Genomic DNA, 57,671 nt, shown 5'->3' on the forward strand with positions numbered 1-57,671 from the left:
AAAGCAAAATTTGCTTTTCATCTTCGGTATAACCGCCTTTAGCAGAAAGACGCGTAATCCCTCTATCAATTTTGAATAAAATCGCCTGCCTAATTTCCTCTTGATTTTCAGAAATAATAAGCACCGTTTTGGACTGGTTTAAACCGACTTGAACCAAATCGATTGTTTTGCTAGTCGCGAACAAGGCAATTAAGGCGTAGAGGCCCGACTCAATACTAAAGACAAACATCGCCGAAATCACGACAAGCCCATCAATGATTGCCACACAGATGCCTAGCGACAGATGGAAGTATTTATGCACAATTTGGGCAAGGACATCAGTCCCACCAGTGGAAGCCTTCCCGCGAAAGACAATTCCAAGCCCGAAGCCCACTAAAATGCCGCCAAACAAAGCAGCGATAAGCGGTTCGTGCGTCCACGGAGCAAAATCCTGTGACAGATAAACAAAGAGCGGAATGGTCATCGTTCCTATAAATGTTTTAATCCCAAATTGGTAGCCCAAAAAGAATACACCCGCAATGAAAAGCGGAATATTGAGCGCCCACTGGATAAAAGCTGGCGTCCATCCCGTCAAATAATTCACAATTGTACTAATACCACTTACGCCGCCAGAAGCAATGTGATTGGGGAGCAACAGCACATTAAAGGCTATCGCAATAAAGGCTGCCCCCAAAACAACATACAAATAATCTAGCGTTTTCATAAGCCACAATTTTCTCGGCGCGCGATTTCGTTTTTTAGTCATACGAACACCCGCCTTATTGAATGCGCGAACGCAAATATGCATTCACGAATTCATCCAACTCACCGTCCATGACAGCTTGTGTATTCCCCGTTTCCACATTCGTCCTGTGATCCTTCACCATCGAATATGGGTGGAAAACATACGAGCGAATTTGGCTACCCCAGCCGATTTCCTTTTGTTCTCCGCGAATTTCTGCTAGCTCTGCCTCTTTCTCCTCTTGCTCTTTTTGATAAAGCTTTGCCTTAAGCATTTTAAGCGCCTGTTCCCGGTTTTTCAATTGCGAACGTTCCGACTGGCAAGTAACCACAATTCCAGAAGGCATATGCGTCATCCGCACAGCAGAATCCGTCGTATTAATATGCTGACCACCAGCACCCGTCGCGCGGTACGTATCAATTTTCAAATCTTCCGTCCGCACTTCAATTTCAATATCATCATCCATTTCAGGCATCACATCAATCGACACAAAAGACGTATGGCGACGACCAGATGAATCAAATGGCGAAATCCGCACCAAACGATGCACGCCTTTCTCAGCTTTTAAATAACCATAAGCATTATGCCCTTTAATGAGTAGCGTAACGCTTTTGATCCCCGCTTCGTCGCCCGCCTGATAATCCAGTGTCTCCACCTTGAAGCCTTTTTTCTCCGCAAAACGTTGATACATACGTAAAAGCATCGAACCCCAGTCTTGTGATTCCGTACCACCAGCCCCAGGATGAAGCTCTAAAATTGCATTATTTTTATCATAAGGATCACTTAACATAAGCTTGAGTTCAAACTCATCAAGCTCTTTTACAAACGTCATGAGTTCCGCTTCCAGCTCATTTTGCAAATCAGCATCCGCTTCCTCACGAAGGAGCTCCAAGCTCACCTCTAAATTTTCCTGTTCTTCTTCTAATTTATGAAAAGCATTGTAAACCTCTTTCAAACCATTCGACTCATTGATAACTTTTTGCGCCGCCTGTTGATCATTCCAAAAATTTGGATCAAGCATTTGATCTTCCAACTCCGCAATGCGCACCTCCATCGTTTCTAAGTCAAAGAGACCCCCTAAAGTCTGTGATTTGGCTCGCCGTTTTCTCAAGCGAATTACGAATTTCTGCTAATTCCATAGTTATTTCCACCTTTTTTTATTATTCTAAACTTATTTTAGTATATAAAAATCAAGAGCATAAAGCCAGAACATTTTTTCCGAAGAAAAGGAGCGCCAAAATAGCGCCCCGAGATTTTTATGCTTCCTTACCATGACAATTTTTATATTTCTTACCGCTGCCACAAGGACAAAGATCGTTACGTCCGATTTCCTCACCCTTAACAACTGGCTTGCGTTTCGCTTCTGGCTTCCCTTCATCCGGATTAACAGCTTCCCCTTTCGCCACTTGCTCACGTTCAAGGTTCTGTCTAATTTCAGCTTTCATGATGTAGCGTGCAACATCTTCATCGATTGAAGAAATCATTGCCTCAAACATCGCGAAACCTTCCGATTGATACTCACGAAGCGGATCAATTTGACCATACGCACGCAAATGAATCCCGTCACGAAGGTGATCCATCGCATCAATGTGGTCAACCCATTTCGTATCCACAACACGAAGCAGAACAACTTTTTGGAACTCATTAAATTCTTCTTCAGGTAAAAGCTGCTCTTTTTCGTCATAAGCTTCTTTAATTTTTTCTAAAATAAAGGCTTCAATGTCTTCCGTGATACGACCTTGTAAATCATCTACCGTAATCGCGCCTTCATGAAGTAAATTCGCATCCACATAATCCACAATACCTTGTAAATTCCAATCTTCTTCAGCCTCATGCGACGAAGCATTTGAAATGACAACATAATGAACCGCACGTTCAATCATTTTTTCAATAATTTCACGCAAGCCATTTTCCGCTGTAATAACATCATAACGCTGTTTATAAATCACTTCACGTTGTTGACGTAAAACATCGTCATACTGAAGAACTTGTTTACGAGAATCGAAGTTGTTTCCTTCAACACGTTTTTGTGCAGACTCAACCGCCCGACTAACCATCTTGCTTTGAATCGCTTCCTCATTCATTCCGAAGCGTTCCATCATACTCTTCATGTTGTCAGAGCCAAAGCGACGCATTAACTCATCTTCCATCGAAAGATAAAATTGTGTCACCCCTGGGTCCCCTTGACGACCCGAACGACCACGCAACTGATTATCAATACGACGTGACTCATGACGTTCCGTACCAATTACAGCTAAACCACCCGCCGCAACCGTTTCCTCATCAAGTTTAATATCTGTACCACGACCGGCCATATTCGTTGCGATAGTAACCGCGCCGTGTTTCCCTGCATTCATAATAATATCCGCTTCGCGCTCATGTTGTTTCGCATTCAAGACGTCATGGCGAATCCCTTTGCGTTTCAACTTGCTCGCAATCAATTCAGATGTTTCAATTGCCACAGTACCAACAAGAACAGGTTGCCCTTTCGCATGGCGCTCAGCAATATCTTCCACAACCGCATTAAATTTCGCATCAATTGATGTATAAATCAAGTCTGGGCGATCATCACGAACAATTGGGCGGTTCGTTGGAATTTCAATAACACGCATATTATAAATATCGCGGAATTCTTCTTCTTCCGTTTTCGCCGTACCCGTCATCCCCGCCAATTTTTTATACATACGGAAATAGTTTTGGAACGTAATCGTCGCCATCGTTTTCGACTCATTTTGAATCGTCACATGTTCCTTCGCCTCTAAAGCTTGGTGTAAACCTTCACTGAAACGACGACCTTTCATAATACGACCCGTAAATTGGTCAACAATTAGAACTTCATCATCTTGAACCACGTAATCCACATCAAGCGCCATCGTGTAGTTTGCTTTCAGCGCTTGCGCAATATGATGCAGCAAAACAGTATTTTCTAAATCATACAAGTTCTCAACATCAAAATATTTTTCACCACGTGCCATACCTTCTTCGGTTAAATTGACAGATTTTGTTTTAATATCAACCGTATAGTCTTTCTCCTCCGTCAAAGTCGTCACAAAAGTGTCTGCGCGAACATATAAAACATTCGATTTTTCAGCTTCACCCGAAATGATTAGCGGTGTACGCGCCTCATCAACTAAAATCGAGTCAACTTCATCAATAATCGCGAACGAAAGCGGTCTTTGTACCATTTGGTCTTTATAAACCACCATGTTGTCACGTAAATAATCAAAACCTAATTCATTATTCGTACTATACGTGATGTCACACGCGTATTGTTCCCGTTTCTCCTCGCTAGAAAGTGCATTTAAATTTAACCCAACCGAGAGACCTAAAAAGTTGTACAACACGCCCATTTCTTCCGAGTCACGTTGTGATAAGTATTCATTGACCGTAACAACGTGGACACCTTCACCAGAAAGCGCATTTAAATAAACCGGTAACGTCGCCGTCAAAGTTTTACCTTCCCCGGTTTTCATCTCTGCAATGTTACCTTCATGAATAACAATACCACCCATAAGTTGAACACGGAATGGATACATGCCAAGCGCACGTTTTGCACCTTCACGCGCAACAGCAAAAGCTTCAACTAGAATATCATCTAAAGTTTCACCTGCTTGCACACGTTCCTTGAATTCTACTGTTTTTGCTCGAAGATCGTCGTCTGAAAGCGCCGCTGTTTCATCAGCCAGTGCTTCAATTTGATCGGCTTTCTTTTCAAGATATTTGATATCTCTTTTACCCGATTCAAAAATCTTTTTTAACATTCCTGCCATAATTGATTCTCCTCCACATAAATTGACTGCTACCTCTATTTTAAATTTCCAGATTATCTTATACAAGATACACTTATTAATTTTATCACTTATTCTCCAAAATTGAAAATAGGATTGATTATTTATACCCCGATTTATAAGCTACCAACCATTATAACACCTTATACCCAAAATAGATGTGGATATTGTGTGAAAAAGTTTAACTTCCTGAAAAAAATTTTGTTTTTTTGGTTCACATAAAAAAACTACTTATAACTTCTTTCACTGCAATTTGGTCTATACCATATTAATATATATCTTATTTTTCCATGTTTAGCCTCGATTTCCTCGGGTATTTTCAAGAGCACGACCAAATCGCGCTCACAAATGTAAGCGCGTACAAAAAGAAGGAGGGTTTTTATGTTAACTCAAAAAAGAAGATGGATAGCAGGAAGTGTTTTAGCAGGTATTGTTGCAATTGGACTTAGCTTTACGGGAGGCGAAACAGCCAAAGCAATAACAGATGATGCCACAATCATGCCAGACCTTACAAGCAAACAAGTACTCGTAGGTTATTGGCATAGTTGGAAATCAACTGGAAATGATGGCTACAAACAAGGCACATCAGCAGACATCGCGTTAAAAGATGTAAACTCAGCTTACAATGTCATTCCTGTTGCCTTTATGAAAGGCGATGGCGTTAACCGCATTCCAACATTCAAACCAGTTGGCCAAACAGATAACGAATTTCGCGCCCAAGTCGCGGACCTAAATAAACAAGGACGAGCTGTACTTTTAGCTCTCGGCGGTGCTGATGGGCACGTCCAACTGCAAACTGGCGACGAGCAGGCCTTCGCAAATGAAATTATTCGTCAAGTTGAAACATACGGCTTTGACGGCCTAGATATCGACTTGGAACAAACTGCCATCACGGCAGGAAACAATCAAACCGTTATTCCCGCGGCACTAAAAATAGTAAAAAACCATTACGCGACAGAAGGAAAAAACTTCATGATTACAATGGCGCCTGAATTCCCTTACTTAAAACCAGGCGGTGCCTACGAAACGTATATTACTTCCCTAAATGGCTATTATGACTACATCGCACCACAACTATACAACCAAGGTGGCGATGGCGTCTGGGTGGACGAAACGAACCAATGGATTGCGCAAAACAATGATACCCTCAAAAAAGAATTTTTATACTACATGTCCGATTCGTTGATTCACGGAACACGCGGCTTCCTTAAAATTCCTGCCAACAAATTAGTCTTAGGTCTTCCAGCCAATAACGATGCTGCCGCAACCGGCTACGTCATAAATCCACAAAACGTTTACGATGCCTTCAACCAATTGAAAGCTGACGGCACCCCACTTAAAGGACTCATGACCTGGTCCGCAAATTGGGATGTCGGTAAAGATAAAAACGGCGTCCTTTATAACAATGGATTCGCAAACGCATACGGTCCATTTTTAGGAACTAAATAAATAAAAAACGTCCTGCTCGATGTGGCAGGACGTTTTAATTTCAAATTAATTTGTTTCAATCAAACCATATTTTCCGTCTTTACGACGGTAAACGATATTTGTACCATCAGATTCAGCATCTGTATAAACATAAAAGCTATGCCCTAACAGATTCATTTGAAGTACCGCTTCTTCACTATCCATTGGTTTCAAATCAAATTGTTTTGTACGTACAATTTCTAAATCAGATTCATGTTCATCTGGTGCGCTTTCACTAACTTCTCCAAAAGCAAAGAAGTCTTGTTGTGCACCTTTATCACGCATTTTACGATTCACTTTTGTTTTATGTTTACGGATTTGTCTTTCTAATTTATCTGCAATCAAATCAATACTTGCATATAAATCTCCGCTTGTTTCTTCAGCACGAAGAACAAGATTTGGGAGAGGAATTGTTACTTCAACCTTTGCATTTTTATCAGAGTAAACTTTTAAATTCACATGCACATTTGCATCTGGAACCTCTGTAAAATAACGTTCGAGTTTATCGATTTTCTTCTCAACGTAATTACGAATCGGTTCTGTTACTTCAATATTTTCACCACGAATGTTGTACTTAAGCATTGTAATTCCTCCTTTGGGATAAAACAAAAATTCTTTCGAAGAAGAAGCTTCTCTTCTTACTTCTAGTCTAAGGTATAATGCCACTTTTTGCAAATATTTACTTAGGCAAATACGGAATTTTCGTCTTCTCCTACTTTACTAATTCATTCCACTTTTTCTAAAAAACAAACCTCATTTTCAACTATTTTCCGAATAAAGCAGTAAAGTAAATCTCTTCAACACTTTTTATACAATATTTTCCAATGAATTCTTGCTCACGCTCCTTTTCCCATTCTACAATAGTGAATATATTTAAATAAGCAACCTCATCCATTTTAGTTACGTGAGCAACCTCAAGTCCCGCTTGCTTTAACACTTCTAGCTCAGGATTATAGCCTAAATCATCGTTTATTTTTTCCGTTTCAATATACAGTAACTTATCAAAACTATAGATTTCGGCTATTAACTCACTAAAGACCCCAACTAATGCATAATCACCTAGTTTTAAAAATCGTTCTAGCAATTCTTCAACAAAAATCGATTTCTTAAAAAGGACTATTTTATTTTCCGCACTCAACTCCTCACAAATAAACTCTTCACGGCAATTTGAGCACATCAGGCTTTTTTTGTACGGAGATAGTAATGTCTGCCAAGTAAATTCTCGTTCAATTCGTTGGTAGCAAATGCAGCATTTATTTGTCACCAAGCAGCCCTTCTTCCCACCCGATTTTATTCATAAGTTTAATATGTTGAATAGCTCGCATCATTTCGTTTGTTTTTCCAAAATGAAAAAAACAAACTTCACCTGCCGGAAAATCTCGCTTCCTTCCAACTCTTCCCGCTATTTGAACCAGTGCCGCTTCAGTGAAAATTGAACCCTCGCTACCAAAAACAGCTACTTGTACATCTGCAAATGTCACGCCGCGTTCTAAAATAGTCGTCGTAAGTAAAATTTGGATAGCTCCATCTCGTAGTTGTTGCACTTTTTCCTTGCGTAGCTTGTCCGCTGAATGGACTGTAGTCAACTGCTCAAATCCGTATCGTTTCATAACTTCACTAAATTCAAACATAACATCGATTTTTGGGAAGAAAATTAAGATGGGCTTCTTTAATTTTGCATAGCGCATTATCCAAGTTAAAACTTTTTTGGAAATCCGTTTTTTATTTAGCTGTTTTTGCCAATCTCCAATCCAGCAATTATGTGGCACAGGTAACGGAAAGCCGTGATACCTCGCTGGAATTTTTACGTAGTTGCGTTTTCCTGTCAAGCACTCCTGTTGCCATTTTCTTTCTGGCGTTGCCGTCACAAAGATTTGGATAGCTCCTTCGCTACCCGCTTTTCGAACCGTGTATTCAAGGCAAGGATCTTTGGCGTATGGAAAGGCATCGACTTCATCAATAAATATCAAATCAAAGTAGCGATAAAAGCGCATCAATTGATGTGTTGTTGCAATGACAAACGTTTCATTGTTGAAAACTGCCTCTGAATCCCCGTAAAGGCATACTTGTGGAACATCAGGAAAAACATCTTGCAAACGTGGCGCCAGTTCAATGCATACGTCTACTCGCGGTGATGCTAAACAAATTCGCAAGCCCTTTTCGAGACCCGCTTCAATGCCCTGAAACATCATTTCCGTTTTACCTGATCCTGCGACAGACCATAACAAAAGTGATTTCTGCTCTTGGATAGCATTTAATATCGCGTCAGCTCCCCTTTGTTGCGCAAACGAAAGCACACCTTCCCACATTAACGGTGCCTCAAAATAAATTCGTTCTGTTTCTGCTGGCTTTTGATAATAAAATTTCTGTAAGCTGCTCACTCGTTTCATTAGTAGACAATTCCTGCAATACCGTTCATTGCTAGGCAAATTCGCAAAACGCTCAGCTTGATTATTCCCGCACCTAAAGCAAAATGGGCTCACATCTGTTTCAACGATACTTGGCAGCGCCTCATAATTTTCCAGATGCGTTACCTCGTTTTCGAAATATAAAATACCTTTTGCCATAAATCACCTCGTCCACTTAGTTATACCTTATTTTCGTTTTCTTTGCAGAAGCTAAAACCACTTTTTCGAGGGGTAAAAATACGGTTTTGTCTTAGTGAAAAACATGATTTCCTGTACCGCAAAATATGATTTCCGCTGCCAACCCAACTTTTTTATACAAAAAAACTCAGTGATCTAAATCACCAAGTTTTTAAGTTTATTTAATTGACCATGTGAGGCCTAGTGCTCCCTCGCCTAAGTGCGTGCCGATAACTGGGCCGAAATAGCTGAGGTGGAATTCAACTTCTGGAAACATGCTTTGTAACTCATCTAACCATTTTTGCCCTTTTTCAGGCGCATTTCCATGAATAACATAAGCTTGTTCCGCCTCATTTTTTTGAACTGCTTCTTGCAGGACTTCTTCAATCCGCTTCAATGCTTTTTTTTGCGTGCGCACTTTCTCAAAAAGAACGATTTGTTTATCTTGGAAATGCAAAATCGGCTTGATTTGCAACAAGCTTCCGATGATAGCCTGAGCTCCCGTTAAGCGTCCGCCGCGCTGTAAAGTATTTAAATCATCAACCATGAAATACGCATCCATGGTATTTTGAATGGCTTCGATGTGCGCTAAAATTTCGGATACGTTTTTTCCTTCCGCAACCATTTGAGCGGCACTTAATACGATTGAGCCTTGAGCCATGCAAGCAATTCCCGAATCAATGCCGATAACTTCAATGCCGTCAACCGAGTTGCCTGCAGTCACTGCATTTTGGTAGGTCCCACTAATTCCACTTGTTAAGTGGATAGTAAGCACTTTGTTATAACCTTCTTGCTTGAGGGTTTCAAAAAGTGTAATGAAGTCCCCTGGCGCAGGCTGTGAAGACGTAGGGAAATTGGTTGATTCTTTTACCTTTTTATAAAAATCGGCTGTACTTAATTCTACTTCTTCTTTATAGGCAACGCCATCAATGATGACCGAAAGAGGCACCACATGAATTTGGTACTTTTCAATCAATTCGGCTGGTATATAGGCTGTGCTATCTGTGACAATTGCAATTTTTTCTTTTGACATGGCTTCCCCCTGAACCTTTTAACGGATGTAAACCCAGCCATTTTTTATGGCTGTTACAACAGCTTGCGTCCTATCGTTCACTTTCATTTTTTGCAAAATACTGCTAACGTGGTTTTTAACCGTTTTTTCACTTATAAATAGAGTTTCTCCAATACCACGGTTACTTTTTCCATCTGTAAGTAATTGGAGAACTTCGCATTCTCTATGCGTTAAAATATGGAGTGGCATTTTCACTTCGGGTTGTTGATAACCATAAATGCCTTGCGCTGTATTTGTGCTTGCTAAATGGCGATATTCACGAATAAGCTTAATTGCAGCTTTAGGGTGAATGTATGCGCCGCCCGCATCTACAATTTTAATGGCATCCACAAGTTCTTTTGCATCCATTTCTTTTAGTAAATACCCCACTGCACCGGAGCGAAGAGCTTCGGTAACATATTCATCTGAATCATGGATAGTTAATACGATTACTTTAATACTTGGAAATTGTCTTACTAACATTTCTGTTGCATCTAAGCCGTTAACTGTTGGCATGTTAATATCCATTAGGACGATATCTGGTTTGTATTCTCTAACTTTCGCAACGATATTTTTTCCATTTTCTGCTTCTGCAATGACATCAAACGAGTCTTCTAACTCTAAAATTCGTTTAATTCCTTCGCGAAACAATTGGTGATCGTCGACAATCATAATTTTGAGAGTCATATAAATACTTCCTCCTCTGATTTAACCAAAATTCATTTACCGTTTGTAATCATTGTTGGTTTTCTAGCCCTAAAGTATCCCCTTAAATACACCTATAGTAAGTTTCCTTCATCTGCTCTTAAAACAAATTCTATTACTGCTATTCATTATCCTTTTCCACTCTGAAGATATGTTTCATTTTGCCTATATGAAAAGATATTTTCAGCAATATCTCTATCTAAAGTAATAGTATAATTTATTATAACATGAATTTAATCCCGCTTCATCAAGAAGGATATCTTTGCTAAAAAAAAATTATATACAAGCTACTTTATTTCGGCTAAAATGAAAGCAACTATGAACTTCTATTTTGTTAGGAGGAAACTATGTTAGAACAATATTTAACGATTAAAGAACAAGGCGAATGCGAAACGATTATACAAAAATCACGCTTTATTTGTTATATTGCACGAGCAGAAGATGAGACCACGGCTCAAAATTTCATTGCGCAAATAAAAAAAGAACATTGGAATGCTACTCATAATTGCTCTGCCTACCTTATTGGTGCGAGAGATGAATTCCAAAAAGCGAATGATGACGGGGAACCAAGCGGAACAGCTGGCGTTCCAATGCTTGAAGTGTTGAAAAAACGACAGCTAAAAAACGTTGTGGCTGTTGTCACTCGTTATTTTGGCGGTACAAAGTTAGGTGCTGGCGGTTTAGTTCGCGCTTATGGTGGCGCTGTTAGCAAAACTTGTGATGAAATTGGTATAGTGGAACGCAAATTAGCTACTATTGTTCATTTTACAATCGAGTATAGTCAACTAGGTAAATTTGAAAATCTTCTAGAGCAAAGAAATTACCAGCTTATGGATAAGCAGTTTACAGAAATGGTAACGTTATCTGTGTTTGTTGACCAAGATGATTTATCTTCTTTTAAAGCATGGCTAACAGAAATTTCTAGTGGACAAGTTTCTTGTACAGAAGGAGAACAAAAATATCGTGAGAAGGATGTTTAATTAAATGCGTACAGATTTTTTTCAGGCTCTTCCAGCTATCATTCAAACAGATAGATTGCAGATGAAGCGAACGTCAATCATTGATGCACCTGCTTTATTTACAATTTGGTCAGATATGGAAGTCGCTGAATACATGAATATCGAACAATTTACAACTGTCCGTCAAGCCGAGGAAATGATAAAAGCCATTGAAGCCGAACCACATGCTTGCCGTTATACAATCTTTTTTAACAATCGAATTATCGGCTCACTTGGCATTAATGAATTCAATTCATTAGATAATACTCTCGAAGTTGGTTATGAGCTTGCTAAAGAATTTTGGAACAACGGTTTTATGACAGAATTATTAAAGGCTTTTTTCAAACAAATTCAAAACTGTTTAACCTTTTCTGGTGTTTCTGCAAAAGTTCTCCCTGAAAACACAGCTTCTATTTTCCTACTAGAAAAGCTTGGTTTTAAGCTCACTACCAAAACTTCGGAGCTTGATCTTTACACACAAAATGTAAGCCCAATTTTTATTTACAAGTTTTATTTTAGCCAAAAGTAAGCTTTCATTTATATTACATTTTTGAAAGCTTGTATGTTTTCGATGTTTTTTTCATAAATAGTTAGGTATAATGTAAAGATGAGTACTATAATTTCAAAAGACAGCTAAAATTTAGGAAATCTTAAATTTTATGTAACAAACTGGTTGCTTATAAATGGTACAATTATGTTTATGTTTGTTGTTAGCAAATGAAAACGACATTTTAAGGAGAAAAAGATAATGGATAATGGCTTTAACGGTCGCCAGCGTGCAACCAAATACAAACGCCGTCGCAGGATACTTTACTGGATACTCATACCAATTATGCTTGTCATTTTAGTTGGTGTAGGATATGGTACTTTCTTATTTAGCAAAACAAAATTAGCTGCAGATAATTCATACGATAACGTCCGAAACGGGCAGGCTTCAACTTTAAGAACAAAAGATATTGATCCGATTAAAGATAGTTTTTCTGTTTTAATTATCGGTGTCGACACAAGCGAAAAACGCGCCTCTGATGGTAATCCTCGAAGCGATTCACTTATTTTAGCCACAGTAAACGTTAAAGATGCTCGTGTAGAAATGACCAGCATCCCTAGAGACTCCTATGTTCATATTCAATCAGACAAAAAAGGCATTGACAAATATACAAAAATAAATGCTGCTCACGCTTATGGCGGTCCTGAGCTAACTATGCAAACCGTCGAAGAAAAATTCCAAATTCCAATTGATTACTATGTTCGTTTTGACTTCGATGCTTTCCTTAAGATTATCGATGCCCTTGGCGGCATCACTGTTGATGTTCCTGTTTCCTTTACAGAACAAAACTCAAAAGATGAAGCTGGCGCAATCACACTCGAAAAAGGTAAGCAACGTTTAAACGGGGAAGAAGCGCTGGCTCTTGCTAGAACACGCCATATTGATAATGATATTGAACGTGGAAAACGCCAGCAATTAATTATTGAAGCCATCGTTGAAGAAGCTACAAAATTCTCATCCATCAATAAATACTCAAGCATCATTGACGCTGTTGGCGAAAATATGAAAACGAACCTAACATTTAATCAAATGCTTTCTATTGCAAAATTCGGTATGACCAATTCAATTGAAATGAAATCTCTAAACTTAGAAGGGCAAGATTCTCCGCAAAACGGCGTATACTATTACGCTCTTGATGAGAATTCTGTGGAAAGTGTTGCAAATGAGTTTGCAAATGAACTAAGCATCACTTCCCCTTTCCCAAACGCTGCACCTTACAAAGATCCAAATGATAGTTCATCTTCTAGTAGCGAATAATGATAAAAATAACCCTGAGCCTCACACGGCTTAGGGTTATTTTCGTTTTCGATGAATTTTTTGAAGTACATTTAAAACAGGACGATAATCCTCACCGATAAGCCCGATAAATTCGACAACAATCTCAATACATACGAGAAGTAATGCAAGGAGGATAACAGAGCCCCATGTCGTTGAGAACGAAAATACAAATCCAGTAAGCGAAAATAGAAGCGCCATACAATAGATGAGCAGAACTGTTTGCCGTTCAGTGAAGCCCAGCGCCATGAGTCGGTGGTGAATATGCGAGCGGTCTGCTGCAGAAATCGGCGTTCTTTTTTTCAACCGACGAATGATGGCAAAAAACGTGTCGGAAAGCGGTACCCCTAGGATGATAAGTGGTACTAATAGCGAAATAAAGGTAACATTTTTAAACCCCATTAGCGAAAGCACCGCTATCATATAACCTAGAAAAAGCGCGCCAGTATCCCCCATAAAAATCGAGGCTGGAGGAAAATTGAAAAGTAGAAAGGCCAAAACCGCTGCAACGAGAAGCAACGCAACTGGAGCTACAAACGCATCGTTTAAAATAAGTGCCATACCAGCGATTGTCATTAATGCAATGATTGAAATCCCACTTGAAAGCCCGTCAAGACCATCAATTAAATTTAACGCATTTATAATAGCAATAATCCAAATCATAGAAATCGGAATCGCCAACCAACCAAAATCGAGTTGTCCATAAAACGGAACATTAATAAATTCAATAACAACATTTCCCCAAACCGTTACACAAAACGCTGCAAGTAGCTGCCCTAGAAGCTTCAGCTTAGGTGACAATTCAATAATATCGTCAATAATTCCCGTAGCAATAATGATTAAAGCCCCTATATATACTGGTAAAAAGCCCGTTTTATCAATTGGCGCTAGAAAAAAACCGATTGAAAAGCTTATAAAAATTGCAAGCCCACCAAGTGTCGGTGTCACCTTTTTATGGCTGTGTCGTTCCCGCGGCGCATCGACCGCACCTATCCAAATTGCAAATTTACGCACAATTGGAATTAAAATAACCCCCATCAAAAAAGTTACGATACCCCATATGAACAAATCTGTTTCAGCTCCATTCTCTAACCTAGCAAAATCTCCCATTCGGCTTGTGTAAATCGTTGCAAGTTTTTCTCGTCTATTTGAACTCCAAGCCCGGGACCACGCGGAACTTCAATTTCTCCATCTACAAGTTCAAAATTCTCTTTTATTATATCATGTTTAAAATAACGTTTGGTAGCTGAAATATCTCCTGGAAACTGAAATTCTTCCCGAGCTGCCAGTGCCAAATTATGCGCACGTCCGACTCCTGCCTCAAACATCCCTCCGCACCATACAATTAGTCCGTTTTGCTTACAAAACTTCGTGATTTCAAGCGCCTCAGTATGACCACCGACACGCGCCATCTTGAGATTAATTGCTTTCGCACTACCAAACTCATGCGCTTGAAATACATCTGCTGTAGAACGAATATTTTCATCCAAACAAATAGGTGTTCGAATTTGTTTTTGTAAAAAGGCATGATCCGCTAAATCACGCACGCCAAAAGGCTGCTCAATCATGGCAAGACGAAGTTCATCCATCTTTTGAAAAAGCGACGTTTCAGCACGTGTATAAGCCGAATTGGCATCGGCCATCAGAATTAAGTCCGGAAAATTCAATCGTACTGCTTGTAAAAATTCCAAGTCTGAACCCGGTTTAATTTTCACCTTCACACGTTTATATCCCTCGTCTACATATTTCTGAACAAGCGAAACCAGTTCTGACGCCGAGTTTTGAATACCAATACTCACGCCAACTGGAACTACCCTTCGCTTCGCACCTAAATAGGCAGCTAGCGAAACGCGACTACGCTTAGCAAACAAATCATAGCACGCCGAATCAATCGCAGCTTTAGCCATTTCATTCCCTTTTATCCAAGAAAAAAGTTCACGTACATCACTTGGCTTTGTTAGCGTTTTTCTTTTCAGCCCTGGGAGTAAAATCGTTCGAATAATGTATGCAGCTGTATCTAATGTTTCCTCGGTATAATCTGGCAAAAGAAACGCGTCTAGCTCTCCGTATCCAGCCATTCCATTTTCATCCACTAATTTTATAAGAAAAAATGTTTTCTCCTCCAAAATGCCATAACTTGTTCGAAATGGCTCGTTAAGTGGTAGACTTACTTTAAAAAGTTTCGCGCCTTGAATTCTCATTTTCGCACCCTCTTATTTTCACGATTTACAGCTCGCATAAATTGCGGAATTGCAAAAAAACGACGCCATCTTGATGGATTAGTTACAAAGCGATATATCCACTCAATTCGGAGTTTTATAATGATTTTTGGGGCCCTTTTAATTGTTCCAGACAAAATATCAAAAGAACCTCCTACACCCATAAATATCCCTTTTTCAAACATACTGAAGTGCGACATAATCCATTTCTCTTGTGCTGGCGATCCTAATGCCACAAAAATAAAATCAGCATTGGATGCTTTAATTTCTTGAGCAATTTCCGCACTTTCTTTCAAGTTAAAATAGCCATGTCTACAACCGGCCACTGTTAGTTTAGGAAAACTATTCTTCAATTTTTCTTTAAGTGCCTCATTCACTTCTGGCTTAGCGCCTAAAAAATACACTTTTAAGCCATGATGTGAAGCTTCCTTTAAAACACCTTGCATCGTATCAAATCCCGTCACCCGTTCAGGTAGCAGGCTTCCTTGACGCTTAGCGGCCATAATAATTCCAACACCATCCGGCGTAATATAATCCGCCTTTAACACAATTTGCTTAAAGTCAGCATCACTTCTCGTGTTCATCACGATTTCAGGATTCGCCGTCACGACAAAGCGCTTTTTATGTTCTAAAGAATCTTGTAAAAGTTGCCTTATGAAATCAGCTTGTGTTGTATGTATAAAGGGGATTCCTAAGATTTCAACATTTTTTGCAGTCATAATTTCTAACTCCTGTTTTATTGAAGATTATACTTTAGTTTACCATAAAAGCTGTTGAAGTCCTATACTGATAGCGGAAAAACCACACACATATTTGCATGTGGCTTTAAACCATTGCAACTGCTTAGATTATTGTGTTGTTTCTGTGGAGGATTTCTCTAGAAAATTCGGTCTATTGGAATTTAAGTACCTTATTTTTCTAGTTAACACTTCCATGACATAAATTCGATTTTCATCTTTATTGACATAACTTCTTGTTTGCAACTCCCCCACAAGTCCAATTAACATTCCCTTTTCGCAGTAATTACACATTTCTTCTGCTCTTCTTCCCCATGCGACACACGGCACAAAATCAGCGTCCTGATCAAAGCGCTTCGCTTTTCCAAATCGATTTAATGCCAAAGTGAAATTTAGTACCACTTTGTCATCAGAAGTTATGCGCAATTCGGGGTCCTTCGTAAGTCTGCCTACAATCGTTACTTGATTTATCATTCTCAAAATACCTCATTTCCTAATTTTGAACTATCATACAAGACCTCACTTTTTTTGTAAAAACATTAAAATTACATTTTGAGCAACTAAAATGTCAAAATCAATTGATTTTCTTACGTATTTTTTTATTTTCAAAACTTTTTACCCCTTTAAATTATCATTTTAGGTATTTTTCATTTTTTTTATTTCGTGCTACAATAACTACAGAAATTTATAGCATAAGAAAAGCCTAACTTTTTAAGGTTAGACTCTTCTCTATCATTATTCAGCGTCGCTTAGTGCAACCATAATCTCGGCTTCACAAACGACATCGCCTTCAACTGTGGCTTTTACATTTGCCTTAGCAAGTGCCCCGCGCAATCGCGTGATTTCAGCTTCTAATTTCAACTGATCTCCAGGAACAACTTGACGTTTAAAACGGCATTTATCGATTCCTGCAAACAAACCGATTTTCCCTTTGTTTTCAGGACCTTGCACAATCGCAATTCCACAAGTCTGCGCTAATGCTTCAACAATAAGAACTCCTGGCATTACAGGATATTCAGGAAAATGCCCATTGAAAAAGGGTTCATTCACAGAAACATTTTTTATTGCTACTACTCGTTTGCCGGCTTCCATTTCAACAACTCGATCAACAAGTAAAAATGGATAGCGATGTGGCAAAATTTCTTTTATTTGCTTTATATCTAACATAATTAGCACCTTTCTAACCGCGTTTCTTTTTACCTAGTGATTCTAGAAGCACTCCTGTTCCAATTGCTACAACATCAAGTGGACTTTCAGTAATTAAAACTGGCACCTTTAATTCTTCTGACATTAAATCAGCTAAGCCATGGAGCAATGAACCCCCACCTGTCATGATGATTCCTCGATCAATAATGTCCGCGGATAATTCAGGTGGTGTTTTTTCTAATACTTGTTTAGCAGAGTGGATGATATTTTGCAATGACTCGTGCAATGCTTCTTCCACTTCGTCACTTGATACTGTGACCGTTCGAGGCAGTCCACTAACTAAATCGCGACCACGAATATCCATAGTTTCTTTTTTCAAATCTTTTACTGCAGTTCCAATAGTCATCTTTAATGTTTCTGCAGTTCTCTCACCAATTAATAAATTGTATTTTCGTTTTATGTACTGAAGGATATCTTGATCCCACTGGTTACCTGCAACTTTGACTGACTGACTTGTTACGATATCACCCATGGATAGAACTGCTATATCCGCTGTCCCACCACCAATGTCAACAACCATATTTCCACTTGGCTCAAAGATTTCCATACCTGCGCCAATTGCCGCAACTTTCGGTTCTTCTTCTAAAAAGACTTGTTTCCCGCCACTTTTTTCAGCAACTTCTCTGATTGCTTTTTGCTCCACAGAAGTAATATTTGTTGGGCAACAAATTAAAATACGTGGTCTGGAAAAGAATGTTTTTAGATTTAATTTTTGTAAAAAGAAACGTAACATTTCTTGAACAATATCAAAGTCTGCAATAACGCCATCTTTCATTGGCTTAATGGCGGTAATATCACCTGGTGTACGACCAACCATATTATAGGCTTCTGTTCCTACTGCCAAGACTTCCCCAGTTTTATTATTTACGGCTACTACCGCGGGTTCATTAATTACGATACCTCTACCTTTTACATGAATTAATACATTAGCTGTTCCTAAATCGATTCCAACATCTTTAGCCAAAATTTATTACCCCTTTCTCTGTTGTCTAACAGTCACTACTCTCACATTTTGAATTATAGCATAATTTACTTCTAGTCGAAAACTTTTTTTAAAATAAAAAAAGAACTTTCCAGAAGAAAGTTCTCACTCAGCAATTATTTTGCAAAAATAGCTTCTAACCCTGTTTCATTAATAACTTCATTTGAAACACGTTCAATGTCTGCGCCTAAGCTTCTCAACTTACCATGGAAGTCATTATAACCACGATCCAAATATTTTAATTCCGTTACTTGTGTATAGCCCTCTGCAACAAGTCCAGCTAAAATGAGGGCAGCAGCAGCACGTAAATCTGTTGCCGCAACTTCAGCTCCTTGAAGCTTTGCAGGACCATTAATAATAACTGAATGCCCTTCAATTTTCATATCTGCATTCATACGACGCATCTCTTCCACATGCATAAAACGATTTTCAAAAACTGTTTCCGTCATCACGCTAGTTCCTTCGCTAAGCATTTGAATGACCATCATTTGCGACTGCATGTCTGTTGGAAACCCTGGATGCGGCATTGTTTTAACATCGACAGCTTTTAATTTTTCCGGACCAATAACTCGAACGCCGGTTTCTTCTTCAATAATTTGCACACCCATCTCTTCAAGCTTAGCAATAAGCGAGCTAATATGTTCTGGAACAGCATCTTCAATAAAAATATTGCCTTGTGTAATGGCTGCTGCAATCATGAAAGTGCCTGCTTCAATGCGGTCTGGAATAATAGAATGTTCTGTTGCAGTCAATTCTTGTACACCTTCAATACGAATAACTTCTGTACCGGCTCCGATAACACGTGCGCCCATTTGGTTTAAGAAATTGGCTAAATCAACAATTTCAGGTTCTCTCGCAACATTTTCAATAACTGTTGTTCCTTCAGCAAGCGTTGCCGCCATCATAATATTTTGAGTTGCACCAACACTTGGGAAATCTAAATAAACTTTTGCACCTTTTAAGCGGTCAGCAGTAGCCTCAATATATCCATTTTCGATTTTCACCGTGGCTCCCATAGCTTCAAAACCCTTCAAATGAAGATCTACAGGGCGTGAACCAATTGCACATCCGCCTGGAAGTGCAACTCGTGCACTACCTGTACGCGCTAATAAAGGACCCATAACAACAATGGATGCTCTCATTTTACGGACATATTCAAAAGGAGCATCAGATGAAATTTCACCTGTTGCATCAACAGTCACAACATCGCCTTCAAACGTTACATCTGCTTGTAAGTACTTCAACACTTCATTAATTGTATATACATCCGATAAACTAGGAACATTCGTTAACACACTTTTACCTTTACTCGCAAGGAGTGTAGCAGCAATAACTGGCAATACAGCGTTTTTCGCGCCTTCAACTTTTACGCTACCAGTTAGCTTTTTCCCTCCACGTACAATCATTTTTTCCAAAATATATCCCTCCGCGTTAGTCAAACTTCAAAAAATCTATTTTTAATTTAATTATATGGAATTTAATACACATCTAAATCATTTTAACATCATTGCCACTCAAATATCAACATAATTTAACTAAAAAACAATCTATACTCTATGTTTATTTACCGATTTCACAATTTCTAAACATTTCATTAAAGTAATTGCGTAAGTTGCTTAAATGCTGATAAAAACTCTAAGAAGAAACTGCTTAATAAATAACCAATAACAATAGAGAGAATTGCAAATAAGAGCCTTGCTTGAATCACTCGATTTTTACTGATAAATTTCTCATACCGAACAGCTTGCAATGCCCAAAATACGATAACAATGAACAAGAGATGAGAAATAATGATAGTTGCTGGTTGTTCCATGACAACGTTGTACAAATTAAACACACCTTTATTAAGAAAATAAACACTTGTTCATCTTACCAAAAAAAGCAGTAAAAAGACACGAAAAAGCCCCATTTAATAATGGGACTTTACAGATTTAATGTTTTTTCGCGTGAATTCGGTTAATGGCTTTTTGCAAAGCAACTTGAGCCATGATTTCATCCACTTTTTGATCTTTAGCTTGTTGTAATCGTTCTTCCGCACGCGTTTTCGCACGCTCTGCACGATCAATATCAATATCTTGTTCACGCTCGGCAGTATCAGCCAGAATATTGACTTCCTCGCCGTTCACTTCCATAAAGCCACCATTAACAGCAATCCATTCTTCACCTGACTCTTGCTTCAATCGAACAACATCGATTTTAAGTGGTGCTACAAGTGGTACGTGACCATGTAAGATACCGAGTTCACCGGCCTTGGTTCTGGCGATAACCATATTTGCTTTACCTTCATAAACAGGGCCATCTGGAGTAACGATACTAACGTTTAGTTCACTCACACGTATCTCCTCCTGTTTTTATTAAACTTCGATTCCTTGAGTTTTAGCTTTTTCCAAAACTTCTTCGATACGTCCTACTGAACGGAAAGTATCTTCAGGAATGTGGTCATACTTACCAGCTAAAATATCTTTAAAGCCTTTTACTGTTTCATTTACAGGAACGTAGGAACCGGATTGACCTGTAAATTGTTCAGCAACATGGAAGTTTTGTGACAAGAAGAATTGAACGCGACGCGCACGTGCAACAGCTTGCTTATCTTCATCAGATAATTCATCCATACCTAGAATCGCGATAATGTCTTGCAATTCTTTGTAGCGTTGCAATAATTGTTGTACTTGAGTTGCAACCTCATAATGCTCTTCTCCAACAATTTCTGGAGAAAGCGCACGTGAAGTAGAAGCAAGCGGATCTACCGCTGGATAAATACCTTGTTCAGTTAATTTTCGTTCAAGGTTTGTTGTTGCATCTAAGTGGGCAAAGGTCGTTGCCGGAGCCGGATCCGTATAGTCATCGGCTGGCACATAAATCGCTTGAATAGAAGTAACCGAGCCTACATTTGTAGACGTGATACGTTCTTGAAGCTGACCCATTTCAGTTGCCAAAGTTGGTTGATAACCTACGGCAGATGGCATCCGCCCTAACAAGGCAGAAACCTCTGAACCAGCTTGGGTGAAACGGAAAATGTTATCAATGAATAATAGAACATCTTGGTGTTCTACATCACGGAAATATTCAGCAATTGTTAAACCTGTTAAAGCAACACGCATACGCGCACCAGGTGGCTCATTCATTTGGCCAAATACCATGGCTGTTTTTTCAATAACACCAGAATCTTTCATTTCAAAGTAAAGGTCGTTACCTTCACGCGTACGTTCTCCAACACCAGCGAATACCGAAATACCACCATGTTCTTGAGCGATATTATGGATAAGCTCTTGGATTAGTACTGTTTTACCTACGCCGGCTCCACCGAACAAGCCGATTTTACCACCTTTTACGTATGGTGCTAATAAATCTACAACTTTAATTCCTGTTTCAAGAATTTCTGTTGTTGTGGATAGTTGGTCAAAAGTTGGTGCTGAATGGTGAATTTTGTTGCGTACAACGTCATTCGAAATTGGGGTATCTAAATCAATTGTATCTCCTAAAACATTAAATACACGACCTAGCGTGATATTCCCAACAGGTACCGTAATCGGGCTGCCTGTATCCACTACTTCCATACCTCTTTGAATTCCATCAGTGGATGCCATTGCAATTGTACGAACGACATCATCTCCTAATTGGATAGCAACTTCTAAAGTAAGATGATTTGTAGCTTGTTCTTTTGACTGAGTTTGATATTCCACTGTAAGGGCATTGTAGATTTCAGGCAAATTTCCGCCATCAAATTTAACGTCTACAACTGGACCCATTACTTGGATTACTCGTCCTTTCGTCATGCGATTTTTCCTCCTTACTTACGGTTTCGCAGGTTAAGTCGTTTCAAATAGCTTACTATTCGAGCGCGGCTGCACCACCAACGATTTCGGTAATTTCTTGTGTGATCGCAGCTTGGCGAGCACGGTTATACTGAAGTGACAAGTCACCAATTAAATCTTGTGCATTATCAGTCGCGCTTCTCATTGCAGTCATTCTAGCAGCGTGTTCAGCTGCCTTGGCATCGAGTAGCGCCCCGAAAATTAAGCTTTCTACATATTGAGGTAGTAGAACTTCTAGAATTTCTTGTTCGGAAGGTTCAAATTCGTAGACGGTTAAATCTTTTTCGGTTTCTGCGCTTGCATCTTTGAACTGTGTGAGCGGAAGTAATTGCTCACGGCGAAGCTCGCTTGAAATCGAGTTAATGTGATGATTGTAGTAAACAAATACTTCATCATACACACCGTCTTCAAACATTTGAACGGCATTACTTGCAATATCTTTGATTTCAGCAAATGCTGGATGATCTGAGATTCCTTGAACTTCAAGGACAATATTCATCTGGCGTGTTTTGAAGAAATCACGGGCATTACGCCCTATCGCGATAATCGCATATTCTTCACTAGAACTATGCTTGGTCGAAATTTCTTGGAATACTTCTTTAATTACAGAACTATTGTACGAGCCAGCGAGCCCTGTATCAGAAGTAATCACGATGTAACCTGTTCGCTTGACAGGTCTTGAAACTAGCATGGGATGGTCGGAACTGTTTCCTGTCGCAGCAATATGCGTGACAACATCATGGATTTTGGAAACGTAAGGCGCATAAGCACGAGCATTTGATTCCGCTTTTCCAAGTTTCGAAGCCGATACCATCTGCATCGCTTTCGTAATTTGACTGGTTTTCTTCGTCGATGTAATTCGTTGTTTTATATCAATTAAAGATGCCAAAGATTTTCACCACCTTTTATATTCCAATTCGAAAAAATTTATTTTTCCTCACTTGGAACAAAAGTATTTTTAAATTCATTTAGTGCGCTATCTAGTTTTTCTTCATCAGGAAGAGATTTTGTCGTACGAATCTCTTCTAGTAATTCAGAACGATTATGGTCGAACCATGTATTCATTTCGGACTCAAAACGAAGAACGTCATGAACTGGAATATCGTCCAGATAGTTGTGCACCAATGCATATAAAATTAAAACTTGTTTTTCTACTTTTAAAGGTTTGTGTAAATCTTGTTTCAACACTTCAACTGTGCGTTTACCACGTTCTAGCTTGGCACGCGTTGCTGCATCTAAATCTGACCCGAATTGTGAGAAGGATTCTAGCTCACGATAAGCGGCTAAATCAAGGCGAAGTGTTCCGGCAACTTTTTTCATAGCTTTAATTTGCGCTGATCCACCAACACGGGATACTGAAAGTCCGGCATTAATCGCTGGTCTTACGCCCGAGAAGAATAGGTCAGATTGCAAGAAGATTTGTCCATCAGTAATAGAGATAACATTTGTTGGAATATAAGCGGAAATATCCCCAGCTTGTGTTTCAACAAACGGAAGAGCTGTAATGGAGCCACCACCAAGTGCATCACTTAGTTTTGCTGCACGCTCTAACAAACGGGAATGCAAGTAGAAAACATCCCCTGGATAAGCTTCACGACCTGGAGGACGACGAAGTAGCAAGGAAAGTTCACGGTAAGCTGCCGCTTGTTTGGATAAATCATCATATACGATTAAAACGTGCTTGCCGTTATACATGAATTCTTCACCCATTGCTACACCAGCATAAGGAGCTAGATATAGTAAAGGCGCTGGTTGTGATGCGGCCGCGGTTACTACAATTGTGTAGTCGAGCGCACCATGTTTACGTAAAGTTTCAACAGCTGTACGAACTGTTGATTCTTTTTGGCCGATTGCGACATAAATACAAATCATATCTTGGTCAGCTTGGTTTAAAATGGTGTCAATGGCAACGGATGTTTTACCCGTTTGACGGTCACCGATAATAAGTTCACGTTGTCCGCGACCAATTGGCACAAGGGCATCAATTGCTTTAATACCAGTTTGCAGTGGCTCTGAAACTGATTGACGTTGCATAACGCCTGGTGCAACTGCTTCAATTGGACGGGTACCTGTTGTTTCAATTGGGCCTAGGCCATCAACTGGCTGTCCTAGTGAGTCAACAACACGCCCGATGAGCGCATCACCAACTGGTACTTCCATAATTTTACCTGTACGACGAACTTCATCGCCTTCACGAATTTCAGTGTAAGGGCCTAAAATGATGATACCGACATCATTTGTTTCCAAGTTTTGGGCCATACCCATTACACCATTTGAGAATTCTAATAGTTCTCCGGCCATTGCATTATCAAGTCCATGAGCACGCGCGATACCATCACCGATATAAGTAACAGTTCCTACTTCACTTACTTTTAATTCGCTTTGATAGTTCTCGATTTGCTGCTTAATAATGGAGCTGATTTCTTCAGCCTTAATGCTCATCAATTTCACCCCTCGTTAAAACGGGAACTAGGCTTTTATTTGCCGTTCCATGTCCTTTAATTTCGTTTTTAGACTATCATCATAAATACGGGTTCCGATAACCACACGGATGCCACCTAATAAGGATTTATCTACATGATTTCGAATATGAAGTTTGTTCTTATTTAATTTTTTCGCAAAAGCTGTCGAAATAGCTGCTTGTTCTGCGTCAGAAAGTGGGACAACAGAGTAAACATCTGCTTCCGCTATACCTTCTAAATCATTTACACGCGCCGCGTAGACGTCGGCAATGACCATTAAATAATCTTCACGACCACGATCAATTAATAGAAAGATAAAATCTCGAAGCGTTTCGTTAACATCTTTAAAAACGGCGCTGGCAAGACTTTTCTTTTGCTCAGTCGTAAGTGTCGGATTTTCAAGTAGTTTTACAAAATCTGGATTCGTCGTTAAAGCTTCTTTCACGGTGGAAAGTTCTTCTTTAAACTGTGCAACAAGATTCTTTTCTTCAGCTACTTGGAAAATAGCCGTGGCATAGCGACTTGCAACTTCCAAATCCTTACTCATTTGTCATCGCCTAGCCTTTCGATGTAATCTTGAATCAAATCGCTTTGTGCTTTTTCATCCAGATTTTTCTCGATAACTTTCGATGCAATTAGAACGGATAGAGAGCCGACTTGTTCACGAAGTGCAGAAATAGCATCTTCTTTTTCGCGAACGATTTCGGTTTTGGCTTCTTCTTTTAATCGTTCTGATTCTTGACGTGCCGCTTTAATGATTTCTTCGCGCTCTTTTTCACCAAGTTGCTTGGCATTTTCAATCATAGTTTGCGACTCAACACGTGCTTGTTTTAGTACTTCGCGTTGTTCTGCAAGTAAGCTTTCCGCTTGTGTGCGACTTTCTTCTGCAGAATCTATTTCTGAAGCGATGTGTTCTTCCCGTTCTTTCATCACATTCATAAGTGGTTTCCATGCAAAAATACGAATGAGAACCAATAGAAGTGCAAATGTGAATAACGTAAAGAAACTATCACCGACTGTAAAACTACCTAAGACTAAATGTGGTTGTAACACGTCTGTTTCACTCCTTTCCAAACATTCGCTAAAAACCTCGCATTTCGTTTACTCAAAGAAACGGGGTGAGATTCCCCGATTTTCTTTGATGACTGATTATTTATTCAGTACCATGAACGCAATTACGACTGCGATGATAGGAAGGGCTTCAACCAAACCGATACCGATAAACATGATTGTTTGTAGCATGGAACGAGCTTCTGGTTGACGAGCAACCCCCTCGACTGTTTTAGAAACAATAAGACCATTACCAATACCTGCACCCAGTGCACCTAAACCTACTGCGATTGCAGCTGCAATAACACCTAAAGACATAATTAATATCCTCCTCAAATTCTTGTTTTATTTTTAATTTATACGAATTGCTTAATGTTCATCACTAACTTTGTGTGACATATAAACCATTGTTAACATTGTGAAAATATAGGCTTGGATTGCTCCGATGAATACTGAGAACCCTTGCCATGCAAGTGCCGGAATAATAGCAAGAACTCCGGTAAACACATTAATATGCGCAAGTTGTGTTGCGATAATAGTAAGCAAAACTTCACCGGCAAATATATTACCGTAGAGCCGCAATCCAAGTGTTAATGTGTTGGCAAATTCTTCCACTAATTTTAATGGAAATAGAAATTTCATTGGGCTAAAGTATGTGCCCACAAAATAATGTTTGAATCCTCGCATTTTAACACCATAATAATGAGTTAGTGCCAATACCATAATGGCAAGTGTTAAAGTTACAATTGGATCAGCTGTGGGTGAACGCCACCATACTTCATCGTGAACAGAAACGGAAGTAATAACCCCCAGCATATTTGCCACGAAAATAAACATTATTAGAGTAATACCTAACACATGAAATCTTCCACCAGTTTTCCAGTCCATATTACTGTTGATAATACCGCGCACAAAATCCATCACCCATTCGATGAAATTTTGTTTTCCTGTAGGCCGGCGTTTTAAGTTCCGTGTACAGAGAATAGCAATTGCTAGAACGATAATGCAAGTAATAGAAATCATTAGGACATTAGATAAATTGAAATCTAATCCTAAGAAACGGACCACGGGAAAGTTTTCTTCCAATTTGGTTCACCCCTCTCTTTTTGTTAACTTTTTTTTCTCCGATATAAGGAATAGAGTATGAAATCTAAAAAGATGACTGCATAGGCAATCCCTAGACCAATTATCACGCTATAGATATGAAAGTATTCAGGAATTTGAGTTGCGATCATTGTCGCAAGTACCATACTCCCCATTCTTGCTGTTGTTCCCATACCATAAAATCTTTTGTTTTCAGCCAGTGCCCTTGTCATTGCCTGCGTCCGTCTCATGAGCAGCCAGTAATTAAACCAGCCAACGATTAGTCCCAGTTTTAGCCCTAAGAAAATATGTACATATGGCGTGAGAAACCATCCAATGAGGCATAGAGCAATAAAAATAACAAGATACTTCTGATGACGATGGTACATTCCTATTAGCGATTCTAACATGTAGTTGCAGTCCTTTCTGTTTCAGTTGTATTTCCCAAATTGCTTCATCATTCGGAGCAAGTTGTAAAACTTTGTGAAAACAGACACATTTTACAACTATTTTTATTTCCTCGCGACACATGAAAGCCTTATCAGCGTGTCAGTTCTAAGAATACAACAGAAAAAAGGGAAAAGTCAATATACTTTCACAAAACCATCATATTCTTACTAGATAATAGTACCATAATCTAGCGAAGGCATAAAATATTTGACTGCGTTTTTGTTAAAAAAAGCTAAAAATCTCATTTACAAGGAATCTACCAAAAATAAACACCTCCGATTCGCTGAAAAGAACCGTGCTATAATTTGATTTCGTATCGTGTTTATTTTCACAAACAACGCTAAAATAAAAAAAGCTTTCACCTATATTGGCAAAAGACTTCATTATTTTGCAAACAACGCAAACCAAAAGTTCTTTCCCAATAAAAGAACGGAAAAAACCATGATTCATCATCCTAATTATATAACGCCCAAGCATCCTCTAAATTCTGTCAGCACAAGTGCCGGCGGGATTCGTATGAATGCTTTACAGCGTTCTATCCCTAGGTTAAATGAAAAGCTAGTTTTTTGGGCTCTCTAGTTTATAACATTGAACATCTTATCACATGTTCACCAAAACCTCTAGTCAAATCTGATCATGTAACACATCTGTAACAATAATGCGGTTTCATTTTGTTTCTACATCAAAGCGACCACAAAACGTAGTCGCTTAAATCTTATATTTTAAAATCAGTTGGGCGCTTCGTCCCATTAAAATGATGCGAAATTGCTTCTAAAATCCGTTTGGAGGCTTCTCCGTCACCATACGGATTGGCCGCTTGACTCATTTTATCATGTGCTTCTTTAGAATCGAGCAAAAGAAGAGCTTCCTTGATTAGCGATTCTTTTGCGGTACCAATTAGCTTTAGCGTGCCGGCTTCGACTCCTTCGGGGCGTTCAGTTGTATCGCGCAGGACTAGGACGGGAACGCCCATGCCAGGCGCTTCTTCTTGGACGCCGCCGGAATCTGTGAATACAAGGTAGGCTTTCTTTAAGAAGTTATGGAAATCAATTGCGTCAAGCGGTTCAATGAGGTGGATTCGGTCGTGGCCACCTAAAATCGCCATTGCTTTTTCGCGCACTGCAGGGTTTTTGTGCATCGGATAAACAAGCTCAACATCTTCTCTTTCCTCGACGATTTGGCGCACTCCTTCAAACATGCCTTGCATGGGGGCACCTAAATTTTCGCGACGGTGCGCGGTCATAAGAATAAGACGGTTGTCGCCTAATTTATCCAGAATCGGATGACTGTAGTTGTCTTGAACGGTAGTTTCCAGTGCATCGATTGCGGTATTCCCTGTTATGAAAATCGTTTCTTCTACTTTATTTTCGCGTAAAAGGTTTTCTTTCGATGTTTCTGTTGGTGAAAAATGCAAGTCAGCCATTACGCCCGTTAGCTGGCGGTTCATCTCTTCTGGAAAAGGTGAATATTTGTTCCATGTTCTTAGGCCTGCTTCAACGTGTCCGATAGCGGTTTGCTCATAAAAGGCTGCTAGTGCCGCCGCAAAACTTGTCGTTGTATCTCCGTGAACGAGCACGATATCGGGCTTTTGCTCGCGAATAACCTCAACTAGTCCAGATAGAACGCGCGACGTGATGTCGCTAAGTGTTTGGCCTGCTTGCATAATGTTTAAATCTACGTCTGGCTTTACTTTGAAGATTTCAAGTACCTGATCTAACATTTCTCGATGTTGCGCGGTAATAACGACCGTCGACTCGAATTTTTCGGGTGCGCTTTCTAATGCTAAAACGAGCGGCGCCATTTTAATCGCTTCTGGTCGTGTTCCAAAAACACTCATGACTTTAATCTTTTTCATCATACAGACTCCTTAGGTTATTTCGTTCCGAATAAACGATCTCCTGCATCGCCCAAACCAGGTACGATGTAGCCTTCTTCGTTTAGTTTTTCATCTAATCCAGCAATGTAGATTTCCACATCTGGATGCGCTTTTTGCAAGGCTTTTACGCCTTCTGGTGCAGCGACAAGACACATAAATTTCATGTTTTTAGCCCCGCGTTTTTTAAGTGCATCAATGGCCATAATTGCGGAGCCACCTGTTGCAAGCATTGGATCCACGACGATGAAAAGTCGTTCCTCCACGTCAGATGGTAGCTTAACAAAATATTCAACTGGCTCAAGTGTGTCGTGATCGCGGTATAGACCGACGTGTCCGACTTTCGCTGCTGGAATCAGTTTTAGAATGCCATCTTGAAGTCCTAGTCCTGCGCGTAAAATGGGGACTACGCCTAGTTTTTTCCCTACAAGTGATTTCGCTTTTGTCACTTGAATTGGCGTTTCCACTTCCACTTCTTCCAGTTCCATATCGCGCGTAATTTCATAAGCCATTAAAGTTGCCACTTCGTCAACAAGTTCACGGAACGCTTTTGTCCCCGTATCTTTATCTCGAATAATCGTTAATTTGTGTTGGATAAGTGGATGATTTAAAACATGTACTTCCGCCATTTTCTTCTCTCTCCTTTAAATTCAAAAATTACCTCTACATTATTGTATCAGAACATCGCACGAGTGCAATACAAAAAACTATTACTTTTTAACAAAAAAAAGAAGCAGACCGAAAAGATCCACTTCTTTATACTGTTTAAAGCTCCGGATAGAGCGGGTATTGGCTTGTTAATTCGCTTACCTGCGTTCCGACTTCCTCTAGGACACTTTCGTCCTCTAAGTTATGCAAGACCTTGGCAATAAGCTCACCGACGATTTGCGTTGCGGCCGTGTCAAAGCCACGTGTCGTGATTGCTGCTGTCCCAACACGAATGCCGCTCGTTACAAACGGACTTTCCGTTTCAAATGGAATGGCGTTCTTGTTGACCGTAATTCCAACGCTATCAAGCGCCTCTTCGGCTGCCTTGCCTGTAATTCCCAACTGATTTAAATCAATGAGTAATAAATGATTATCCGTGCCGCCAGTTAAAACTTGAACCCCATTTTCCTCAAGCGTCTTAGCAAGCTGTTTCGAATTTTCAATAATCCGTGCCGCATACGTTTTAAATTCTGGTTGAAGTGCCTCGCCAAAAGCAACCGCCTTACCAGCAATGACGTGCATTAGCGGACCACCTTGAATGCCTGGGAAGATGGCTTTATTAATTTTTGCTTCCCATTCAGCTTTCGCCAAAATAAGACCGCCGCGTGGGCCACGCAACGTTTTATGTGTGGTTGTCGTTACAAAATCGGCATATTCTACAGGATTTTGATGTAGGCCTGCCGCCACTAAACCAGCGATATGCGCCATGTCTACCATTAAGTATGCGCCCACTTCATCCGCAATTTCACGGAATTTCGCAAAATCAATGGCGCGCGGATAAGCACTTGCCCCTGCGACAATCATTTTTGGTTTGTGTTCTAACGCTGTTGCTCTTACAATATCATAATCAATTTGCTTCGTTTCTTTACTCACACCATATTCAACAAAATTGTACAATAAGCCACTAAAATTAACTGGGCTTCCGTGCGTTAAATGTCCACCGTGCGCTAAATTCATCCCTAGAACAGTGTCCCCAGGCGTTAATACAGCTTGATAAACGGCCATATTCGCTTGTGCTCCGGAATGCGGTTGCACGTTGGCATATTCAGCACCAAATAATTGTTTGGCACGATCTCTTGCTAAGTCCTCCACAATATCCACGTACTCACAACCACCATAGTAACGTTTACGCGGATATCCTTCTGCATACTTGTTTGTCAGTACCGATCCCATAGCTTCCATCACTTGTTCGCTAACAAAATTTTCAGATGCAATTAACTCAATGTTATTTCTTTGTCTTCCAAGTTCTAAACGAATCGCATCAAAAACTTCCTTGTCTTGCTTTTGCAGATAAACCAATACGAGGACCCCCATCCTTTTTTTATTATAGTGTGAATTTTTGTATTATCCATAATATTACTTGAATCTGGATGAAAATCAAGTATTTTTTGCGATTTTTTAGTAAATTTTGAAAGTGAAGCGTTTCACTCAGAAAAACCGCTCCACAACTCATTCAGTTAGTTAAGTATTTATTGCCAGCTGCTTTTTCTAAACGGTTCATAATCGCTTCACCAATTCCATCTCTGTCATATGGTTCTGCTAAAATGAGCGTTACGTCTGTATGATCAAAAAGACGTAAGCCGTCATATAAGCGTCTTGCGATATCTTCCATTTTTTGTTTGCTGCCGATTTTAATTATATTTACGGACGCATTAATTTCGCTGGCGAGTTCATCTGAAACTAGCAAGCCAACACTTTCGCCATTTTCCTCAGCCTGTTTAATTTGCTCTTCCCAAAAAGCAACATCGCCTTTTACGAGATAAACTGGTGCTTCAGGGGCGTAATGGGTATATTTCATGCCCGGTGCTCTTGGGGTTTCTTCTTTTGTTTCAATATTTTTAGCTGATTTCACTTGACCGATAACTTTTTCAATTTGTTCGATTGATACGCCACCAGGGCGCAAAATAGTTGGTATTTCTTCCGCAAAATCGATAACAGTTGATTCTAAGCCTACGCCTGTGCTTCCGCCGTCAATAATGGCGGCAATTTTTCCGGTTAAATCTTCTTCTACGTGCCGAGCGGTTGTTGGACTTGGACGTCCAGAACGATTAGCACTCGGGGCAGCTACTGGGCGCCCTGTTAGGCGAAGCAATTCTAAGCCTACTGGATGAACGGGCATCCGCACACCGACTGTATCTAATCCAGCGGTCGCATTTTTCGCAATACTACCTTTTTTCATTGGCAAAATAAGCGTAAGAGGCCCTGGCCAAAACACATCAATTAATTTTTGTGCTTTTTTAGGAATTCGCTCGATGAACTCGTCCATTTGGCTCGCACTCGCAATGTGGACAATAAGCGGATTATCAGACGGGCGTCCTTTTGCTTCAAAAATTTTCTGTACGGCTTTTTCATTTGTTGCATCTGCTCCTAAGCCATACACGGTTTCTGTCGGGAATGCGACTGTTTCGCCGTTTCTTAGAAGCTCTGCTGCTTCGTTATAAATCTGTTTGCCTTGATCAATATTCCAAAGTTTCGTTTCCATCTTTGAAAAACTCCTTTTTTGACTTCTATTCTCTATTTTAACCGTTTTAAAGCTTTTTTTCACCCGTCTAACTAAAAAAATCGGCATATTTCCGATGAAACTGGGAAATTACGCCAAATATAAAACTAAATTAGTTATCCACATTCTGTGGATAATAATTTTGTCAATGGGGATAAGTTTTTGTGAACCTGTGGATAATGTTAATAAATGTGTTGATAAGTGGATTTTTAATATTAAAATTTGGTTAAAAATATTTTTTTGCACAAATTGTTATCCACAGATAAAAATAAAATTTAAGACGCTCCTTCGCAGGAACGTCTTTATACCAACATATTTGAGCAAACCACAATGCGATCTTTATTGTTAATATCTTTGTGGATAACTACCTCTGCTTGTGGAAAACTTTTTTGCAATAATTTTTGGACGGCTTTGCCTTGTGCATAACCAATTTCAAGTCCAATCCAAAACTTTTCATTGACTAGCTGGGGTAAATCATTAGCGAGGCGCTCATACATTGCTAAGCCTTCGTTTTCGGCGAATAGCGCAAGCTCTGGTTCATTTTTCAACACATAATCGGACATTTCTTTTCGCTCGACTTCCGCAATATACGGCGGGTTGGCAACAATCATATCAAAAGTTCGGGCTGCCGCCTTGAACGTCGCTACTAAATCGGTCTGGACGAACTCCACTTTCGCTTCTAAAACTCGGCTATTTTTTTCTGCTACTAAAAGAGCTTCTTTGGATATGTCTGAAGCCGCTACAGTGAGGCGTGGCACGCTTTTTTTCAGCGCGACAGCAATTGCTCCACTTCCTGTACAAATGTCTAAAACCGTGCGTATCGCTTCTTTCTGGGCTACTCGTTCTGCAAGCAAAACGAGTTCTTCCGTTTCCGGACGTGGAATAAGCACGTTTTGATCCACATAAAAATCAAAACCATAAAATGGCGCTGTATTTAAAATGTACTGGACGGGCTCACCGTCTAAATAACGTTTAAAATCCGCCTGAAACTGCGCTTCGCTTTCAGCAGAAAGCCCATCCGAAAGGCGCGTCCACAATTCTGACCTTGTGTATTCTAGGCGTGTTTCAAGTAAAATTTCAGCGGCATTTAAATCTAAATGCCGCTCTTCTAAAATTTGTTTTGCTTCTTTTAGTACCGAAGAAATTGTTTTATTCTGCATCGTTTAAATGCTCCAGCTTGCTCGTTTGATCTTCCAAAATGAGCACATCGATAATTTCATCCAATTTCCCTTCCATAATTTGGTCGAGTTTTTGAATCGTTAAGCCGATGCGGTGATCCGTCACACGATTTTGCGGGTAGTTGTATGTCCGAATCCGCTCCGAGCGGTCGCCTGTCCCAACAGCCGATTTACGCGTTGCATCGTATTCTTCGCGCGCTTCGCTTTCAAACTTGTCAAAAACACGTGCGCGTAAAACTTTCATCGCTTTTTCTTTATTTTTAATTTGTGAACGTTCATCTTGCATGGACACCACAATCCCAGTCGGAATATGTGTTAATCGAACGGCTGACATCGTCGTATTGACACTTTGTCCGCCAGCCCCAGTTGAGGCGAATGTATCTGTGCGAATATCTTTATCTTGAATATCGATTTCAACATCTTCCGCTTCTGGTAAAATTGCAACGGTTGCCGTGGACGTATGAATGCGCCCGCCAGATTCGGTTTCTGGGACACGCTGAACACGGTGAGCGCCGTTTTCGTACTTTAGGCGAGAATATGCTCCGTCACCTGTAATCATGGCGATAACTTCTTTGTAGCCACCAATTCCGGTTGGGTTTGCGTCCATAATTTCTACTTTGTAGCCACGCGATTCTGCATAGCGACTGTACATTCGGAATAAGTCACCAGCGAATAAAGCCGCCTCATCGCCGCCCGCCGCCCCGCGGATTTCCATAATAACGTTTTTATCATCATTTGGATCTTTGGGTACAAGTAAAAGTTTCATTTTTTCTTCGAGCTCTATTTTTTCTTCCTGCAAGCCAGAAAGTTCTTCCTTCGCCATTTCGCGCATATCGTCGTCGAGCTTTTCCGAAAGAAGCTCTTTTGTTTCCTCAATTTGACTCGTCACTTCTTTATAATGACGATAAGTTTCAACCGTTTCAGCAATTCCCGACTGTTCCTTTGACAAATCACGCAAACGCTTTGGATCAGATACAACTTCTGGATCACTTAAAAGTTCATTTAGTTCCTCGTAGCGGTTTTCCACCGCTTGTAATCGGTCATACATATTCTTAGCACCTCACTTAATCTGCTATCGGCGGATGAGCGTGACATTTCCGACAAACTGGATAGTACTGGTCATTTCCACCAATTAAAATTTGTTCTCCTGTATAAACAGGCTTCCCTTGGTCGTCTACACGTAAAACCATCGTTGCTTTTTTGGCACAAAACCAACAAATCGTTTTCATTTCTTCGATTTTATCCGCATAGAGTAGTAAATATTTCGATCCTTCGAAAAGCTCATTTTGAAAATCATTCTTCAAACCATACGCAATAACTGGAATCCCTAATTCATCCACAATATTGGCCAGTTCAAACACATGATGTTTTTCTAAAAACTGCGATTCATCTAAAAGCACACAAAATGGTCGTGGATGCATCCTTTTCACTTCTTCAAAAATATTCGTATCCGAGAAAACCGGTGTCGCATCACGTTTTAAACCAATACGGCTAGAAATCACGCCCACCTTATCACGGTCATCAATTCCTGATGTAAAAATCACAACTGGTTTATTTTGCTCTTCATAATTATGAGCCACTTTTAAAATTTCAATTGTTTTACCGCTATTCATTGCCCCGTATCTAAAAAATAACTGCGCCATCACCTTTGCCCCTTTTCTTAAACTCTTTTCCTATTCTAACACAGCCGAAGAAAAATTGGGATAATGAACAAAAAAAATCGAGTGCAAAAAGCACTCAATTTTAGAATTTATTCAAATACAAGCGAGCCGCTCCCCTCAACTTCAAGCGCAAGCACATTCGCCTCCGCATCAAAGCCTTGAAGCACACTCATTAGGTTTGTTTTCTTGTCATGCGGGGCAAAAATTAAAATCGTCGGACCTGCACCACTTAAACAAGTCGCGTAAGCACCTTCTGCGCGCGCAATTTCGCGAATTTTAACAAGATGAGGCACTAGCTTTGCACGATATTTTTCGTGCCATAAATCGCGCTCCATCATCTCTCCCGCAAGCGTCATGTCATTTTGGAGCACAGCCGCAATCATCACGTTCGAAATCGCGCTCGCAGACACCGCCTCTTTATACGCAAGCATTTCGGGCAAAACATTACGACTCTCACTGGTTAAAAGCTCCGTTTTAGGAATAAACGCTAAAATCGCGCAATTTGGAAACAGGTGACGCACATAAAAATCAGCGTCCTTAAGTTTCGCGCCTACGACCAAGTTGCCGAGCACGGCTGGCGCCACGTTATCTGGATGCCCTTCAATTTCAGCCGCGATTTCAACTTTCCGTTCTTTCGACAAGCCAAGATTTCCTAGAAAATTCGCGAGTTCAATTCCCGAAACAACAGCAGCCGAGCTACTCCCCAAACCGCGTGCAGTTGGAATATCGCACGTCATTTTAAGCGCATGCGGCGTTAAATCTGGCACAAGCGATAACGCCGTCGAGATAATGACATTCGTTTCGTCATTCGGGATGCCGCCGCCTAAGTCATGCTCAATATGCCATTTTGAGCTAGCTTCCCCAATTTCAAGCGTCAAGTAAAGCGTTAGCGCGAGACCGCACGAATCAAATCCCGGCCCTAGATTGGCAGTCGTTGCAGGTACACGGATACGCATTAGGCGTTCACTCCGTTTTGCAGGTGCGCGCGCATTTCATCGACGTTTTCAGCATGAATGATGTTAAAATCATGCACACTCATCGCCGTGTCAGGGTCTTTAAGGCCATTTCCAGTAAACACACAAACAACGGTTTGACCCGGCTTGATTTTACCATTTTTCACATGTTGAATGACGCCTGCAAGCGATGCGGCTGAACCCGGTTCGATAAACACGCCGTCTTGCCTAGCCACTTTTTTGTATGCATTTACAATTTCATCATCTGTCACGGAGTCGATATAGCCATTTGATTCGTCGCGTGCAGCTTCTGCCAAACTCCAACTCGCAGGATTCCCAATTCGAATCGCCGTCGCAATCGTTTCCGGATTCGCAATTGGTTCGCCTTTTACGATTGCCGCTGCCCCTTCCGCTTCAAAGCCGTGCATCGCCGGACGTCCAGACGCGAATTTGTCGTCCCATTCTTTGAACCCTTTCCAGTAAGCCGAAATATTTCCCGCATTGCCAACTGGGATGGCCAAAACATCTGGTGCCTGTCCAAGCTGTTCGCAAATTTCAAACGCAGCCGTCTTTTGACCCTCTAGGCGGTAAGGGTTGACTGAATTTACGAGAGTCACCGCTTCCGTTTCTGCTAATTTTCTAACCGAATCAAGGGCTTCGTCAAAGTTCCCCTGAATCGCGATGATGTCGGCGCCGTACATAACAGCCTGTGCGAGTTTCCCGAGTGCCACTTTGCCGTCCGGGATAACGATGTATGCTTTCATACCCGCACGAGTTGCGTAGGCTGCCGCTGCCGCTGATGTGTTCCCCGTCGAGGCGCAAATAACCGCCTCAGCACCTTCCTCTTTCGCTTTCGCAACCGCCATGACCATGCCACGGTCCTTAAACGAGCCCGTCGGATTTAGTCCTTCGTATTTGCCGTACAAGTTCACACCCAACTCTTTGGATAAATGAGGCAAAGGAATAAGTGGCGTATTGCCTTCCGCAAGCGAGATGAGCGGTGTACGTTCTGAAATCGGTAAAAAATCTTTATATTTATCAAGAAGTCCTTTATACATATTACTTAACCCTCCACAACTGCATATTTAGTCAAAATGCGTATTTCTGGTTCTTCTTCTGCGCGGTTTAGTGCCACACTTAGTTGCGCCTTGCTAATTGAATGCGTCACGATCACAACCGTTGCCGTGAATTCATTGAGTGGCTCCTGAATAATTTTATCAAATCCGACGCCAGCTTCAGCAAAAATTTGCGTTAATTTTAAAAATGTCCCCGTCTTGTCGTCCATTTCCAAACGTAAATAATACTTGGAGTAAACTTTTTCTTTTGGCGTATGTTTCGTTTCGTGAATGAAGCTATTAAACGCGTTTCCGTTTGTGCCAAGCTTACTATTTTTCGCCACCGTAATTAAATCGCTGACAACGCTAGTCGCGGTTGGCAATTCGCCAGCGCCAGGACCGTAAAACATTGTTTCGCCTACTGCTGCACCGGTTACAAAAACCGCATTATTCTCATAGTTTACTCCCGACAACGGGTGTGCTCTTGGAAGCAGAACTGGTCCAACGTCAACACTTACCGAACCGTCTACTTCTTCCGCACGGCCAACAAGTTTCACCTTGTATCCTAATTGATAGGCTGTCGAAATGTCTAGCGGAGAAATTCCACGAATACCCGTTGTTTCAACATCATCTAAACGAACATTCATACCGAACGCTAGTCGTGTTAAAATAACCATTTTGCGCGCCGCATCAATTCCGTCCACATCACTTGTTGGATCAGCTTCTGCAAAACCTAGGTCTTGCGCTTCTTTTAAAACATCATCATAACTTTTATTTTCAGTAGTCATTTTTGTTAGCATGTAATTGGTCGTCCCGTTTACAATACCCATCACTTTTTGTATTTTATCTGCCGCTAAGCTGTTTACAATTGTTCGTAAAATCGGAATGCCGCCTGCCACACTTGCCTCATAAAATAAATCGCAACCATTTTCCTGTGCAACCGTAACAAGTTCATCTCCGTGGATAGCAATTAAATCTTTATTCGCTGTTACAACATGTTTCTTGGCTTTCAATGCGCGCAAAATATACTCACGTGCAATATCAATGCTACCCATAACCTCAACAACAACCGCAATTTCTGGATCTTCAAAAATATCATCCGGCGTGGTCGTAAGTGTAAAACCTTTCGTCTCGTATCTGCGATTTTTTTCAAGATCACGAACAAGCACTGTTTTAACGGTAATATTGTAGCCCGTCACTTGACTAATTTTTTCTTGGTGTTCTTCTAAAATATGAATGACGCCACTGCCGACTGTCCCAAAGCCTAGCACGCCTACTTGTAAATTTGCTTTCACATGAAAACCTCCTTATTAAATTGTTCACTTTTCAAAAAAGTAATTAGTGCTATTATACGCAAATCCTGACATAAAAGTAAAGCTCATTTGCGAACTTTCCCATTTTTTTAATTTAACTGACAACTTTTCGTCAAAAAGAAAAACACACCCCATTAAATGAGGTGTGCGCAGTATTTCGATTATTAAGCTTCCAACATACAGAATTATTTGATTCCGTATTTTTTGTTGAAGCGGTCCACACGTCCGTCGGCAGTCGCGTGTTTTTGTTTACCAGTATAGAATGGGTGTGAATCAGAAGAGATTTCGACACGTAGTAACGGATATTCGTTACCATCTTCCCATTGAATAGTTTCACTTGAATGTTTAGTAGAACCAGACAAGAATTTGAAATCAGTACTAGTATCAACGAAAACAACTGGACGGTATTCAGGATGAATTCCAGCTTTCATTTCTTTTCAACTCCTTCGCCCTGAATCATCTGAAACAGAGTAATTAACTGCAGAAAACACACAGTACAATAATTATAACAAGCACAGCGAAAACAAGCAACAGTTATTTTTTAAACATTTGTTCTTGTAACAGCTCAAAAAAGGCCTGATTCGTATCTGTCTTTTTCATCGAACGAATAAATCGCTCTGACATATCTAGCGAGTCCCCTTGAAGCGGCATTGTTTTTCTGATTTTCCAAAGCTGCTCTAATTTTTCTTTTGGAAGCAGCAGCTCTTCTTTACGCGTACCTGAACGGCGAATATCAATCGCAGGGAAAACACGGCGCTCAGCAAGTTGACGGTCCAAATGAAGCTCCATATTACCCGTGCCTTTAAACTCTTCGTAAATCACATCGTCCATTCGCGAACCCGTATCAACTAAAGCAGTTGCCAAAATCGTCAGACTCCCGCCTTCTTCAATGTTACGCGCCGCTCCGAAAAAGCGTTTCGGACGGTGGAAAGCCGCTGGATCAATCCCACCTGAAAGCGTTCGGCCACTTGGCGGAATAACCAAATTATACGCACGCGCCAGACGAGTAATGCTGTCCATCAAAATAATGACGTCACGCTTCTGTTCTACAAGACGCATCGCACGTTCTAAAACGAGTTCGGCGACTTTAATATGATTTTCCGGAACTTCATCAAATGTTGAACTAGCAACGTCCGCTGAGACCGACCGTTCAATATCCGTTACCTCTTCTGGACGCTCATCAATTAAAAGTACGATTAGTTCGGCTTCCGGGTGGTTCATCGTAATTGCATTCGCAATTTCCTTAAGCAAAATCGTCTTCCCTGCCTTAGGTGGCGCAACAATTAGCCCCCGCTGACCAAAACCGATGGGCGCAACCATATCAATCATTCGCATTGAAATTGGGAATTTCCCTGTTTCAAGCGCCATCTGTTTATCCGGATAAAGCGGCGTCAAGCCAGGAAAATGCACACGTTCTTTCGCCACTTCAGGATTCTCACCATTGACTGCTTCTACGTGTAGCAAACCAAAATAGCGTTCATTTTCTTTTGGCGGACGCACCTTTCCAGAAACTTTATCACCTGTTCGTAAATCAAATCGTCTAATTTGCGAGGCCGAAATATAAATATCCTCCGAACTTGGCGAATAATTAATTGGGCGCAAAAAACCGAACCCTTCAGAGGGAATGATGTCTAAAACGCCTTCCATGAAGAAAAATCCCTCTTTCTCCGCATTCGATTTCAATAGCGCAAAAATAAGTTCTTTTTTCGTTAATTTGCTATAATACGCAATCTTGTGTTCTTTCGCAAGCGCATAAATCTCTTTGATTGTCAGGCTCTCTAAATATGCTATGGACAGTTTAGCCATATGTGTACCACCTTTTTTTATTTTTGTTTAAACTAGGGATTTGAAATAAATGGAAGGAAAAGACGGGACAGAGGAATTGCCCCGCTTTTGTTTTAGAAGGCTATGCCAAATTGCTTTCGGCGATTTCTTTATAAATATCCGCTCCTAAATCGGAGAGTTTTTGAATAATGTTCCCGTAACCGCGCTCAATATGCTCAACGCCTAAAATTTCCGTTTGGCCTTCAGCAAGCAAACCAGCGATTACAAGGGCGGCGCCCGCGCGGAGATCGGTTGCCGTTACGCGTGCACCAGAAAGGGGTGTTTTCCCGTAAATAACAGCCGTTCGTTCATTTTGTTTAAACTGCCCGCCCATGCGCATGAGCTCGGCGATATGCTTAAACCTGCTCGGGTAGATTGTGTCCGTCACAATGCTGTCCCCGTCCGCTTGTGTTAAAAGCGTCGTAAATGGTTGCTGCAAATCCGTTGGGAATCCAGGGTAGACGTATGTTTTCACGTCCACTTTTTTAAAGGCAAGGGCTTTTTTGACTAAAATGGAGTCTTCTGAAATCTCTAACGGAACGCCCATTTCGGCTAATTTCGCTGTAATCCCCTCCAAATGATCTGGAATGACATTTTGAATCTCAACGCCGTCGCCTATTGCGGCCGCTGCAATCATATATGTCCCCGCTTCGATTCTGTCCGGAATAATTGTGTGGTGACAACCGTGTAGTTTCGGCACGCCAGTAATGCGAATAGTGTCCGTTCCGGCCCCTTTAATGTTCGCGCCCATATTAGACAACAAGGTAGCAACATCAATGATTTCCGGCTCTTTTGCCGCATTTTCAATAATCGTCTTACCTTCTGCTAAAACAGCAGCAAGCATAATATTAATGGTGGCACCTACACTGACAACATCCATGTAAATTCGCGCGCCACGCAATTTGTCGGCACGCAAATAGATTGCGCCTTGCTCGTTAGTTACCGTTGCGCCTAGCGCCTCAAAACCTTTAATATGCTGATCAATTGGTCGCGGCCCCAAATAACATCCGCCTGGCAAACCAACAACCGCCTTTTTAAATTTACCAAGAAGCGCGCCCATCAAATAATAAGAAGCACGTAATTTTTTTACATTTCCATTCGGAAGTGGCATATCCACAATAGTACTAGGGTCAATAATCGCGGTTTGGCTATCCGACTTCACTGAACCACCTAGTTCAGAAACAATATCATACAATGTATGAACATCAGAAATGTCTGGAAGACCTTCAATCGTCACTTCAGAATCTGCCAAAATAGCTGCTGGAATTAAAGCTACCGCGCTATTTTTAGCCCCATCTACGACAACTTTTCCAGAAAGTCGTTTTCCCCCATTAATTACTAACCGATTTTCCATGCCAATCCCTCTTTCTTTTAATCTCACTTGCTATTATCTCTAAATCCTAACACGTTTGCAAGCTAATCGCCACTAAACCCGCTTACTGCTCGGATTTCTTCGTCATTTTATTTTTATCCGGAATAGCAATTGCAATTGCACCAAAAACAATACAACTATAATACGTAATGATGCGCCACAAAAGTAGCGCCGTTAAAAGTTTCACGGAAACGAGCAGCGGTCCAAACAATAGCGTAAAGGTATATTCCGCACCACCCGTTCCACCAGGCGTCGGCACAACTGTCGCAAACATCATAATAAACGCATGGAACGTTATCACCATAAAAAGATTTAAATTCGAAACCCCTATTCCTAGTAAAATAAAATAGGGAATGACGAAATACGCCCAAAGTTGCAAACTCGTATATATGCTCGCACTCCAAATGAGCTTCCTGTCATGACTAATACGCCCACTTTCTTCATGAAAAGACGCAATTTTATCATCGACAACCGCTTGAATTTTTTGGATCCGTTCTTTCTTCATGAACCAACTAAACGGCTTCAAAATAAGGTGAACCAATTTCGCAGTGAAGCGGTAACTTTTCCCTACTAAGATAAGTCCAACGACTACCGCCAAATGCACGGTGAAGCCAATTAAAACCAGATATTTAACTTGTGGGAGAGCGCCTGTTAATAAATAGTGAAAACCAAAAATGAGGACGACGATGAAATTGATGACAATCATCGCCTGATAAATGATGAATTTAAATAATAAGATGGAGCTTGCGACACCAATGTCTAGCCCTTTCTTTACGAGCGCGTATAATTGCGCGGGTTGTCCGCCTGCTTGCATCGGGGTGATTGTATTGAAGAACTGACCAATCATCGTAATGCGGAACGAGGAAAAAAAATTTTCTTTTTGGAAAGTAGGCAAAATGCTTTTATGTAACACAACCGCTTCAAAAAGCCAGTAAATCAGCATAAACAAAAATGCAACGAGCAGCCACCATACATTGACGTTTTTAATTTCTTGGATAAATTGCTCCATATCAACGCCGCGAAACTGCCAAATGATAAAAGCGCTACTAATGATGAGAATTAAAAAGATGTTCAGCCAATTCTTACGCGCATTTTTGCTTAACTTCACCTAGGTTCACTTCCTTACTAAATCATGATAAAATTCATCCCAAATCGCTGTCAAACGGTCCTCCGAATAAAATTCCGCGCCGCGCTCTGCTTTTTCTAGCAGCGCTGCATATTTATCGTCATTCGCTTTTAATTCTGCAATTTTAGTAATGAAATCCGTATTATTTTGCCCTTCTTCATAATAACCAGACAAAATTTCTTTGTATAAATCAAGGGCGCGAAGCAGTACTGGAACGCCTGTACTCATCGCCTCCAAAATCGCCATGGGGAAAAGTTCATTGTACGACGGCATAAAAAATAAATCTGCCATATTGAAGCAGCCATTCATTTCCGAGCGGTCAATGATCCCAATGAATGTCACATTCTCAGGCGGTTTGTCATAAATTTTTTTCAGCTCCTCATAGCCCGATGTAATCTTCCCAAATGAAAAGCCCCCCGCCCAAACAAATTGCACGTCAGGCAATGATTTTGCGACTTCAATAAAGTCAAGCACACCTTTTCGGTGCTGTACTTGTCCTACACCAAGCACAACAAATTTATCAGCGGGAATTTGATATTTTTTGCGAAACATTTCTTTTTGTTTTTCATCCGAAAAAAATGTTTTTTTAGAAACAAAATTAGGGATATAGTGGATTTTTTCTGAAGGAATGTCATACGCTTCTAGTTTTGGTATGAAAGAAGGGTTTACAACGACAATCTCATCCATTCTCTTATAAAAAGAAATTAAATATTTATAAAAAACAGCACGGGCAATTCCCGGTAATTTTAAGCTACCTTCCATCGTTTCTGGTAAGAAATGGACATAGCCAACCCGAACCCCGCGCTTTTTCTTGAAAAAAGTAGATAAATAAAAATGAAAATCTACCGTATGATAATGTGTAATCTCCGTTTTATGAAATTTATTAATCGACATCTCGATTTTATCTTTCAGCCGTTCATCAAGCAGATTAACAAGTTCTCTGTAAGCAGAGGCTACACCTTGCCCTTTCACTTTTTCTGCCGATGAAAGCATAGTTAGCTTAATCACGACGCGATGACCTACCTTTCCGTATATGCGTATTCGATGTTAACGAAAAAACTTGCGATGCCATTTTACTCTTAATGAGCGTTCGTTGCCTGTTCAGCCGCTTTTTGTTTTCCACCGAATAATAAATATCATATATTTCTGCATAGGTTGCTTCAATTCGCTCACCAAAATGGTCTGCGGAATAATTATCTACTTGTTTAAGTGCATTTTTCGCTAACTCTCTTGCCAGCTCTTCATTTTGAAGCGCCATAATTAATGTTTCGGAAAGCTCATCGTCTGTTTCAAATAAAAATCCAGTTTTTTTATCCACTAAAATGTCTTCGATGCTTTCATCCTTTTTCGCGACAACCGGCAACATTGAAGCCATCGCCTCTAAGTAGGTTAATCCTTGTGTTTCAGAAGTTGAAGCACTCACAAAGAAGTCACCAAGCTGGTAGTAGTCGCCAACTTCACTCCACTCCACTGCGCCCGTAAATATGACCGCATGCGAAAGCGAAAGCTCTTCCACCAACTCTTCTAATTCTTTACGAACTGGACCATCACCAACCACTACTAATTTGGTAAAAGGGAGTTCAGCTAAAACGCCTGGCATGGCTTGAATAATCGCATCAATATTTTTTTCATGCGCCACACGTCCCAAAGAAAGGATAACCGCATCCTGCTCTCCGATACCCAACTGCTTTTTCATTGCCGCTATTTTGCCTGAAGAGGCTTGATCGCACATTTGAATGTTCGTGCCAGTTGGAATCGTATAAATATGTTTATAAATTCCGCATTCCTCTAGATGATGGCGCACTTTTTGCGTCGGTGCAATAAGTGCCTCATAACTATCACAAAAAGATTTTGTCATCTTGCGCACCATTTTTGGTGTTAAAATTTTACCATTAGCAATATAATGCAAATAATCCTCATACATTGTATGGTATGTATGAATGGATGGAATGGAGTATTTTTTAGCAATTTTTTTACCGAGTAAACCTAAAGAAAACTCCGTATGCGTATGAATAATATCTAACTTTAATTCGCCAACAAGGCGGATAAACTTGTTCATGCCCGCAATCGCAATTCTTCTCTCCGGGAAAAACACAAATGGAATACTTGGCAACCTAAACACGCGTCCCTCTTCGCTTTCTCGATCAGCATTAGGGTCGGTTGTTGTAAATATATATACGTTATGTCCTCTTTTTCTTAACTCCGTCTCCATTGTTAAAATGGACGTGGCGACCCCGCTGATTTGCGGACTGTAGGTATCGGTAAAGATTCCTATATTCATTACTATCCCTACTCTCTTTCCGTGTTGGTTCATTCATCAAAACGTTCTTTAATCTATCATCATATATTATACATGTTTATTAATAGCTTTTTCATGCGCCCTTAGAACGATTTTTTTCTAAGCATTTCTAGAAGCTAATGATAAATTTTGCAATTTCCACCCCTATAACTGCTTTAATGATAACATAATCTACTTACTTTCACACAAAATATAGTTTTTAACAGGTTTTAAGGAACAAAAAAGAAGCAGAAAGATTTCTGCTCCTTCTATAACCATTCAATTTTTGATTTACGCTTTACCGTTAGAACCAAATTCTTGAATTTTTTCAGTAACTGTTTTAATGATTGCATCAACACCAGGTCCGATAACTTTACGTGGATCGTAAACTTTATCGTCAGTAGCTAATTTTTCGCGAACAGCTGCAGTCCAAACAATTTGGCACTCAGTGTTTACGTTGATTTTGCTGTGACCTAATTCAATTGCTTTTTTAATTTGGTGTTCAGGAATTCCAGAACCGCCGTGAAGTACAAGTGGAGCACCTGTAAGTTCGGAGATTTCTTTCATTTCATCAAAGCCAAGTTTTGGTTCGCCACTATATGGACCATGAACAGATCCAAGTGCAGCTGCTAATGCATCAATACCAGCTTCTTTAACAACGCGCAGACATTCTTCAGGATTAGCGTAACTAATTCCGCCTGTAACGCCGTCTTCAGTACCACCAACAGTACCAACTTCAGCTTCTACAGAAACACCTTTAGCGTGAGCATAGTCAACAACTTTCTTAGTCATTGCTACATTCTCGTCAATTGGGTGATGCGATCCGTCGATCATTACGGATGAGAAACCTGCGTCGATTGCTGCTTTACAAGAATCAAAGCTTGAACCATGGTCTAAATGGATAGCAACAGGTACAGTGATTTTAAGATCTTCAACAAGACCTTGTGTCATCTTAACAACCGTATTGAATCCTCCCATATATTTAGCAGCACCTTCAGATACTCCTAGGATGACTGGTGATTTTTCAGCTTCCGCAGCTTTCAAAATAGCTTGAGTCCATTCAAGGTTGTTGATGTTGAATTGACCTACAGCATATTTCCCAGCTAATGCTTTTTTCAGCATGTCTGTCATGTTAACGATAGGCATAATACAATTTCCTCCCTCAGGAATTTAAAATTTGAATTTCCGCCGCGAAAAATAGTGGCAGCTATTTTTCCCTAACACGTCTATAATAACAGATTTGTGATTCATTTACCATAAAAGTTGCGAATTATTTTCTGAAAACGCTTTAGCCCCTAGGGTTTAAAACGCCCTCTAATCTTCCTTCCTATAAAGCCTAGCGCTCGCCACCTCTTGATTCGCAAAAACGCGCAAGGCTTCCGGTAAAACTTCCAATTCATACGGCGCATTTCCGCCATAAACGCCGTCATAACTAATATTTAAAACTTCCTTAGATTCCAATTTGACACGTTTCACTTGGCGATGGATTACGTGCGGGCTTTCAAGATGCGTGCCGCGTTTTAATAGCAGAAATAGCGAAAACAATTTGGCTGGTGATACCTTTTTTAGAATCAGCAAGTCAAAATAGCCATCATTAATTTTGGCAGGCGGACAAAGCGATTCAAGCCCACCGACCGTGTGGGAATTGCTCACAAAACAAATTAGCATCTGACCCTTGAAGCGCTCGTCGTCAAATGTAATTTCGACAGGCGTCGCTTTGAGATTTGGCAGCATCTTTAAGCCATCAAAAAGGTACGCCAGACGCCCATAACGATTCTTTTTCGCCTCCGGCACCGCGTATGTAATTTCCGTAATTTTTCCAGCAGCTACATTATTAATAAAAAATTCGTCCTGATTCGCCTTGCCAATATCGATGCCAACAGTCTCGCGATTAATAATGCTGTTTAGCGCTTCAAGCGGATCTTTATTCACGCCCAAAGCCCGCGCATAGTCATTCGTCGTTCCCATCGGTAAAATTCCTAAAACGGGGCGTTTAGACGACTGCATGATTCCGTTCACAACCTCATTCACCGTCCCGTCACCGCCAGCCGCAATGATGGCCGAAACACCAGACTCCGCTGCTTTTTTAGCAAGCTTCAAAATACTTTTAGGCTCACTTGTAGACGACACAAGCGTCACGTCAAAATCCGCCTCATTCAACTTCTCTTCAACGAGCGGCATCCACTTCCGGAACTTATTTTTTCCAGCCGCTGGATTGTATATTAACACTATTTCTTTAATCAAACCTTCCCCTACTCTCCCTTTTATGCTAAATTCAGTTTGCAATACACGTAGGGATATTGTCAAATTTAAAAGCCTCCTAGACATAGAAGGCTTCAGACTAATAAAAAACGGACATTTTCGGAGTTCTTGCCTGCGCTTCGCCTCACTTCTCACATGGTCGGACAAACTACGTCCTCCCTGTTTTCAGTTATCATGTACTCGAATACACGCCATCTCAACGTTTGTCATCAGCCTGATTGTGCGTAATACGTTTTGTTTGGCTTACGTGTTTGGCATTTTTCTACAAGGCTGGATTTAACGTATTAGCGAAACTTTGGTTTCAAGACATTATTGTAACTTGAAAAATCTTCCTTCGCCTGATATTTTTCGAAAAAAGCTGGCTCAATCGTAAACAATCGCTCTAAAAACAGTGTTTCAACTTTGAACATCGTTTCGAGTTCAGCCAAACTAATCACTTGATTAGATAAAATGAGCTCCAAAATATTTCGGATTTTCCCAGGCCGTTTAAGTGGGATTTCTGAATCAAGCGGCTCCACAAATTTATATTTTTTTTTCGCAAGCTGTCTGTAAAAATAACTATTTTGCTGCGGCGTAAGAAAACCTAATCGGTATGCTCGCATTTCTAAAGCTTGAATTGATACATTGTATTTCGCCTTAAGTTCCATATAGGAATCTGGATTAGAAATATGCCGAAGTTCTTGCAAATCTTTAACAATATTTTTTTTCGGTAATAAGAAACAAGCGGCAAATAAGTTGGCTTCATTTTCAATTTTATTATAGTCTTCTTTGTCTAAAGCTAGCATATCAATATTGTTATGCATCAACAAGTGACCTAGTTCATGCGCCAAATCAAAATTTCTTCGCACTGCCGATTTCTTTATACCGAGAACAATAATGGGTATTTGACTAGCTGACCAAGCACTATAGGCGTCGGTTTTGTCGCCTACATCCTTCTCTACAATATGAATGCCAGACTTCTCAAGTTGAAGCAGCAAATTTGCATTATCATCTGTTACACCAATAAATTCTTTTGCTAGTGCAGCGATTTCCTCAATACAATTTTTTGATTCGCTTCTCTGATAATACATCTTCAAGCATTTTTCTCTTAGACTTAAAATAGTACTCTTAGGCGAACTCAGGAAGCTTTCTAGCGATGTAATAACCTCGTGAACAAAATTCAAATATTCCGTCTCTGAAAACGCCCGCTTTCGGCTAGTCATATCGGCTGCACGATAAATAATTTGTTCTTCTTTAAACATACTCGGAACTTTTAATTCTTGTAAGAAAAACTGTGTTTTTACTCCAAAAAGTCTTTTAAGTTCAACAACGATTTCAAATTTAGGGTTCGTTACTTGATTTTCAAACTGCCAAACAGCTTGTTCAGAAACCCCAAGCTTCTCCCCTAGTTCTTTTCGTGACAAGCCGTACAAGGCTCTGACCCTTTGAAGATTATCACCTCTAAACACAACGATTTCCTCCTCATTTAGTTTCCAATTTCTTCGCCTTCTTCTGGTAGCGTCGTATATCCATAATCCTCAACACTACCAAACTCAACTTCACCAGAAATCGATTCATATTCATTTTCCTGGATAATGACATCACTGCTTTGTAAATATGATGATAGTTTCTGTACACTATGTAACTCCCCAGTTTCGGCATCTGGTGCTACAATTTCTACACTTATAATCTCTTTTGTATGGCTATCCGTTTCATATGTCACAATATAAAATTCCGAAAAATTTCTTTCTCGGATTTCTTCTGTTTGCTCCCATTTTTCAAAATCCAAAAACTGTAATTGGATAGAAACGCCTTCCTTTTTCACCCGTCCTTGACGGAGTTCCTGAATCCATGGATTATTTACTTTCGCTAAGTCTACTAGATATTGGCTTTTTTTATGCGAAGTTTGGAACGTTCGTTTCAGCCGCAAAATATTTTTAACAATAAATAGACACTTGTTATCTTTTCTACCAAAAGCAAATTGAAGATATTCCCAAGATTCACCCGCTTTAGCGAGTTGGTCTTTTTCAATTAAGCCCGTGAGTTTTCTTGAAACAGCATCATCAATATGGTTCCCTTTAACAAAAGCATAACTTGCCGAAACTTTCAATTCTTCCTTTTTTGTCTACGTATTTCTAAATAGTCTTTATATCCTTGTAAGATGCCATCTACAATGGCTTGAGCTTGTTGTTCATTCACGATTTCTCTATTCATTCTCATACCTCCTACAATGTTGTTATCTAACATTATAGCACCAAGCAATCACAAAAATAAATCAAAAGCTACATTTTTTCTTTTTTTATAAAGTAATTACACAAATAATGCAACTCAGCCTGAACCTGAGTTGCACTCACATAATTATTTAACTGCCGCGCCGATAAAGCCTTTGAACAAGCTTTGCGGACGATTTGGTCTGGAAATGAATTCTGGGTGATATTGACAAGCAACAAACCACGGGTGATCTTTTAATTCTACCACCTCAACAAGACGGCCGTCAGGGCTAGTTGCTGAAACAATCATGCCTGCCTGCTCCATTTGTTCACGGTAATCATTGTTGAACTCATAGCGATGACGGTGACGTTCCTCGACAATCGTTTCCCCATAAGCTTCTGCCGCTTTCGTGCCTTCCTTAATTCGTGCAGGATAAAGCCCCAAGCGAAGCGTTCCACCCATGTTTTCGATATTTTTTTGCTCTGGGAGTAAATCAATGATATTATGTTTTGCTTCGGGGTCGATTTCAGCGGAATGCGCCCCGTCAAGCTTAAGAACATTTCGCGCAAACTCAACTGTTGCCAGTTGCATACCAAGGCAAATTCCAAAGTACGGTACTTTGTTAACGCGCGCATATTCAACAGCAAGAAGCTTTCCTTCAATTGCCCGGTCGCCGAACCCTCCGGGAACTAAAATCCCATCTGCATCTTTCAAAAGTTCCGTAACATTTTCTTTTGTGACTTTTTCCGAATCAATCCAGTCAATTTGAATCTCCGCATCATGTGCATACCCAGCATGCCGTAACGCTTCCGCTATAGAAAGATACGCGTCTTGTAAGGAAACGTATTTCCCAACGAGCGCAATCCGAACTTTCTTCGATAAATTTTGCACGCGGTGTACAAGCTCCGTCCACTCAGTCATTTCAGCTGGTGGCGCGTCTAATTTCAAATGGTCGAGCACGATTTGATCCATTTTTTGTGCTTGTAACGAAAGAGGCACGTTATAAAGCGTATCTTCATCGCGGCTTTCGATAACTTCGGATGCTTTAATATCACAGAAAAGGGCAATTTTTTCCTTCATTTCTGTGGAAACGGGTTGTTCTGTGCGTACCACAATAATATTTGGTTGAATGCCTAAACTACGCAGCTCTTTAACACTGTGCTGAGTGGGTTTAGTTTTCATTTCGCCTGCTGCTTTAATGTAAGGAATGAGTGTTGTGTGGATATATAGGACATTTTCAGACCCAACATCGCTTTTGATTTGGCGAATCGCTTCAAGGAACGGAAGTGATTCGATGTCCCCCACGGTTCCGCCAATCTCGGTAATGATAATATCTGAATTTGTCATTCTTGCCGCTCTAAACACGCGGTCTTTCAGCTCGTTTGTGATATGCGGGATAACTTGAACGGTTCCGCCAAGATAGTCGCCGCGGCGTTCTTTTTTAATGACCTCTGAGTAAACTTTACCTGTTGTGACGTTGCTATATTTATTTAAATTAATATCGATAAAGCGCTCATAATGCCCCAAATCTAAATCCGTTTCGGCACCATCATCTGTTACAAAAACCTCACCATGTTGATACGGGCTCATTGTTCCCGGGTCCACGTTAATATATGGATCGAATTTTTGAATTGTCACACTTAATCCGCGGTTTTTCAGCAGTCGCCCAAGTGATGCTGCTGTAATCCCTTTACCAATAGATGAAACTACGCCACCTGTTACAAAAATATACTTCGTCATTTAAAAATCCGACTCCTTCCTTTTCCAAAAAATAGCGGTTAAATGGACTTAACCTTCGGGGTGAACTCTATTACTTCAAAACGTCCCTACAAATAAAATCACCAAATGCAATTAAATGTGCTTGCACTTGGTAATTAGGAAATATTTTATTCAGCTTCCGCCAAATAAAAAACGCTCCTACTTTCATAAAAAGTAAGGGAGCGCTAACTGAACATATCCGTCCCAATTAAGGGAGCCCAAATAAAATACTACATATGAAACAAGAATAAGTCAAGTGTTTATTTTTTGTAAGCGACATCATCGCTTTGTACGTCCTAAAAAAAATCACCCGAATAATTTTCGGGTGATTTTTCATTTTATTCTTCTGGATCTTCCGTGTAATCTCCGTCGCTATAGTCATCTTCTACTGTAGCAAGTTCGCCTTCAATCCCGTCAGGCAAGTGGTCATCTGCGTCCTCGTCTTCATCGACTAGGCCGTCTGAGAGTGAAATTTCTTCTTCTCCGAGTTCTTCCACTTCGTCATCTTCTTCGTATTCGATATCGTCATCCATGATATCTTCAACCTCTTCATCTTCATCATCGTCGTCATCTTTTTTACGTTTTTTCTTCGGTTTCGTTTGTGTTTGAACTTCTTCATCAATGGCATCAATTGGATACCAAGCGCGAAGCCCCCAAGTGTTGTTTCCTAGTGAAATAAAATTACCGTCGATGTTCATATCTGTATAAAATTGAACTAAACGCTCTTTCATTTCGTCATCTGTCAACTCTAAAAAGTTTTTAATTTCTTCAACTAATTCTTTAAAATTAATAACTTCTCGACGATTTTCTAAAACATAATGCGCGACTTCAATTAAAGATACTTCTTTCCGCTCTTCTTGAGATAAATTACTTAAATCCAAAGCTGGCACGCCCTTTCGTTAAACTACATTTATTGTTTCTTTCATCATTTACTTTTTATTCAACTTAACCATTTTACATGTTATCACTGGCAAGCACAACCATAAATTTTACATCTGTCAACTTTTCTTTACGATTTGATACCCTATGTAGAAAAATAAAATGGCCATTAATAAAATCGGAATCGAACCAAGTTGAAAATTATACAAAATATAAATTGCGATGCACAGAAATACAAAAAGCAGCGCTAAAGTTACTATTCGCTTCATTTTAGAATCTCCCGTCATCAAAATGCCTCCGTGATTTAACTTTAAAACATTTTGTTATTCTCGTCAATGACTAGGCTGGAAGAAAAAGTTCGGCAAGCGATACACCGCCTGAATGCCGAACTTCCATTTCATTACATCTTTTCAGGAGCTGAAACACCAAGTAGTTTAAGGCCATTACGAAGCGCAATTTTAACTGCTTGAATTAAAGCTAGTCTTGCTTTTGTCAGCTCAACAGCTTCTTTATCAAGAACCTTATTGACATTATAGAAACGATGGAATGCACTAGCTAAGTCATTTAAATAGCGTACAATTCGGTGCGGCGCGCGTTTTACTGCCGCTTCAGAAACGACATCTGGAAAATCACCAAGCACTTTTAACAAATCAAATTCCGTTTCGGTTTTTAACAAACTTACATCGGCGGATTCTACCGCACGAAGATCTTGCTCTTCACCTGATCTTAAAATGCTAGCAATTCTGGCATGCGCATATTGCACATAGTAAACTGGGTTTTCGTTGGACGTGGATTTCGCTAAGCCCATGTCAAAATTCATATGCGTATCTGAGCTTCTCATCGCGAAGAAGTAGCGCGTTGCGTCAAGGCCAACTTCTTCAATCAAATCGCGCATTGTTACTGATTTCCCTGTGCGCTTACTCATTTTAACTTGCTCCCCATTTTCATAAAGGTGAACGAGTTGGATGATTTCTACTTCAAGTTGTGTCGGCTTATAGCCTAACGCTTCAATTGCAGCTCTCATACGTGGAATATACCCGTGATGGTCGGCTCCCCAAACATCAATCAGCACATCAAATCCGCGGCTCAATTTATCTAAATGGTAGGCAATATCCGGGAAGAAATACGTATAACTGCCGTCCGACTTAATGAGCACCCTGTCTTTATCGTCATCAAAGTCCGTGGTACGTAGCCACGTTGCTCCTTCTTCTTCAAAGACATATCCATTAGCCTTTAACTTTTCAAGAGCAGGAAGGATTTTATTATTTTCATAAAGAGAAGTTTCAGAGAACCAGTTGTCGAAGTGCACCCTGAACTCGTCCAGATCCGCTTTTAATTTCGCTGTTTCAAATGCAAGTGCATCTTTCTTAAACACCGCATGGCGCTCTTCCTCGCTTGTTTCCACATATTTATTGTCGTATTTATCCGCAAGCTCTTTCCCGAGCGCAATAATATCTTTTCCGTGATAGCCATCTTCTGGAAACTCTTTTTCAAGCCCTAGCGCCTCAAAGTACCGCGCCTCAGCGGACAGCACAAGGTTATTAATTTGATTTCCCGCGTCGTTAATATAATATTCACGCGAAACATTAAACCCTGCCATGTCTAAAATATTGGCCAAAGAATCGCCAATCGCCGCTCCGCGAGCATGACCAAGATGGAGATCTCCGGTTGGATTGGCGGAAACAAATTCAATTTGAATCTTTTCCCCTTTCCCAAAGTCCGATTGACCATACTTTTCATCCTCATTCAAAATGACCGGCACTAAATTGGTTAGGTAAGAATTATCCATAAAGAAATTAATGAATCCCGGCCCAGCAATTTCAACCTCTTTAATCAGCGCATTATTCGTGCCGATTTCAGCCACAATACTTTCGGCAATTTGACGCGGCGCTTTTTTAGCCACACGCGCTAATTGCATTGCGATATTGGTTGAGTAGTCTCCGTGTGATTTTTCTTTTGGTACTTCAAGTAAAATATTAGGTATGCTATCTTCATCAATCGCAAGGGCCGCGATTACAGCTTGCTTAATCCCCGCGATTAAATCATTTTCGTTTTTTTGAATGATGTTCATTCGTTCATTTCCTCCTCTATTCGCATGTTTACTTCGTATGAGCCGATAAAGGCTCCACCACTAAGTAAATCGTACTGAAAAGCAATTTTTCCGCTGAGCGGATTTTTTTCAAACGCTTCCGTGTAGCCAATCAATTCTGACTCAAAAACTAGCTTTCCAGCCCCGGAATCTACTGAAGCAACACTTCGCTTTTTATCTTTAAAAAAGTGCATGCGCATACTTACAGCGCCACTGCGGAGCAACAAAAGTTCTTCCTTAGAGATTTTAAGAACTGAACGTATTACACCAGCAACTTGTTTTTCTTCATAGTGAAGATAATGACTGTTTTCATCTTGATAAAAAACACCAGATACAGACATTTCCGTTTTTTCTTCTGCATTCATCTGTCTGACAATATTTGTAATATGAATTTTTACGGGCGTGCGTGTTTTCGTCATTTTTATGACACCTTTCCAAACAGACGTGTAGACGTACTATATTATAGTTAAAAAAGACTGGAAAATCAACCTAACTCAAAATAAAATGCCTGTCCAAAAGGTCATCATAAGTTCCAAGATTTTAGGAATGAAAATATTAAAAATCGGACCAATTGTAATCGCATAAAGTGGCGTTAAGGCGATAATTAGAAAAATTAAAAATGCATATTGCTCAAGTGGTTGGATTTTCGCACGCAATCGATTGGGCAAAAACTCCACTAACACTTGATAACCGTCTAATGGTGGAAACGGGATTAAATTGAACACAAACAACACGAGGTTTAGTTGAATAAAAATCGTCAAAAAGATCGACCAAATGGCATCGATTTCGCCAATTCCTAATCCTCCCGTAAAATAAGAAAAAATGCCCACTGCTAAAAAAGCCAGTAACAAATTACTAATTGGTCCAGCAAGAGAAACGATAATACTTCCTAATCGGCGTTTCTTTAATTTAAATCGATTTACTGGTGTCGGCTTTGCCCAACCAAATCCAACAATAACCACCATCAAAAGACCTATTAAATCTACGTGGACTAGCGGATTAATAGAAAGTCGCCCTTCATTTTTCGCCGTGTCATCTCCAAACGCGAGTGCGGTAATAGCATGAGCCCATTCATGAACAGTAAAAGCAATCAAAATAGCGACCACAACGTATGGCAGCATTTCTAACGGATAGGCTAAAAAATTACTCATTTAAATTTCCTTTCGAAAGTGAATTTTTTGATATATAATAATGATAAATAAAGATGATATCGAGGTGATTAAACGTGCCCATCATAACTATCAAATTTTTAGAAGGTCGAAATGATGACCAAAAACGCGACCTAGTGAAAGACGTGACAGATGCTGTTTCTAAAAATCTAAATGCACCTAAAGAAAATATTCACGTCATTCTAGAAGAAATGAAAAAAACAGATTACGGCGTCGCCGGCGTGCGCAAATCAGACTCATAATCCACCTGCAAGCTTGTCTGATTATGTGAAAAATTAGGCAGAGCGCAGGGATCGCCGTTTGTCATCAGTCTGGAAAGCCCTTTTTAAAGGGCTTTTTAGCTGTTCTGCTTTTCATGAATTAACGTGACCATTTCTTCTGCGATTTCGGCTGGAATACGACCATTTTCAATAAAATCAAGCGGAAAATATAGTTTGATATCGGTACGGATTTTCCCGCCAATGGATTCAACAATTGGTGATTCCGTAGATAATTCTTTTAAATCTCCGTTGGGTAGAAGAAGTTGAATAGGCGATTTTCCTGAACTAGCGCCTGGTTTATAGAGATCATATGGTAAATCAGATGAGGAGTCGACAACTAAATAATAGGCTGGATCAACTTCAGCTTTTTCAAGACAGCCTTTTAAACGATTGTAGAAATCGGCATCCTTAGATGGATCGTAATCCACGTAACGAAGCAAACGTCGGTTTAAGAAGCGATTGCATAAGTCACTCAAAATCTCATCATTTTCATGCTGCCAAACAGAAAAATAAAACGTTAAAATCGAATCGTCGAGCGCAATATATTCCTCTAAACACACTTGTTCTTTTAAAAAAGGGATGATTTGTACGGGCGACATTTTGAATTCATAGCCCGCTAAATAAAGCGACTTGGCGCGATTTAAAATCTTCCACAGTAAAACCTCACCACTTCTACTTACAGGATGGAAATAAACTTGTTGGTACATTTGATAACGGCTCATTAAATAGTCTTCCACAGCGTGCATGCCAGAATATTTAATGATGACACCATTTCCATCTGGGCTTGGACGTAAAACGCGTAGAATTCGTTCCATGTCAAACTTTCCGTAGCTAACGCCCGTATAATAAGCGTCACGCAATAAATAGTCCATTCGATCGGCATCGAGTTGACTTGAAATCAATTTTACAAGCGTTTGGTTTTCGTGAGTCTTATTTATGATAGAGGCTACTAGGCTCGGGAAGTCGTCTCCAGCCCGAAGCAGAACTTCTCTTACCTCGGTTTTTCCCATAATAATCTTTTGGGTGTAAGCTTCATGGTCGGTATGAAAAACTTTCTCAAAAGCGTGCGAAAACGGGCCGTGTCCTAAATCATGAAGTAGCGCTGCGCATAGAACCGTCATGCGCTCCTCGTCTGACAACTGATACTCACCTGCAAAAGTAACATCAATAATTTGGCGTACAATCTCATACACGCCTAAAGAATGGTTAAAACGACTATGCTCAGCCCCGTGAAACGTTAATGAGGTAGTGCCAAGTTGCCGAATTCGCCGCAAACGTTGAAATTCCTTTGTTGCAATTAAATCCCAAATCATTTGGTCAGATACGTGCACAAAACCATGAACGGGATCTTTAAAAACCTTGCCTTCATCTAGTTTCTGATTCACATAACCCATATTACGTCACACCCCTTACATAATCTTTCTATTTCTCTCTAAAATACGCTCATAATATGTCGGAAGCATATCCAGTTCTTCCGCAGAAAGCGTACTTGAAAACAAATCGTCCGCATAAAATCGCATGCTGTTCAGTAAACGCAATACGACATCATTTAAACTGAGTTCCGTATCTAACAGCTTTGAAAGTGTACTCATGAAACGTTTATCCACATCTGGAAAATGATATTTATCTTGCAAATCTTTTCCACTCTTTTGGTAAAAAGAACGAATTAATTCGGCGCGCTCATCTTGATTTCCGTCTATGCCTAGATAAATTTGTACCGCGACCCCTCTTGCCATGCGGCGCTGAGAAATACCAGCAAATTTCTTTCCATCTATGCTTAAATCATAACTCCCCGGGCAATAGGAATTTTCAATTTCATAAGCTTTAATAACTTGATTAAAATCCGCAAACATATCTTGGATTAATGTGAGCATAGTATCGTAGCCACGATTAATTGCAATGCCTTTTCGAACATCTGGTAAAACAAGAGAGAGATTTAAAATATCTCGATCCAAGACGACGGCAAGACCGCCTGAATTCCGAAGCACTACTCGGTAGCCTTCTTTTTCCAAAAAACGAATCCCTTCTTGCAAGTTCGGAAGCTTTGTATCTTGTATCCCGATTGAGACTGTTTTCTCGTGC

The 57,671-nt window shown here is 40.2% G+C and carries 57 protein-coding genes and 1 pseudogene (2 of these 58 only partly in view); 5 read left to right on the forward strand and 53 right to left on the reverse strand.

Annotation, left to right across the window (positions count from 1 at the left end; all coding sequences use genetic code 11):
* The 3 genes from CFT42_RS06870 to secA all read right to left on the reverse strand — a co-directional run.
* A protein-coding gene (locus CFT42_RS06870; protein ID WP_088809841.1) for a YitT family protein crosses the window boundary here: on the reverse strand, window positions 1-745 show its 5' portion. 119 nt of this gene lie to the left of the window's left edge; the window shows 745 of its 864 coding nt (coding positions 1-745); its start codon is at window positions 743-745; its stop codon lies beyond the left edge, outside the window.
* A 13-nt stretch (window positions 746-758) separates the two neighbouring features.
* A protein-coding gene (prfB, locus tag CFT42_RS06875; RefSeq protein ID WP_117590150.1) for a peptide chain release factor 2 occupies window positions 759-1,860 on the reverse strand; the annotation gives its coding sequence in 2 pieces (ribosomal slippage) (window positions 759-1,787 and window positions 1,789-1,860; 1,101 coding nt in all).
* Window positions 1,861-1,977: 117 nt separating this feature from the next.
* A complete protein-coding gene (secA, locus tag CFT42_RS06880; RefSeq protein ID WP_088809734.1) occupies window positions 1,978-4,491 on the reverse strand; it encodes a preprotein translocase subunit SecA in 2,514 nt (837 codons plus the stop codon).
* 399 nt (window positions 4,492-4,890) lie between these two features.
* Here secA and CFT42_RS06885 point away from each other — a divergent pair, with 399 nt between their 5' ends.
* Window positions 4,891-5,958, forward strand: coding sequence for a chitinase (locus CFT42_RS06885; RefSeq protein WP_088815777.1), 1,068 nt, complete (start codon window positions 4,891-4,893; stop codon window positions 5,956-5,958).
* A gap of 45 nt (window positions 5,959-6,003) precedes the next feature.
* Here CFT42_RS06885 and hpf read toward each other — a convergent pair whose 3' ends face one another.
* The 5 genes from hpf to CFT42_RS06910 form a co-directional block, all read right to left on the reverse strand.
* On the reverse strand, window positions 6,004-6,558 hold the full coding sequence (gene hpf / locus CFT42_RS06890) for a ribosome hibernation-promoting factor, HPF/YfiA family (protein WP_088809732.1): 555 nt from the start codon (window positions 6,556-6,558) through the stop codon (window positions 6,004-6,006).
* Window positions 6,559-6,739: 181 nt separating this feature from the next.
* The gene (locus CFT42_RS06895) at window positions 6,740-7,240 is read right to left on the reverse strand and encodes a hypothetical protein (RefSeq protein ID WP_088809731.1); all 501 of its coding nucleotides are present in this window, start codon (window positions 7,238-7,240) and stop codon (window positions 6,740-6,742) included.
* Window positions 7,230-8,543, reverse strand: a complete 1,314-nt coding sequence (locus CFT42_RS06900; protein WP_088815778.1) for an ATP-dependent helicase ComFA — start codon at window positions 8,541-8,543, stop codon at window positions 7,230-7,232. Before CFT42_RS06900 ends, CFT42_RS06895 begins: the two co-directional genes overlap by 11 nt.
* Window positions 8,544-8,739: 196 nt before the next feature.
* Window positions 8,740-9,594: a DegV family protein gene (locus tag CFT42_RS06905; RefSeq protein WP_088815779.1), complete on the reverse strand. Its 855-nt coding sequence runs from the start codon at window positions 9,592-9,594 to the stop codon at window positions 8,740-8,742.
* Between the two features lie 18 nt (window positions 9,595-9,612).
* Window positions 9,613-10,299 (reverse strand): response regulator transcription factor, encoded by a 687-nt coding sequence (locus tag CFT42_RS06910; protein ID WP_088809728.1) that lies wholly within the window; start codon window positions 10,297-10,299, stop codon window positions 9,613-9,615.
* Between the two features lie 365 nt (window positions 10,300-10,664).
* Between CFT42_RS06910 and CFT42_RS06915 the strand changes: the two genes are divergently transcribed.
* The 3 genes from CFT42_RS06915 (at window position 10,665) to CFT42_RS06925 (ending at window position 13,119) form a co-directional block, all read left to right on the forward strand.
* Window positions 10,665-11,297 (forward strand): YigZ family protein, encoded by a 633-nt coding sequence (locus CFT42_RS06915; protein WP_088809727.1) that lies wholly within the window; start codon window positions 10,665-10,667, stop codon window positions 11,295-11,297.
* 4 nt (window positions 11,298-11,301) lie between these two features.
* Window positions 11,302-11,844, forward strand: coding sequence for a GNAT family N-acetyltransferase (locus tag CFT42_RS06920; RefSeq protein ID WP_088809726.1), 543 nt, complete (start codon window positions 11,302-11,304; stop codon window positions 11,842-11,844).
* Between the two features lie 219 nt (window positions 11,845-12,063).
* On the forward strand, window positions 12,064-13,119 hold the full coding sequence (locus tag CFT42_RS06925; RefSeq protein WP_088809725.1) for an LCP family protein: 1,056 nt from the start codon (window positions 12,064-12,066) through the stop codon (window positions 13,117-13,119).
* Window positions 13,120-13,155: 36 nt separating this feature from the next.
* On the opposite strand, the gene CFT42_RS06930 is transcribed toward CFT42_RS06925, so the two are convergent.
* The 43 genes and pseudogenes from CFT42_RS06930 to CFT42_RS07140 all read right to left on the reverse strand — a co-directional run bounded on the left by CFT42_RS06930 (window position 13,156) and on the right by CFT42_RS07140 (window position 55,311).
* Window positions 13,156-14,205: a glycosyltransferase family 4 protein gene (locus tag CFT42_RS06930; protein WP_088809840.1), complete on the reverse strand. Its 1,050-nt coding sequence runs from the start codon at window positions 14,203-14,205 to the stop codon at window positions 13,156-13,158.
* 20 nt (window positions 14,206-14,225) lie between these two features.
* Complete coding sequence (menC, locus tag CFT42_RS06935; protein WP_088809724.1) at window positions 14,226-15,338, reverse strand: o-succinylbenzoate synthase; 1,113 nt, start codon at window positions 15,336-15,338, stop codon at window positions 14,226-14,228.
* On the reverse strand, window positions 15,335-16,075 hold the full coding sequence (locus CFT42_RS06940) for a WecB/TagA/CpsF family glycosyltransferase (protein ID WP_088809723.1): 741 nt from the start codon (window positions 16,073-16,075) through the stop codon (window positions 15,335-15,337). Before CFT42_RS06940 ends, menC begins: the two co-directional genes overlap by 4 nt.
* A 129-nt stretch (window positions 16,076-16,204) precedes the next feature.
* Entirely contained in the window at window positions 16,205-16,567 is a 363-nt protein-coding gene (locus tag CFT42_RS06945) for a single-stranded DNA-binding protein (protein WP_088809722.1), read from the reverse strand.
* A gap of 261 nt (window positions 16,568-16,828) precedes the next feature.
* Entirely contained in the window at window positions 16,829-17,260 is a 432-nt protein-coding gene (gene fabZ, locus CFT42_RS06950; protein ID WP_088815780.1) for a 3-hydroxyacyl-ACP dehydratase FabZ, read from the reverse strand.
* Window positions 17,261-17,273: 13 nt separating this feature from the next.
* Entirely contained in the window at window positions 17,274-18,263 is a 990-nt protein-coding gene (gene mreB / locus CFT42_RS06955; protein ID WP_088809720.1) for a rod shape-determining protein MreB, read from the reverse strand.
* Window positions 18,264-18,397: 134 nt separating this feature from the next.
* Window positions 18,398-19,696 carry a UDP-N-acetylglucosamine 1-carboxyvinyltransferase gene (murA, locus tag CFT42_RS06960; protein ID WP_088815781.1) on the reverse strand — a complete coding sequence of 433 codons (1,299 nt, stop codon included), beginning with the start codon at window positions 19,694-19,696 and terminating at the stop codon, window positions 18,398-18,400.
* A 179-nt stretch (window positions 19,697-19,875) separates the two neighbouring features.
* Window positions 19,876-20,109, reverse strand: a complete 234-nt coding sequence (locus tag CFT42_RS06965; protein ID WP_088809718.1) for a DUF1146 family protein — start codon at window positions 20,107-20,109, stop codon at window positions 19,876-19,878.
* A 103-nt stretch (window positions 20,110-20,212) separates the two neighbouring features.
* A complete protein-coding gene (locus CFT42_RS06970; protein WP_088809717.1) occupies window positions 20,213-20,614 on the reverse strand; it encodes a F0F1 ATP synthase subunit epsilon in 402 nt (133 codons plus the stop codon).
* Between the two features lie 21 nt (window positions 20,615-20,635).
* A complete protein-coding gene (atpD, locus tag CFT42_RS06975) occupies window positions 20,636-22,057 on the reverse strand; it encodes a F0F1 ATP synthase subunit beta (RefSeq protein WP_088815782.1) in 1,422 nt (473 codons plus the stop codon).
* 55 nt (window positions 22,058-22,112) lie between these two features.
* On the reverse strand, window positions 22,113-22,985 hold the full coding sequence (locus tag CFT42_RS06980) for a F0F1 ATP synthase subunit gamma (RefSeq protein WP_088809715.1): 873 nt from the start codon (window positions 22,983-22,985) through the stop codon (window positions 22,113-22,115).
* 38 nt (window positions 22,986-23,023) lie between these two features.
* Window positions 23,024-24,538, reverse strand: coding sequence for a F0F1 ATP synthase subunit alpha (gene atpA, locus CFT42_RS06985; RefSeq protein ID WP_088809714.1), 1,515 nt, complete (start codon window positions 24,536-24,538; stop codon window positions 23,024-23,026).
* 27 nt (window positions 24,539-24,565) lie between these two features.
* Window positions 24,566-25,105 (reverse strand): F0F1 ATP synthase subunit delta, encoded by a 540-nt coding sequence (locus CFT42_RS06990; protein ID WP_088815783.1) that lies wholly within the window; start codon window positions 25,103-25,105, stop codon window positions 24,566-24,568.
* Window positions 25,102-25,611 carry a F0F1 ATP synthase subunit B gene (atpF, locus tag CFT42_RS06995; protein WP_088809712.1) on the reverse strand — a complete coding sequence of 170 codons (510 nt, stop codon included), beginning with the start codon at window positions 25,609-25,611 and terminating at the stop codon, window positions 25,102-25,104. The genes CFT42_RS06990 and atpF overlap by 4 nt, the downstream gene beginning before the upstream one ends.
* 96 nt (window positions 25,612-25,707) lie before the next feature.
* Window positions 25,708-25,926 carry a F0F1 ATP synthase subunit C gene (atpE, locus tag CFT42_RS07000; protein ID WP_003723467.1) on the reverse strand — a complete coding sequence of 73 codons (219 nt, stop codon included), beginning with the start codon at window positions 25,924-25,926 and terminating at the stop codon, window positions 25,708-25,710.
* 51 nt (window positions 25,927-25,977) lie between these two features.
* Window positions 25,978-26,694, reverse strand: a complete 717-nt coding sequence (gene atpB, locus CFT42_RS07005; protein WP_088809711.1) for a F0F1 ATP synthase subunit A — start codon at window positions 26,692-26,694, stop codon at window positions 25,978-25,980.
* A 6-nt stretch (window positions 26,695-26,700) separates the two neighbouring features.
* A pseudogene (locus tag CFT42_RS07010) lies at window positions 26,701-27,101 on the reverse strand (ATP synthase subunit I).
* A gap of 755 nt (window positions 27,102-27,856) precedes the next feature.
* Window positions 27,857-28,996 (reverse strand): non-hydrolyzing UDP-N-acetylglucosamine 2-epimerase, encoded by a 1,140-nt coding sequence (gene wecB / locus CFT42_RS07020; protein ID WP_088815784.1) that lies wholly within the window; start codon window positions 28,994-28,996, stop codon window positions 27,857-27,859.
* 17 nt (window positions 28,997-29,013) lie between these two features.
* On the reverse strand, window positions 29,014-29,643 hold the full coding sequence (gene upp, locus CFT42_RS07025) for a uracil phosphoribosyltransferase (RefSeq protein ID WP_088809707.1): 630 nt from the start codon (window positions 29,641-29,643) through the stop codon (window positions 29,014-29,016).
* A 136-nt stretch (window positions 29,644-29,779) separates the two neighbouring features.
* Window positions 29,780-31,021 (reverse strand): serine hydroxymethyltransferase, encoded by a 1,242-nt coding sequence (gene glyA, locus CFT42_RS07030; protein ID WP_088809706.1) that lies wholly within the window; start codon window positions 31,019-31,021, stop codon window positions 29,780-29,782.
* 154 nt (window positions 31,022-31,175) lie between these two features.
* Window positions 31,176-32,204, reverse strand: a complete 1,029-nt coding sequence (locus CFT42_RS07035; protein WP_088815785.1) for an L-threonylcarbamoyladenylate synthase — start codon at window positions 32,202-32,204, stop codon at window positions 31,176-31,178.
* 320 nt (window positions 32,205-32,524) lie between these two features.
* Complete coding sequence (gene prmC / locus CFT42_RS07040) at window positions 32,525-33,382, reverse strand: peptide chain release factor N(5)-glutamine methyltransferase (protein WP_088815786.1); 858 nt, start codon at window positions 33,380-33,382, stop codon at window positions 32,525-32,527.
* A complete protein-coding gene (prfA, locus tag CFT42_RS07045; protein ID WP_088809703.1) occupies window positions 33,372-34,448 on the reverse strand; it encodes a peptide chain release factor 1 in 1,077 nt (358 codons plus the stop codon). Before prfA ends, prmC begins: the two co-directional genes overlap by 11 nt.
* A gap of 16 nt (window positions 34,449-34,464) precedes the next feature.
* Entirely contained in the window at window positions 34,465-35,043 is a 579-nt protein-coding gene (locus CFT42_RS07050) for a thymidine kinase (RefSeq protein ID WP_088809702.1), read from the reverse strand.
* A 107-nt stretch (window positions 35,044-35,150) separates the two neighbouring features.
* A complete protein-coding gene (thrB, locus tag CFT42_RS07055; protein ID WP_088809701.1) occupies window positions 35,151-36,017 on the reverse strand; it encodes a homoserine kinase in 867 nt (288 codons plus the stop codon).
* Window positions 36,017-37,072, reverse strand: coding sequence for a threonine synthase (gene thrC, locus CFT42_RS07060; RefSeq protein ID WP_088809700.1), 1,056 nt, complete (start codon window positions 37,070-37,072; stop codon window positions 36,017-36,019). The genes thrB and thrC overlap by 1 nt, the downstream gene beginning before the upstream one ends.
* 5 nt (window positions 37,073-37,077) lie before the next feature.
* Window positions 37,078-38,364, reverse strand: a complete 1,287-nt coding sequence (locus CFT42_RS07065) for a homoserine dehydrogenase (protein ID WP_088815787.1) — start codon at window positions 38,362-38,364, stop codon at window positions 37,078-37,080.
* Window positions 38,365-38,567: 203 nt separating this feature from the next.
* Window positions 38,568-38,813: a type B 50S ribosomal protein L31 gene (locus CFT42_RS07070; protein ID WP_007476851.1), complete on the reverse strand. Its 246-nt coding sequence runs from the start codon at window positions 38,811-38,813 to the stop codon at window positions 38,568-38,570.
* Between the two features lie 103 nt (window positions 38,814-38,916).
* Window positions 38,917-40,188 (reverse strand): transcription termination factor Rho, encoded by a 1,272-nt coding sequence (rho, locus tag CFT42_RS07075; RefSeq protein ID WP_088809698.1) that lies wholly within the window; start codon window positions 40,186-40,188, stop codon window positions 38,917-38,919.
* 100 nt (window positions 40,189-40,288) lie between these two features.
* A complete protein-coding gene (locus CFT42_RS07080; protein WP_088815788.1) occupies window positions 40,289-41,560 on the reverse strand; it encodes a UDP-N-acetylglucosamine 1-carboxyvinyltransferase in 1,272 nt (423 codons plus the stop codon).
* An 82-nt stretch (window positions 41,561-41,642) separates the two neighbouring features.
* Entirely contained in the window at window positions 41,643-42,686 is a 1,044-nt protein-coding gene (locus CFT42_RS07085; RefSeq protein WP_088809696.1) for a lysylphosphatidylglycerol synthase transmembrane domain-containing protein, read from the reverse strand.
* A 6-nt stretch (window positions 42,687-42,692) separates the two neighbouring features.
* Window positions 42,693-43,712 (reverse strand): glycosyltransferase family 4 protein, encoded by a 1,020-nt coding sequence (locus CFT42_RS07090; RefSeq protein WP_088815789.1) that lies wholly within the window; start codon window positions 43,710-43,712, stop codon window positions 42,693-42,695.
* Window positions 43,705-44,985 (reverse strand): glycosyltransferase family 4 protein, encoded by a 1,281-nt coding sequence (locus tag CFT42_RS07095; protein WP_088809694.1) that lies wholly within the window; start codon window positions 44,983-44,985, stop codon window positions 43,705-43,707. The genes CFT42_RS07090 and CFT42_RS07095 overlap by 8 nt, the downstream gene beginning before the upstream one ends.
* A gap of 288 nt (window positions 44,986-45,273) precedes the next feature.
* Window positions 45,274-46,128, reverse strand: coding sequence for a class II fructose-1,6-bisphosphate aldolase (gene fba / locus CFT42_RS07100; RefSeq protein WP_088809693.1), 855 nt, complete (start codon window positions 46,126-46,128; stop codon window positions 45,274-45,276).
* Between the two features lie 168 nt (window positions 46,129-46,296).
* On the reverse strand, window positions 46,297-47,226 hold the full coding sequence (locus tag CFT42_RS07105) for a diacylglycerol kinase (protein ID WP_088809839.1): 930 nt from the start codon (window positions 47,224-47,226) through the stop codon (window positions 46,297-46,299).
* Window positions 47,227-47,528: 302 nt separating this feature from the next.
* Window positions 47,529-48,692: a spr1629 family repressor/antitoxin gene (locus CFT42_RS07110; RefSeq protein ID WP_088815790.1), complete on the reverse strand. Its 1,164-nt coding sequence runs from the start codon at window positions 48,690-48,692 to the stop codon at window positions 47,529-47,531.
* Window positions 48,693-48,709: 17 nt separating this feature from the next.
* Entirely contained in the window at window positions 48,710-49,333 is a 624-nt protein-coding gene (locus CFT42_RS07115; RefSeq protein WP_088809691.1) for a spr1630 family ClpXP-sensitive toxin, read from the reverse strand.
* A 248-nt stretch (window positions 49,334-49,581) separates the two neighbouring features.
* Window positions 49,582-51,174, reverse strand: a complete 1,593-nt coding sequence (locus CFT42_RS07120; protein ID WP_088809690.1) for a CTP synthase — start codon at window positions 51,172-51,174, stop codon at window positions 49,582-49,584.
* Between the two features lie 356 nt (window positions 51,175-51,530).
* Window positions 51,531-52,073: a DNA-directed RNA polymerase subunit delta gene (gene rpoE / locus CFT42_RS07125; RefSeq protein WP_088809689.1), complete on the reverse strand. Its 543-nt coding sequence runs from the start codon at window positions 52,071-52,073 to the stop codon at window positions 51,531-51,533.
* Window positions 52,074-52,190: 117 nt separating this feature from the next.
* Entirely contained in the window at window positions 52,191-52,340 is a 150-nt protein-coding gene (locus CFT42_RS14835; protein WP_162859622.1) for a hypothetical protein, read from the reverse strand.
* Between the two features lie 131 nt (window positions 52,341-52,471).
* The gene (gene argS / locus CFT42_RS07130) at window positions 52,472-54,142 is read right to left on the reverse strand and encodes an arginine--tRNA ligase (protein ID WP_088815791.1); all 1,671 of its coding nucleotides are present in this window, start codon (window positions 54,140-54,142) and stop codon (window positions 52,472-52,474) included.
* Window positions 54,139-54,579 carry a YwiB family protein gene (locus CFT42_RS07135; RefSeq protein WP_088809687.1) on the reverse strand — a complete coding sequence of 147 codons (441 nt, stop codon included), beginning with the start codon at window positions 54,577-54,579 and terminating at the stop codon, window positions 54,139-54,141. The genes argS and CFT42_RS07135 overlap by 4 nt, the downstream gene beginning before the upstream one ends.
* A 75-nt stretch (window positions 54,580-54,654) precedes the next feature.
* Window positions 54,655-55,311, reverse strand: coding sequence for a site-2 protease family protein (locus CFT42_RS07140; RefSeq protein ID WP_088809686.1), 657 nt, complete (start codon window positions 55,309-55,311; stop codon window positions 54,655-54,657).
* Between the two features lie 74 nt (window positions 55,312-55,385).
* Between CFT42_RS07140 and CFT42_RS07145 the strand changes: the two genes are divergently transcribed.
* On the forward strand, window positions 55,386-55,571 hold the full coding sequence (locus CFT42_RS07145; protein WP_088809685.1) for a 2-hydroxymuconate tautomerase: 186 nt from the start codon (window positions 55,386-55,388) through the stop codon (window positions 55,569-55,571).
* 95 nt (window positions 55,572-55,666) lie between these two features.
* Here the strand turns inward: CFT42_RS07145 and CFT42_RS07150 are convergent, their stop codons facing one another.
* Together CFT42_RS07150 and lipL are read right to left on the reverse strand one after the other, a co-directional pair.
* Window positions 55,667-56,983, reverse strand: coding sequence for an HD domain-containing protein (locus CFT42_RS07150; RefSeq protein WP_088809684.1), 1,317 nt, complete (start codon window positions 56,981-56,983; stop codon window positions 55,667-55,669).
* Window positions 56,984-56,998: 15 nt separating this feature from the next.
* Window positions 56,999-57,671: the 3' portion of a lipoyl-[GcvH]:protein N-lipoyltransferase gene (gene lipL / locus CFT42_RS07155; RefSeq protein WP_088815805.1), read on the reverse strand. Its footprint extends 161 nt past the window's final position; 673 of the gene's 834 nt are visible here — the last part of the coding sequence; its start codon lies off the right edge, out of view; its stop codon occupies window positions 56,999-57,001.

It is taken from the genome of Listeria goaensis, from assembly GCF_900186125.1.
Classification (GTDB): Bacteria; Bacillota; Bacilli; order Lactobacillales; family Listeriaceae; genus Listeria; species Listeria goaensis.

Coding starts and splice junctions, on each gene's coding strand:
- secA (WP_088809734.1), bottom strand. CDS start 4,491: ATGGCAGGAATGTTAAAAAAGATTTTTGAATCGGGTAAAAGAGATATC.
- CFT42_RS06885 (WP_088815777.1), top strand. CDS start 4,891: ATGTTAACTCAAAAAAGAAGATGGATAGCAGGAAGTGTTTTAGCAGGT.
- hpf (WP_088809732.1), bottom strand. CDS start 6,558: ATGCTTAAGTACAACATTCGTGGTGAAAATATTGAAGTAACAGAACCG.
- CFT42_RS06900 (WP_088815778.1), bottom strand. CDS start 8,543: ATGGCAAAAGGTATTTTATATTTCGAAAACGAGGTAACGCATCTGGAA.
- CFT42_RS06905 (WP_088815779.1), bottom strand. CDS start 9,594: ATGTCAAAAGAAAAAATTGCAATTGTCACAGATAGCACAGCCTATATA.
- CFT42_RS06910 (WP_088809728.1), bottom strand. CDS start 10,299: ATGACTCTCAAAATTATGATTGTCGACGATCACCAATTGTTTCGCGAA.
- CFT42_RS06915 (WP_088809727.1), top strand. CDS start 10,665: ATGTTAGAACAATATTTAACGATTAAAGAACAAGGCGAATGCGAAACG.
- CFT42_RS06920 (WP_088809726.1), top strand. CDS start 11,302: ATGCGTACAGATTTTTTTCAGGCTCTTCCAGCTATCATTCAAACAGAT.
- CFT42_RS06925 (WP_088809725.1), top strand. CDS start 12,064: ATGGATAATGGCTTTAACGGTCGCCAGCGTGCAACCAAATACAAACGC.
- menC (WP_088809724.1), bottom strand. CDS start 15,338: ATGAGAATTCAAGGCGCGAAACTTTTTAAAGTAAGTCTACCACTTAAC.
- CFT42_RS06940 (WP_088809723.1), bottom strand. CDS start 16,075: ATGACTGCAAAAAATGTTGAAATCTTAGGAATCCCCTTTATACATACA.
- CFT42_RS06945 (WP_088809722.1), bottom strand. CDS start 16,567: ATGATAAATCAAGTAACGATTGTAGGCAGACTTACGAAGGACCCCGAA.
- fabZ (WP_088815780.1), bottom strand. CDS start 17,260: ATGTTAGATATAAAGCAAATAAAAGAAATTTTGCCACATCGCTATCCA.
- atpD (WP_088815782.1), bottom strand. CDS start 22,057: ATGACGAAAGGACGAGTAATCCAAGTAATGGGTCCAGTTGTAGACGTT.
- atpA (WP_088809714.1), bottom strand. CDS start 24,538: ATGAGCATTAAGGCTGAAGAAATCAGCTCCATTATTAAGCAGCAAATC.
- CFT42_RS06990 (WP_088815783.1), bottom strand. CDS start 25,105: ATGAGTAAGGATTTGGAAGTTGCAAGTCGCTATGCCACGGCTATTTTC.
- atpE (WP_003723467.1), bottom strand. CDS start 25,926: ATGTCTTTAGGTGTTATTGCAGCTGCAATCGCAGTAGGTTTAGGTGCA.
- wecB (WP_088815784.1), bottom strand. CDS start 28,996: ATGAAAAAGATTAAAGTCATGAGTGTTTTTGGAACACGACCAGAAGCG.
- upp (WP_088809707.1), bottom strand. CDS start 29,643: ATGGCGGAAGTACATGTTTTAAATCATCCACTTATCCAACACAAATTA.
- CFT42_RS07035 (WP_088815785.1), bottom strand. CDS start 32,204: ATGGAAACGAAACTTTGGAATATTGATCAAGGCAAACAGATTTATAAC.
- prmC (WP_088815786.1), bottom strand. CDS start 33,382: ATGCAGAATAAAACAATTTCTTCGGTACTAAAAGAAGCAAAACAAATT.
- prfA (WP_088809703.1), bottom strand. CDS start 34,448: ATGTATGACCGATTACAAGCGGTGGAAAACCGCTACGAGGAACTAAAT.
- CFT42_RS07050 (WP_088809702.1), bottom strand. CDS start 35,043: ATGGCGCAGTTATTTTTTAGATACGGGGCAATGAATAGCGGTAAAACA.
- thrB (WP_088809701.1), bottom strand. CDS start 36,017: ATGCGTATCCGTGTACCTGCAACGACTGCCAATCTAGGGCCGGGATTT.
- thrC (WP_088809700.1), bottom strand. CDS start 37,072: ATGTATAAAGGACTTCTTGATAAATATAAAGATTTTTTACCGATTTCA.
- CFT42_RS07070 (WP_007476851.1), bottom strand. CDS start 38,813: ATGAAAGCTGGAATTCATCCTGAATACCGTCCAGTTGTTTTCGTTGAT.
- rho (WP_088809698.1), bottom strand. CDS start 40,188: ATGGCTAAACTGTCCATAGCATATTTAGAGAGCCTGACAATCAAAGAG.
- CFT42_RS07080 (WP_088815788.1), bottom strand. CDS start 41,560: ATGGAAAATCGGTTAGTAATTAATGGGGGAAAACGACTTTCTGGAAAA.
- CFT42_RS07095 (WP_088809694.1), bottom strand. CDS start 44,985: ATGAATATAGGAATCTTTACCGATACCTACAGTCCGCAAATCAGCGGG.
- fba (WP_088809693.1), bottom strand. CDS start 46,128: ATGCCTATCGTTAACATGACAGACATGCTGAAAAAAGCATTAGCTGGG.
- CFT42_RS07120 (WP_088809690.1), bottom strand. CDS start 51,174: ATGACGAAGTATATTTTTGTAACAGGTGGCGTAGTTTCATCTATTGGT.
- CFT42_RS14835 (WP_162859622.1), bottom strand. CDS start 52,340: ATGAAGCGAATAGTAACTTTAGCGCTGCTTTTTGTATTTCTGTGCATC.
- argS (WP_088815791.1), bottom strand. CDS start 54,142: ATGAACATCATTCAAAAAAACGAAAATGATTTAATCGCGGGGATTAAG.
- CFT42_RS07135 (WP_088809687.1), bottom strand. CDS start 54,579: ATGACGAAAACACGCACGCCCGTAAAAATTCATATTACAAATATTGTC.
- CFT42_RS07140 (WP_088809686.1), bottom strand. CDS start 55,311: ATGAGTAATTTTTTAGCCTATCCGTTAGAAATGCTGCCATACGTTGTG.
- CFT42_RS07150 (WP_088809684.1), bottom strand. CDS start 56,983: ATGGGTTATGTGAATCAGAAACTAGATGAAGGCAAGGTTTTTAAAGAT.